The sequence below is a fragment of the Collinsella sp. TM06-3 genome, from assembly GCF_003436395.1.
GTDB lineage: Bacteria > Actinomycetota > Coriobacteriia > Coriobacteriales > Coriobacteriaceae > Collinsella.
The window spans coordinates 1-46300 of record NZ_QSPG01000016.1 but is presented as its reverse complement, the minus strand read 5'-3'; the positions used below and the strand labels follow the sequence as shown (position 1 = coordinate 46300).

The 46300-nt window shown below is 61.0% G+C and carries 36 protein-coding genes; 16 read left to right on the top strand and 20 right to left on the bottom strand.

Annotated elements, in window-relative coordinates:
* Window positions 1-109: 109 nt before the first annotated feature.
* Window positions 110-538, bottom strand: a complete 429-nt coding sequence (locus DXD56_RS07310; RefSeq protein WP_117564560.1) for a hydrogenase maturation nickel metallochaperone HypA — start codon at window positions 536-538, stop codon at window positions 110-112.
* Window positions 539-733: 195 nt separating this feature from the next.
* Window positions 734-3511, bottom strand: a complete 2778-nt coding sequence (locus DXD56_RS07305) for an FAD-dependent oxidoreductase (protein ID WP_199411565.1) — start codon at window positions 3509-3511, stop codon at window positions 734-736.
* 189 nt (window positions 3512-3700) lie between these two features.
* Between DXD56_RS07305 and DXD56_RS07300 the strand changes: the two genes are divergently transcribed.
* The 3 genes from DXD56_RS07300 (at window position 3701) to DXD56_RS07290 (ending at window position 7167) form a co-directional block, all read left to right on the top strand.
* Window positions 3701-4363, top strand: a complete 663-nt coding sequence (locus DXD56_RS07300) for a TetR/AcrR family transcriptional regulator (RefSeq protein ID WP_117583630.1) — start codon at window positions 3701-3703, stop codon at window positions 4361-4363.
* A gap of 63 nt (window positions 4364-4426) precedes the next feature.
* Window positions 4427-5434, top strand: a complete 1008-nt coding sequence (locus DXD56_RS07295; protein WP_117640738.1) for a DUF5692 family protein — start codon at window positions 4427-4429, stop codon at window positions 5432-5434.
* 236 nt (window positions 5435-5670) lie between these two features.
* Window positions 5671-7167 carry a hypothetical protein gene (locus DXD56_RS07290; RefSeq protein ID WP_147345478.1) on the top strand — a complete coding sequence of 499 codons (1497 nt, stop codon included), beginning with the start codon at window positions 5671-5673 and terminating at the stop codon, window positions 7165-7167.
* 73 nt (window positions 7168-7240) lie between these two features.
* Here DXD56_RS07290 and DXD56_RS07285 read toward each other — a convergent pair whose 3' ends face one another.
* The 4 genes from DXD56_RS07285 to DXD56_RS07270 all read right to left on the bottom strand — a co-directional run bounded on the left by DXD56_RS07285 (window position 7241) and on the right by DXD56_RS07270 (window position 12692).
* On the bottom strand, window positions 7241-8593 hold the full coding sequence (locus tag DXD56_RS07285) for an ATP-binding protein (RefSeq protein ID WP_117640736.1): 1353 nt from the start codon (window positions 8591-8593) through the stop codon (window positions 7241-7243).
* Window positions 8594-8801: 208 nt separating this feature from the next.
* Window positions 8802-8975 carry a hypothetical protein gene (locus DXD56_RS10100; protein ID WP_192934549.1) on the bottom strand — a complete coding sequence of 58 codons (174 nt, stop codon included), beginning with the start codon at window positions 8973-8975 and terminating at the stop codon, window positions 8802-8804.
* 131 nt (window positions 8976-9106) lie between these two features.
* On the bottom strand, window positions 9107-11734 hold the full coding sequence (clpB, locus tag DXD56_RS07275) for an ATP-dependent chaperone ClpB (RefSeq protein WP_117583633.1): 2628 nt from the start codon (window positions 11732-11734) through the stop codon (window positions 9107-9109).
* 286 nt (window positions 11735-12020) lie between these two features.
* On the bottom strand, window positions 12021-12692 hold the full coding sequence (locus DXD56_RS07270) for a hypothetical protein (protein ID WP_147325196.1): 672 nt from the start codon (window positions 12690-12692) through the stop codon (window positions 12021-12023).
* 234 nt (window positions 12693-12926) lie between these two features.
* Between DXD56_RS07270 and DXD56_RS07265 the strand changes: the two genes are divergently transcribed.
* The gene (locus DXD56_RS07265) at window positions 12927-13595 is read left to right on the top strand and encodes a hypothetical protein (RefSeq protein WP_117640733.1); all 669 of its coding nucleotides are present in this window, start codon (window positions 12927-12929) and stop codon (window positions 13593-13595) included.
* A 270-nt stretch (window positions 13596-13865) separates the two neighbouring features.
* Here DXD56_RS07265 and DXD56_RS07260 read toward each other — a convergent pair whose 3' ends face one another.
* The 5 genes from DXD56_RS07260 to dnaK all read right to left on the bottom strand — a co-directional run bounded on the left by DXD56_RS07260 (window position 13866) and on the right by dnaK (window position 20736).
* A complete protein-coding gene (locus tag DXD56_RS07260) occupies window positions 13866-16166 on the bottom strand; it encodes a hydratase (protein ID WP_117640732.1) in 2301 nt (766 codons plus the stop codon).
* A 270-nt stretch (window positions 16167-16436) separates the two neighbouring features.
* Window positions 16437-16853, bottom strand: coding sequence for a heat shock protein transcriptional repressor HspR (locus tag DXD56_RS07255; RefSeq protein ID WP_055250809.1), 417 nt, complete (start codon window positions 16851-16853; stop codon window positions 16437-16439).
* 72 nt (window positions 16854-16925) lie between these two features.
* Complete coding sequence (locus DXD56_RS07250; RefSeq protein ID WP_117640731.1) at window positions 16926-17891, bottom strand: DnaJ C-terminal domain-containing protein; 966 nt, start codon at window positions 17889-17891, stop codon at window positions 16926-16928.
* Window positions 17892-17998: 107 nt separating this feature from the next.
* Window positions 17999-18841: a nucleotide exchange factor GrpE gene (locus tag DXD56_RS07245; RefSeq protein WP_117583638.1), complete on the bottom strand. Its 843-nt coding sequence runs from the start codon at window positions 18839-18841 to the stop codon at window positions 17999-18001.
* 2 nt (window positions 18842-18843) lie between these two features.
* Window positions 18844-20736 carry a molecular chaperone DnaK gene (gene dnaK, locus DXD56_RS07240; protein WP_117564548.1) on the bottom strand — a complete coding sequence of 631 codons (1893 nt, stop codon included), beginning with the start codon at window positions 20734-20736 and terminating at the stop codon, window positions 18844-18846.
* A gap of 595 nt (window positions 20737-21331) precedes the next feature.
* Between dnaK and DXD56_RS07235 the strand changes: the two genes are divergently transcribed.
* A complete protein-coding gene (locus DXD56_RS07235) occupies window positions 21332-21517 on the top strand; it encodes a DUF362 domain-containing protein (RefSeq protein WP_006235216.1) in 186 nt (61 codons plus the stop codon).
* A gap of 204 nt (window positions 21518-21721) precedes the next feature.
* Here the strand turns inward: DXD56_RS07235 and DXD56_RS07230 are convergent, their stop codons facing one another.
* From DXD56_RS07230 to DXD56_RS07210, 5 genes are all read right to left on the bottom strand, one after another.
* Window positions 21722-22267 (bottom strand): transcription repressor NadR, encoded by a 546-nt coding sequence (locus tag DXD56_RS07230; protein ID WP_117640730.1) that lies wholly within the window; start codon window positions 22265-22267, stop codon window positions 21722-21724.
* On the bottom strand, window positions 22267-23127 hold the full coding sequence (gene nadC / locus DXD56_RS07225; protein ID WP_117564546.1) for a carboxylating nicotinate-nucleotide diphosphorylase: 861 nt from the start codon (window positions 23125-23127) through the stop codon (window positions 22267-22269). The genes DXD56_RS07230 and nadC overlap by 1 nt, the downstream gene beginning before the upstream one ends.
* A 3-nt stretch (window positions 23128-23130) precedes the next feature.
* Entirely contained in the window at window positions 23131-24507 is a 1377-nt protein-coding gene (locus tag DXD56_RS07220; protein WP_233524960.1) for an L-aspartate oxidase, read from the bottom strand.
* Window positions 24508-24563: 56 nt separating this feature from the next.
* Complete coding sequence (nadA, locus tag DXD56_RS07215; RefSeq protein ID WP_117640729.1) at window positions 24564-25589, bottom strand: quinolinate synthase NadA; 1026 nt, start codon at window positions 25587-25589, stop codon at window positions 24564-24566.
* A gap of 265 nt (window positions 25590-25854) precedes the next feature.
* A complete protein-coding gene (locus tag DXD56_RS07210; RefSeq protein WP_147325195.1) occupies window positions 25855-32067 on the bottom strand; it encodes an MBG domain-containing protein in 6213 nt (2070 codons plus the stop codon).
* Window positions 32068-32311: 244 nt separating this feature from the next.
* On the opposite strand from DXD56_RS07210, the gene DXD56_RS07205 reads away from it, so the two are divergent.
* Window positions 32312-33034 carry a LytTR family DNA-binding domain-containing protein gene (locus DXD56_RS07205; protein ID WP_117640727.1) on the top strand — a complete coding sequence of 241 codons (723 nt, stop codon included), beginning with the start codon at window positions 32312-32314 and terminating at the stop codon, window positions 33032-33034.
* On the top strand, window positions 33034-34311 hold the full coding sequence (locus DXD56_RS07200) for a GHKL domain-containing protein (protein WP_117640726.1): 1278 nt from the start codon (window positions 33034-33036) through the stop codon (window positions 34309-34311). The genes DXD56_RS07205 and DXD56_RS07200 overlap by 1 nt, the downstream gene beginning before the upstream one ends.
* A gap of 60 nt (window positions 34312-34371) precedes the next feature.
* Here DXD56_RS07200 and DXD56_RS07195 read toward each other — a convergent pair whose 3' ends face one another.
* On the bottom strand, window positions 34372-34947 hold the full coding sequence (locus DXD56_RS07195; protein ID WP_117637950.1) for a hypothetical protein: 576 nt from the start codon (window positions 34945-34947) through the stop codon (window positions 34372-34374).
* 136 nt (window positions 34948-35083) lie between these two features.
* Here DXD56_RS07195 and trxA point away from each other — a divergent pair, with 136 nt between their 5' ends.
* The 8 genes from trxA (at window position 35084) to DXD56_RS07155 (ending at window position 42502) form a co-directional block, all read left to right on the top strand.
* Window positions 35084-35404: a thioredoxin gene (gene trxA / locus DXD56_RS07190; RefSeq protein ID WP_117640725.1), complete on the top strand. Its 321-nt coding sequence runs from the start codon at window positions 35084-35086 to the stop codon at window positions 35402-35404.
* A gap of 219 nt (window positions 35405-35623) precedes the next feature.
* Window positions 35624-35872, top strand: coding sequence for a hypothetical protein (locus DXD56_RS07185; protein ID WP_006235225.1), 249 nt, complete (start codon window positions 35624-35626; stop codon window positions 35870-35872).
* 1 nt (window position 35873) lies between these two features.
* Window positions 35874-36380 (top strand): nickel-responsive transcriptional regulator NikR, encoded by a 507-nt coding sequence (gene nikR / locus DXD56_RS07180; RefSeq protein WP_117640724.1) that lies wholly within the window; start codon window positions 35874-35876, stop codon window positions 36378-36380.
* A 139-nt stretch (window positions 36381-36519) separates the two neighbouring features.
* Window positions 36520-38973 carry a carbamoyltransferase HypF gene (gene hypF, locus DXD56_RS07175; protein WP_117640740.1) on the top strand — a complete coding sequence of 818 codons (2454 nt, stop codon included), beginning with the start codon at window positions 36520-36522 and terminating at the stop codon, window positions 38971-38973.
* Window positions 38974-39104: 131 nt separating this feature from the next.
* Window positions 39105-39365 (top strand): HypC/HybG/HupF family hydrogenase formation chaperone, encoded by a 261-nt coding sequence (locus DXD56_RS07170; protein ID WP_117640723.1) that lies wholly within the window; start codon window positions 39105-39107, stop codon window positions 39363-39365.
* Window positions 39365-40480, top strand: coding sequence for a hydrogenase formation protein HypD (gene hypD, locus DXD56_RS07165; RefSeq protein ID WP_233524959.1), 1116 nt, complete (start codon window positions 39365-39367; stop codon window positions 40478-40480). The genes DXD56_RS07170 and hypD overlap by 1 nt, the downstream gene beginning before the upstream one ends.
* A gap of 213 nt (window positions 40481-40693) precedes the next feature.
* Window positions 40694-41728, top strand: a complete 1035-nt coding sequence (hypE, locus tag DXD56_RS07160) for a hydrogenase expression/formation protein HypE (RefSeq protein ID WP_117640722.1) — start codon at window positions 40694-40696, stop codon at window positions 41726-41728.
* A 105-nt stretch (window positions 41729-41833) separates the two neighbouring features.
* Window positions 41834-42502, top strand: coding sequence for an HAD family hydrolase (locus DXD56_RS07155; protein WP_117640721.1), 669 nt, complete (start codon window positions 41834-41836; stop codon window positions 42500-42502).
* Between the two features lie 276 nt (window positions 42503-42778).
* Here DXD56_RS07155 and DXD56_RS07150 read toward each other — a convergent pair whose 3' ends face one another.
* Both DXD56_RS07150 and DXD56_RS07145 read right to left on the bottom strand, forming a co-directional pair.
* Window positions 42779-43336, bottom strand: a complete 558-nt coding sequence (locus DXD56_RS07150) for a hypothetical protein (RefSeq protein ID WP_117629668.1) — start codon at window positions 43334-43336, stop codon at window positions 42779-42781.
* Window positions 43337-43571: 235 nt separating this feature from the next.
* Window positions 43572-44108 (bottom strand): PTS glucose transporter subunit IIA, encoded by a 537-nt coding sequence (locus DXD56_RS07145; protein ID WP_117629667.1) that lies wholly within the window; start codon window positions 44106-44108, stop codon window positions 43572-43574.
* Between the two features lie 337 nt (window positions 44109-44445).
* Between DXD56_RS07145 and DXD56_RS07140 the strand changes: the two genes are divergently transcribed.
* On the top strand, window positions 44446-45300 hold the full coding sequence (locus DXD56_RS07140; RefSeq protein ID WP_117640720.1) for a MurR/RpiR family transcriptional regulator: 855 nt from the start codon (window positions 44446-44448) through the stop codon (window positions 45298-45300).
* A gap of 143 nt (window positions 45301-45443) precedes the next feature.
* Here the strand turns inward: DXD56_RS07140 and DXD56_RS07135 are convergent, their stop codons facing one another.
* Complete coding sequence (locus DXD56_RS07135) at window positions 45444-46064, bottom strand: helix-turn-helix domain-containing protein (RefSeq protein WP_055250846.1); 621 nt, start codon at window positions 46062-46064, stop codon at window positions 45444-45446.
* Between the last annotated feature and the right edge of the window lie 236 nt (window positions 46065-46300).

The window sequence follows — 46300 nt, the reverse complement described above, 5'->3', positions numbered from 1 at the left end:
GAGACGGTCCCGGGCTGACAATTTCGACTGTAATGGACGTTTCTAAATGACTAGTCATTGGGGACGTTCTTTTACGACTAGTCGTTTAAGAACGTCCCCAATGTCTAAGTTAGGCGATATGGAGGGGGTTGGCGGCGTCGACGGCATCGGGGGCGTCGGAGAGGTCGCCAGGAGCAGTGTCTGCCGGGTCCTCGTCGGGGGTCTCGATCTGCTTGATCATGACCTCCTGGCCCTGCAACAGGTATGTCTCGCCGCTGCCGCAATGGGGGCAGGTCTTGCCGTGCTCGACCGTCGCGTAGTCGCAGCCGCACGCCTCGCAATGCGTCACGGCCTCGACGGGCTCCACGATAAGCTCCGCGCCCTGCGTGATAGGCTTTTTATCCGCCGCCCAGCGCCAAGCGTCGAGCAACAAGTCGGGAACGACGCCCGAGACCTCGCCCAGCAGCAACGTCACGCTCGAAACGCGGCGCACGCCATTGGCGCGCGCCACATTCTCAACATCGCGAATGATGTGGTAAACGATTCCCAATTCATGCAAGATAAAACCTTTCGACAGAGGTCGATGCGATGTCAATTCAACGTCAGCGAGCGGCGCCCAGGTACCCCAGGTTGCCCCGAAACAAGGCGTCCGCTGGGCTTTTGCCCGCGGCGCCGCAGTTGAGGGGCAAGATGGGGTACCTGGGTGCCGCGCAGCGTCGGCAGTTCCGCCGTTCGTTAGAACGGCGGAACCTCATTACTTCTTCCCGAATTTGATCTTAATGGCGCGCTTGAGCGCGTACTTGCCCAGGCTTGGGAGCTTTTGCTCGTATTTGACCATCGTTGAGCACTCGGGGCGGTCGCGATCCAGATGGATGGCGTCGAACGCGCACTTGGTGGTGCACAGACCGCAGCCAATACACTTGTTGGGGTCGACGATCGAGGCGCCGCAGCCCAGGCAGCGAGCGGTCTCGGCGCGCACCTGTTCCTCGGTAAAGGTCTCGACGTACTCGCTAAACGGCGCGGCCTTCTCGCGTTCGCGGTCCACATGCGCAACCTCGCGGCTCGCGTTGTCGTAGCTTTCGATCACGGCATCGTCGCGGTCAAGCGCGGTGTAGCGGCGCTGGTTGCGGCCGATGGTGAGCGTGGAGCCCGGCTGCACAAAGCGATGGATGGACACCGCGGCCTCGTGACCGGCGGCAATGGCATCGATGGCAAAGCTGGGGCCAGTGTAGACGTCGCCGCCCACAAAGATGTCGGGCTCGGCGGTCTGGTACGTCTGCGGATCGGCAAGGGCACCCTGGCCGCGGCCGAGCTCCACCTTGGAGCCAGCCAGCAGGTCGCCCCACACAATGGACTGGCCAATGGACATGACGACACGGTCGGCATCGACACGGCGCAAGTCGTTCTCGTCATACTCGGGCGCAAAACGGCCCTCGTCGTCAAAGACACGCGTGCAGCGCTTGAAGGTGATACCGCACACACGACCGGCCTCGTCCAGGTGAATCTCCTTGGGGCCCCAGCCGCAGCTAATGTGCGCGCCGTCCTCAATGGCCTCGCGACGCTCCTCCTCGCTGGCAGGCATCTGGGCCTCGCTCTCCAGGCAGAACATCTCAACGTGCTCGGAACCCAGACGGCAGGCGTTGCGCGCGACGTCGATGGCCACGTTGCCGCCGCCCACCACGATGGTGCGCCCGGGCAGCGCGTCGATCTTGCCGCTGTTAACCTCGCGAAGGAAGTCGACGGCCACGGTCACATCCTCGGCATCCTCGCCCGGAATGCCGGCAAGGCGGCCGCCCTGGCAGCCAATGGCCACGTAGAAGGCCTTAAAGCCCTGCGCGCGCAGCTCGTCGAGCGTCACGTCGCGACCGACTTCCACGCCATAGCGGAACTCGGCACCCATCAGGCGAATGACCTCGACCTCGGCCTCGATAACATCCTTCTGCAGCTTAAAGCTGGGAATGCCGTAGGTGAGCATGCCGCCCGGGCGCTCGTTTTTCTCGAACACGACGGGCTTGTAGCCCTTCTCGGCCAGATAGAAGGCGCAGGACAGACCGGCCGGACCGGCGCCGATGATGGCGATCTTCTGGTCGAAGCCGCCGGCACGCGTCGGGGTCACCACAGGTGGGACATAGCGAGTCGCGGCATCCAGATCGCGCTGGGCGATAAACTTCTTGACCTCGTCGATAGCCACGGCGGCGTCCACACGGCCGCGGGTGCAGGCATCCTCGCAGCGGCGGTTGCACACACGGCCGCAGATAGCGGGCAGCGGGTTCTCGCGCTTGATGAGCGCCAGAGCCTCGTCGCAGCGGCCCTGCGCCGCAAGCTTTAAGTAGCCCTGAACGGCAACGTGAGCGGGGCAAGCCGTCTTGCAGGGCGCGGTGCCAGACTCGTGCGTCTCGATGCGGTTGTCGTTGCGGTAGTTGGGCGACCACTTGGTGTGATCCCACTTGGTGGCATCGGGCAGCTCCTGGCGCGGATACTCGAGCACGCGGCCGCCGGCCTTTTTGCTGCAGAGCTTCTGGCCCAGTTTGGCGGCGCCGGCCGGACACACCTCAACGCAGCGACCGCAGGCCACGCACTTGTCTTTCTCGACCTTGGCGACATAGGCTGAGCGCGACAGGTTGGGCGTGTTGAACAGCTGCGAAGTGCGCAGGGCGTAGCACACGTTGACGTTGCAGTTGCAGATGGCGAAGATTTTGTTCTCACCGTCGATGTTGGTGATCTGGTGCACAAAGCCGTTGTCCTCGGCCTGGCGCAGGATGTCGTAGACCTCCTCGCGCGTCACATAATGGCCGCGGTCGGTCTCGACCACGTAGTCGGCCATATCGCCCACGGCGATGCACCAATCGGCCGGGTCGTCGGCGCAGCCCTCTCCCATCACGCGACGGCTCGCGCGGCAGCTGCAGGTGCTAGCGGCATATTTGCCATCGTATTTGTCGAGCCAATGCTCGATATGCTCGATCGGCACCGAGGTGCTCGCGGCATCGATGGCCTTCTCGACCGGAATGACATGCATGCCGATGCCGGCACCGCCGGGCGGCACCATCGGCGTGGCCTTGGACAGCGGTCCCTTGGACGCCTGCTCAAAGAACTTGGCATAGACCGGGTGTTCCTCGAGCTGGCTCACGCGCATGTTGAGGAACTCGGCAGAACCCGGCACCAGCATGGGCAGCACCCACTGCTTGGCGCGCTCGGGGTTTTCCCAGTTGTACTCGAGCAGACCCGTGTAGCTCATGTCGTCGAGCATCTTCTCGATATCGGCTTCGGGCATGCCGGTGAGCTTGACCATCTCGGGCAGCGTATAGGGACGGCGCATCTTCATCTTGCAGAGCACTTCGGCCTGCTCGTCGGTTGCGGCCTCGGCAAACGACCAGTACTCGTAGCCCAGCAGCTCGTCGCGGTGCAGCAGGCGGTTGGTGCAGTGCTCACACAGTTTGACGATGGCCTCGCGCGGATGCTCCGGTATCGGCGGCACGAACTCCGCGCCGATATCGGGCTCGGTATAGCTAATCCCCGGTCCGTTGAGAATCATAGTCGTCCCTTCTCTTGCCACAGCCCGGCGAGACCGCAGCGCCCCTCTTTTTTTGCAGGCCGGGCATGCCCCCATGCCTTTCACCCGCCATTGTTGACATTGTGTCAAAAATAGTATTGACGAACCGTCAACAATATTCAAGACTGTTAGGCTAACGGTCAGGCAAAAGAGGATGAAAGGCGGCAAAACATGGGCAACAACGCAGCAGATATCTCTGTGGTCGATGCCGTCCCCGCATCCGATAGCGCGGCAAAACGCCTGACGGGCGACGAGCGCCGTCGCGAGATCCTCGCCGCTGTGCGCGCCGTGAGCGCCGAGCTTGGTGTGTCCCATCTTTCGGTATCGGCCGTGACCAAGCGGGCTGGCTGCACGCGTTCGCTGTTCTACCACTACTTTGCCGATATGGATGCCGCCGTCACCGCCGTTATGGACGAGGCAATCGACGGCTTTATCGCCGAGCTCGAGCAGTGGAACGCCAGCCGCACGGTTGGCGACATCGAAGGCGCACTCGACACCGTTGCTCCGCTCTTTAAGCGCCTGGTCGTGAGCGGCCACGAGTTGCCGAGCACGCTCACCTCGAGCAGCGGCGCGCTCTACGGCGGCTTTTTGCACAACGTGGTCCAGCGCGTGGCGCAGTATATCTGCGATACCACCGTGGTGGATTTTGTCGCCCATCACGAGCTACGCATCGACCATGTCTACGAGACGTTCTACACCCTCATCATGGGGCTGCTGATGTATATCCGCACGCACCCCGATGTGCCCGACGAGACAGTCAAGGAAATCATCGCCTCGACGCTCCATATCGAGGGCTATACCGCCAAGTATCAGGAGCGCAAGCCCCAGAACTGACGACATTTGGCCAAACTGCCCGCGATCAGAAGAGGGGCCGCGGGCTTGTGAAAGGAGAGCAGCATGCTGTTCGATGTTTGGGGTAGCAATACCCTTATCCACTGGGCCGGCTGGGCCATGGTCTTTATTGGCCTGATCGTGCTCAACGAGGTCGGCCGCCGCACCAAGCTGGGCGCGGCCATCATCTTTGGCGTGGCTCCGCTGGCCATGACCATCTACTGCGTCGCTATCGCCATCGGCGTCTCACAGGGTGCCGAGTGGGCGCTCACCAACCCCACCCATGTGTACCAGAACAGCTGGTTCCACTACGCCAAGGTATACGCGGCGCTGGCCGGTTGCTGGGGCTTCATTGCCATTAAGTACCAGTGGGGCAAGATCGGCAAGGCGCATTGGTTCCGCGCGTGGCCGTTTGTGATCGTCGCCATCAACATCATGATCGCCGTCGTGTCCGACTTTGAGAGCGCCTATCACTTCTTTGTCCTGGGCAAGTCCACCTGGGTCACCTCCGAGGGCGCCACGCAGCTCGCCGGCTGGAACAACGTGTTCAACGGCATCGCCGGTATCATCAACATCTTCTGCATGACCGGTTGGTGGAGTGTCTACGCCTCTGAGGACAAGACCGACATGCTGTGGCCCGACATGACCTGGGTCTACATCATCGCCTACGACATCTGGAACTTCTGCTACACCTACAACTGCCTGCCCACCCACTCCTGGTTCTGCGGCTTTGCACTGCTGCTGGCGCCCACCGTCGCCGCCTTTATCTGGAACAAGGGCGGCTGGATCCAGAACCGCGCCTTTACGCTGGCTATTTGGTGCATGTTTGCCCAGGTGTTCCCGTACTTCCAGGAGGAGTCCATCTTTGTGACCCACTCCACGCTCGACCCCAGCGCCGCTACTGCGGTCTCGATCGCCGCACTGGTCGCCAACATCGCCGCGATCATCTACATCGCCTACCGCGCCAAGAAGCTCGGCCGCAATCCCTACAAGCAGGATGTCTTTGAGGGCACCAGCGATTGGGAGAAGGCTACCGCTCGCCGCGCCAAGGTGGATTACGCACACGCCGAGTAACGCGCTGGTCGCTGTTGGCACTTGAGCATAGGCCCGCCCGCCAGGATTTTCAATCCAATGTCTCGCAGAGCCCCCGGAAAGCGTTTCACTCGCTTTCCGGGGGCTTTTGTCGTTGCGTCTTATTCATCTATTCAAAAACATGCGCATATATAAAATCGGATTTCAAATCATACGGCGGCTCTATGGGCTCCCGTTTTTGGGTACAGTGTTGTCCCGATATTGAGCTTGGGGGATATATGAAAGATGAGACGATGGGTCAAGAGGATGCGGCCCAAGATGCAGAAGCTTGCGCTGAGGCCTTGGAGAGCTTAGACCGAATTTCACTCGATGAGATTGCGTTTGACGATTCGGGCGTTGATGTGCAGGATGAGCCGGAAGCCGAGGCGCAGTCCGATGATCAGGATGCAGACGATGTTGAGCCTGCCGAAGATGAGGCAGATCACGAAGACACCGAAAGCGAGGCCGACGACCAGCCCGGATCCGACACGGGCGAGGAAACCGTCTTGCTCGACAGCTTGCCGGCCGAGGATTCGCTGACCCGCGAGCTTCCTGGCCTGGGTTCCGCACCAGCCGTGGACGAGACCATCGCCATGGGCGATATTCCCCTGCCGTCCGTTCCCTCGGCACACGAAGCCGAGGTTCGCCATCGCAAGATGTCGCCCAAGCGCCGCAATCTGATGGTCGCCGGTGTCGTGGCCGTCGCGCTCGTCGCCGGCGGTGCAGGCTATGCTGCCTGGAACGGATATCAGCAAGAGCAGGCTGCCGCTGTCGCCGCCAATGCCCACACGATGATGTCAGTGCAGATTGGCGTGCATGCCGCGGGCCTCGACTGTTCCACCGGCTCCAAGATTCCCGTACAGGTGAGCGGTCAAGACGCTGATGGCTCCTCCGTGAGCGAAACGCTCTATGTTGACGAGCACGGCCGCGGCATCAAACTGCTGCCCGGCGATTACACGCTCTCCATCGCTGCCTCCCCCATCGCGGCCGACGGCACCATCTATACCGTCCCGACCACCAAGACGCAGGTCACCGTTAAGAGCGATGGACAGGATTTAAGTGCCCAGGCCACCTTTAAGCTCAAGGTGCCTTCGGCCGACACGGTGACTGACGATCAAATCGATGCCGCCGCCAAGTATGCCGAGGAGGGCGGTGCGAGCTCCGCCGCGGCTGCCAAAGTGCTCCAGCAGGCAGCAACCGCGCGGCGCGACGCCGCCGTCAATGCCGTGAGCGCGCAAAAGGCACAGGCATCCCGTGATGCTGACGCTCGCCACAAGGCAACCGACCTCTACCAGCTCGATATTCCCGTCGAGTGGTACGGCAAGGTCGCAACTTGGCAAAACGGCAGCACGCTATGCATCTATCTGGGCGACGACGCCAATACGCCGCTCGTGACGCTCGTCGCCGTGCGCGATGGCGAGACCTTTACGCCCGATGAGGGCGATACGGTTTTGGGCACGGTCAGCCTGGGCAACGGTTATACCGTCTATGCCAGCGGCCCCGTCTATCCGTACGTGGTGCCCCAGACTATCAACGGGCGCACCCAGAATCCCGTGTCAACCTACCCCATGGACACGGCCATTGAGCTTGTCGAGCTTACGACCGGCAACCGCTACACCTACAGCCAGATCAAGAGCGTGCTGGTCGGCAAAGACGGCAAGGCCGACGCTGCCACCAAGCTCGAATGCGACTACATCGCCCAGATTCTGCTGCCGAGCATCAAGGCCCAGGACTAGCCGGGCGCATCATGGTACTCCCCAACCGTGATGAAGGGGCCAGGAGGTCCTGGCCCCACAGATCCGTAGATGATCAGGCAAGGAGCCACTTCCATGCGGGCACAGCGTGTACCACACCGTGTTCACATGGAATATCGGCCTGTTCATCCATAGTAACGATTACCGACTCGCCAAGATCAAACTGGGCCATCGAGGCATCGAGGGCTGCAATTTCGCGTTCGCGCGTTTTCTCGCTTGCCATATCCACACTCACCTGAGTCAGGCTATAAGCCTGCATGAGAAGTGCATCCCCAGCCACAAAGTCAACCTCATGGCTTTTATTCTTCTCCTTGACCAGTAGGCGGCAGACCGAACCGACCCGCACCGCAGGAGTCCTTCTTCTGAGCGCATTGAACACCGCAGTCTCGAGCCTCTGGCCCTGGTCCAATGCCGATGCGGGAGAGAATGCTCCAAACATCGCAGGGTCGACAGCGTAGACCTTAGACGCAGACCGCATGTTATTTGCCAGTGAACGCGTGAACTCCGGCACAGAAAATAACAGGTAGGCGTCCTCATAATACTCAAGTAAATCGCTGAGCGAATTACGACTGACGGGTATCTGTCTGCTCTTGAACTCGTTGTACACTTTGTTCACTGACAGCTCTCGTCCCGAAGATGCCATACACCGCGTCAAGAACAGCGATGCCAGGCGAGGGTTCTTGACGTCGTAACGTTCAACGACGTCCATGGCGACCGTTCGCGAAGCATATTCCTGTAGCAGCTGAATCGCGTCTGCAGGCGTCTGCTCAAGTGTCGCGATGAATCCCCCTTGTTCAAGATACCCGATCAGATGATGTCGAAGCAGCGCTGCATCGCTCGGGGAAAAGGTCGCATCTGGCTCGGGAACGCTCCCCGTCTTATATCGAACGTATTCCGAAAAACTCAACGGAAAAAGCTCTCGCACAAGAGAACGACCCCTGAACTCGCTCTTAAGTTCCGAGGACAGCATCTTAGAAGAAGATCCCGTCACATAGACGGTCGCTTTCTCCGTATCGACTACACGCCGCAGAAACGCACCCCATTCGGGAATTTCTTGGATCTCGTCAAAGAAAATGTAAGCGCCCTCGGTTCGAGCAGCAGGATACAGCGCATAGAACGTGTCGAGCACGTCCGCCAGCAGCGATGGCTCATACGGGCGCAAGCGCTCATCCTCAAAATTGAAGTAAAGCATCCGGTCAAGCTCGACGCCCCGGCTCTGAAGCCGCCGCATCTCCTGATACAGGCGATACGTCTTTCCACAACGACGGGCGCCCACAATCACATATACGATGTTGTCGCGCTTTGGCTCCTGCGGGTTGCCCAGATCAAGGTCGCGCTCAAAGACCTGCGGAATCCCCTGTTGCTCAAAGTCCTTTATTTTTTGAGCCACCAAGTCGTTGAATGCCATAATTCTCCAATCTTGCTCTCCTGCTAATCAAGATTATAACGATTCTTGATTGGCAGGAGAGCAAGATTGTGCGTATCTTGATTAATGGATAAGCAAGTTTTCTATTAGTGGCCCCTCCCGGAGGATATCGAGCGGCCGAGGGGGGCAGGCATGAACGCCTCTAGCCGAAAACAAAGTAGCTAAAAAAGCCCCGTCCCAAATGAGCTACTTAACGCCAGGGGTCAGCTTCGAAGAGGGGCTCGCGCTCGGGGCGGCGATCGCTGTAGGGATCGTAGCCGTCATCGTCCTCGTTCTCGGCACGGATGTAGGGGTCGCGCGGCTTGGGCGCCGGCTTGGACGTGGGCCTGGGCGCCGGCGCGCTTGTCTTGATCTCGTCTTTCATCTGCATAGCTCCTTACATCGCATCCGTTCGGCATCATCGATTGTCGCACGAAAAAGGGCGGCGGACCCAATGGATCCGCCGCCCTTGGCGTTTAGAGACGGCTGGTAGATTTTAAGGCATATCCCAAAAATCTACTCGGCGTCGGGGACCTCGTAGGTGGCCGCCGGCGTGTTATCGCACACGACGGTAAAGCCGCCGTCCTTGTCGACATCGACTGTCACCTGATCGCCCTCGCGCACCGTGCCGTCGATGATAGCGGCGGCGATGGCATCCACGACCTCGCGCTGAACCAGACGCTTGAGCGGACGGGCGCCAAAGACCGGGTCCAGGCCGCCCACGGCGAGCATCTGCTTGGCCGCCGGGGTGATGGCAAGCGTCATGCGCTCCTTGGCCAGACGCGCGCGGACGTCGGCGAGCTGGATGTCGACGATCTTCTCGATCTGCGCCATGCCGAGCGGATGGAACACCACGATATCGTCGATACGGTTGAGGAACTCGGGGCGGAAGGTTTGAGCCATGGCCCCGTCAACCTGATGGCGCATCTCCTCCTCGTCCTTGCCGGACAGATCGGCGATAGCCTTGGAGCCCACGTTGGACGTCATGATGATAATCGTGTTCTTGAAGGACACTTGGCGACCCTGACCGTCGGTCAAACGGCCGTCGTCGAGCACCTGCAGCAGCACGTTAAAGACATCCGGATGAGCCTTCTCCATCTCGTCGAGCAAGATCACGGAATAGGGACGACGGCGCACGGCCTCGGTGAGCTGGCCGCCCTCGTCATAGCCCACGTATCCCGGGGGCGCACCGATCAGACGCTGGACGCTGAACTTCTCCATATACTCGGACATGTCGATACGCACGAGCGCGCGCTCGTCATCGAACAGGCACTCGGCCAGCGCCTTGGCGAGCTCGGTCTTGCCTACGCCGGTGGGGCCCAGGAAGAAGAAGCTGCCGATGGGCTTGTCTGGGTCGGAGAGACCCGCACGGCTGCGACGCACGGCCGCGGCTACAGCGGAGACGGCCTCGTCCTGACCGATAACGCGCTTATGCAGCTCGCCCTCCAAGCCCTTCAACTTGTCGAGCTCGCCCTGCATCATCTTGGACACGGGCACACCGGTCCAGGCGCTCACGACCTCAGCGATCTCATCGGAGGTCACCTGTTCGTTGAGGCCCTCGCCGTCCTGCTGCTTTTGCGCCTCGAGCGCAGCCTCGGAATCCTGAATCTGCTGCTGCAGACCCGGGATCACAGAATAGCGAAGCTCGGACGCACGGCCCAGATCGCCGTTGCGCGTCGCGCGCTCCTCTTCGCTCTTGGCCGCGTCAAGCTGGCCCTTAAGCTCCTGCACGTGGTCGATGGCGTTCTTTTGGTTGAGCCAGCCGGCCTTTTGCACGTTGAGCTTTTCCTGGACTTCGGCAATCTCTTGGCGCAGAGCCTCCAAACGCTCCTTAGAGGCGTCGTCGGTCTCTTTCATGAGCGCCTGTTCCTCGATCTGCAGCTGGGTGAGCTGACGCGTGGTGGCGTCGATCTCGACCGGCATGCTGTCGAGTTCCATGCGCAGGCGGCTCGCGGCCTCATCGACCAGGTCGATAGCCTTGTCGGGCAGGAAGCGGTCGGCGATGTAGCGGTCGGAGAGGTCGGCGGCAGCCACGAGCGCGCTATCGGTGATGTGTACGCCGTGGAAGATCTCGTACTTCTCCTTCAGGCCACGCAGGATTGAAATGGTGTCCTCGACGGTAGGCTCGCTGACCATCACGGTCTGGAAACGACGGGCGAGCGCCGCGTCCTTCTCGATGTACTTGCGGTACTCGTCGAGCGTGGTCGCGCCGATCGCGTGCAGGTCGCCACGAGCGAGCGCCGGTTTGAGGATGTTGCCGGCGTCCATGGAGCCCTCGGTGGCACCCGCGCCCACGATGGTATGGAGCTCATCGATGAACAGGATGACCTTGCCTTCGGATTTTTGCACTTCCTTGAGCACGGCCTTCAAGCGGTCCTCGAACTCGCCGCGGTACTTGGCGCCGGCGACCAGCGCGCTCATGTCGAGCTCGATGAGGTCGCGGTCGCGCAGGGTGCTCGGTACGTCGCCGGCCACGATTCGCTGAGCAATGCCCTCGACGATGGCCGTCTTGCCGACGCCCGGCTCGCCGATAAGCACGGGGTTGTTCTTGGTGCGGCGGGACAGAACCTGAATAGTACGACGGATCTCGTCGGTACGGCCGATGACCGGGTCGAGCTTGCCGGCGCGAGCCAGATCGCAGATGTTGCGACCGTACTGCTCCAACGCCTCAAACTGCGTCTTGTCCTCGGCAGACGTCACGCGGTCATCGCCGCGCAGTTCCTCGTAGACTTGCTCGATGCGCTCCTTGGTCACGCCGGCGTCACGCAGCACGCGACCCGCCTCACCCTTGTCCTCGGCAAGTGCCATCAGCAGATGCTCGGTCACCACAAAGCTGTCGCCCATCTTGGTGGCCTTTTTCTCGGCCTTCTCGATCACGCGAACGAGCTCGTTGGACAGGCCCATCTGCTGACCCTCGCCCGACACCTTGGGCGCATGGTCGATGGCATCTTGTGTGGAGCGTGCGAGCTGAGCCGGGTCGGCACCGATGCGCTCGATGATCACGGAGATATTGCGCTCGCCGGCACCAAGCAGGGCGGACAGCAGGTGAATCGGCTCCACCGCGCCGGCCTGCGCGTCGGCAGCCGTGCTCATGGCGGTCTGCAGCGCCTCGCGCGACGTCATTGCTAGCTTATCGATTCTCATGGAATCACCTCTCTTGGGGCGGCCGCCCTACGGGGCGGCTTCACGTTGTTCGAGAAGTATTGTTGCCAGCTTTACGCGATCTTATACACAAATCTAAGTCTCTATATATAAGATTTTCTGAGTGAATTACGGATAGGGTACTGAGATGTCAGCCCGCCGCTGCCCAGGCGCGCTACCGTCTCGATCTGTAACATCTAGCAGCCATTTTTGATCCTAGATGCTACAGATCGAGACAGACCGAAAACCACCACAAAGAGGACAGGCACCTTTGTGGTGGTCGCGGTCTCTACTCCTTCGCCGAACCCGTACTTCCCGATTCGACGGTCCAGGGCATCTCATCCTCGAACAGCCATGTACGGGCAGACCCACTATCGCGTGCAGTCTGCGGGTCAGGCAAGCAGGTCTGTTTATAGGCATCTTGGATACACTGACCCATAAAATCGTTGAGCTCGGTCTGGTCGCCCTCCATGACATAGGCGACATCGCCGTCCATGATGTAGATGCCCGGCCCCTCATTGCCCTCGTAGCCCGGATCGTACGAGACATCACATAACTTTGCGCCGTTTGCAGTGTCCAGCTCGATGGAAGAGTGGCATCCGCCAACCATGTCGTTCGCTTTCGCCCGATAGGACGCATATCCATACCAGCGCTTAAAGGTTTTGCCCTTGAGCAGCTCGGACGCCCTGTCGATCAGACTAGAATCCGTGGTATAGCGCATAGCCCCAAGCTGAATATGTGGATAATTACTAATGCCCAGCGCAGCCGGTTGCTCATCAAAATCAACGGTAATGGTCTCGGGCTTGTCGTCGCCGGTCAGAAGTTCGACAGATTGAGTCACAGGCTTGACCACCGGCTCCGTCACCGCAGCAGGTAGAAACGCCATGCCGACAGTGCCCACGCCAACCACGGCAATCGCAAGCGCCAAAACAATCAATCCAATACGGGCAGGACTTCTCACAGCAAAGCACCTCGCAACGCAAACCTTCGCTACCTGCACTAATGATATCGCCAGCCAGCACTATTACCAAAAGAAGCCGCGCGCTCCTCACCACCACAAAGGGGACAGGCACCTTTGTGGTGGTTTTAGACGCTAACGGTCGACCATCTCGCGCCATGAGATTAAACTTGAATTGTTCTCTGAACATATCTATTTCTGCCTATCCTCAACAGATCTTTGTCTCGAGGAGCGCATATGAAGCCGCCTCATTCCACCGGTCGCAACGTCATCGCCATTCTCGCCATACCCATCGTGATGCTCTTCCTTATCGTCATCACGCCCTTTTCCCTTGGTATCACCTCGCCCTTCGATTTATGCGGAATGGTCGACGCCGGCTCACGTGCCACCTCGCTCTCCTTTATCTGTCGCGGCGTGTTTTACGAAGATGGAATTCCCACCGGAATTTGGCAGTCAAAGTTGCCACTGCTCGGTCAGATCGACGGATGCTCCCCCTATTTCTGCCTTGGACCTCAGGCGCTAAACTATCTAATCGACGACCAGCCACTCGACTCCATCACCCTCGCCTACGACTACGCACCAAACACCGATGAGCGCCACATGAACCAAGTCCTCGACAAGATGCTTGGACAGTGCGGGCTCACCGAGGAGGCCGGTCGAACCATCTATAGCAACCAGAAATTAAAGCGAACAGAACTCCGCCGTGTCGGAAAAATCAAAGGGCGAAACGGGGCCGCCTACTGGGATGCCTGGGCAACACGCGACAAGGGCGAATTCGGACACAGCACCTATATGGTCACTGTCTACACCAAAGACGGAATTAAGGACAATGTTGACGATTTCGCGTCCTCCAAACTCGGCATCCCCAAAACAACCAAACCCGCCAACCCGGATGAAATCCTGTAGAGGCGCTTATTGGAATGTCGCTCAACGTGCACACCGACATTGAGCTCACCCCCACCACCACAAAGGTGCCTGACCCCAATGTGGTGGGTTTCGACAAAAAGAAGCCGCCCCAATAAAAGAGGCGGCATCAAGCAAGTCTATTTATTAGCGTCCCTCAAGACCCAACGAGAACGCAGAAACGTAGCCCGGGGCCACCCTTTGCCGAACGCGACCCTCGCGAAGCGCGTGAGCGGGCGGGAAAGGGTGGCCCCGGGCGGACAATTAAGTGCGTTACTCGGCAGCGGCCTTGAACTTGTTGTAGTTGATCAGGCAGCCGGCCTTGACGATGGCGCGCTCCTCGGCCGTCATATCGGCAATGTAGAGCTCAATCTGCTCGACCGCACCATCGGCGCGCACCACGTAGGCGGCGATGTCCTTCAGGTCGCCATCGAGCGCGGCACGGATACCCGGCACAAAGACGTAATCGCCCACCTCAAAGTTGGGCTCGGCCTCCATCTGGAAGGGCACCATGCCCCAGTTCATCACGTTGGAGCGATAGCGCTTGGTGGCGTACTCGTGGACGATGTTGGCCAGGCCGCCAATTACGCGCTGGCAGCTCGCGGCCTGCTCGCGGGCGCTGCCGTCGCCAGGCTTCTTGGCGTAAATCATGGAACCGAACTCGGTCGCCTTGGCATCGGCCGCGACACCCGCGCCGGCCAGCGCCTCAAACACACCGGCAAGCTCGGCATCGAACGCCGCCAGGTCGCCCGCGGACTCGCCGGCAACGCGACGCTTCTCCACAGCGTCGACCTCCTTGGAGCGACCCACGTAGGCCGGGTCGCGGCGGCTCAGCGTAAACTCAGCCAGGCCCAGCGGGTTGGAGCGGAAGGAGCTCGTCTCGCCCGAGGGAATGAGCTCGTCGGTCGTGGTGACCGGGTCCATGATCTTGGAGCAAACCTTGAGCAGGATGTCGTCGCCGAGCGGCTCCATCGCGGGCCACGGCTTGATGTTGGGGCCTTCGACCAGCTCGTCGGCAGGCTCCGCCTTGCCAAAGCCCCAGTACACGCGCTTCTTGTACGGCGCGTCGTCAAAGGTGTACTCGCAGGCCTCGTCCCAAGTGTCCTCGGGCAGGTCGGTCGCCGGCGTCAGGACGCCGCCGTTGGCAGCCGTTGCCGCAATGGAGCGGGCGTCCATCAGGGCCACGGCGCTCAGCTGGCCATTACCCGGCTTGGAACCCTCGCGGTTGGGGAAGTTGCGCGTGGTGTGACGGATCGAAAGGCCGTTGTTGGCGGGCGTGTCGCCGGCGCCGAAGCACGGGCCGCAGAATGCCGTGCGCACGATTGCGCCGGCCTCCATGAGGTCGTAGATGTAGCCGCGGCGTGTAAGTTCGAGCGCCACGGGCTGGCTCGTGGGATAGACCGACAGCGAGAACTCGCCGCAGCCGGTATTGGCGCCCTTGAGCACGCGGGCAGCCTGGACCACGGAGTCATAGTTGCCGCCCGAGCAGCCGGCGATAACGCCCTGCTGCACGTGCAGCTTGCCGTCGACGATCTTGTCGAGCAGGCTAAAGTGCGTCTTGCCCTCGCCGATCTTGGCGGCCTCGAGCTCCACCTCGTGCAGGATGTCCTCGAGGTTCTCGTTGAGCTCGTCGATCTCAAAGCCGTTGGAAGGATGGAACGGCAGTGCGATCATGGGCTTGATGCTCGACAGGTCGACCTCGACGCAACCGTCGTAGTAGGCGACATCGGCGGGCTTGAGCTCGCGATAGTCGTCGCCGCGGCCGTGCATGGTCAAAAACGCGTGCGTGTCCTCGTCGGTGGCCCAGATGCTCGACAGGCAGGTGGTCTCGGTGGTCATGACGTCAACGCCGTTGCGGTAGTCGGTCGTCATGCTCGCGATGCCCGGGCCCACAAACTCCATGACATTGTTCTTGACGTAGCCCTTGGCAAAGACGGCGCGAATGATGGCGAGCGCCACGTCGTGCGGGCCGACGCCGGGGCGCGGGGCGCCCGTGAGGTAGATGGCCACGACGCCGGGATAGGCGACATCGTAGGTGTCGCGCAGCAGCTGCTTTGCCAACTCGCCGCCACCCTCGCCCACGGCTATGGTACCCAGGGCACCATAGCGGGTGTGCGAGTCGGAACCCAGGATCATCTTGCCGCAACCGGCGAAGTTCTCGCGCATAAAGGAGTGGATGACGGCGATGTGCGGCGGAACGAAGATGCCGCCGTACTTCTTGGCTGCGGAAAGGCCAAAGACGTGGTCGTCCTCATTGATGGTGCCGCCCACGGCGCACAGCGAGTTATGGCAGTTGGTGAGCACGTAAGGCAGCGGGAACTGCTCCATGCCCGAAGCGCGCGCCGTCTGGATGATGCCGATAAAGGTGATGTCGTGGCTCGCCATGGCATCGAAGCGAATCTTGAGTGCCTCGGGGTCGCCCGACGTATTGTGTGCCTGGAGGATCGAATACGCGATGGTGCCGCGCTTGGCATCCTCGGGTGTCTGCGTAATACCGCGCTCGGCAGCCTCGGCCGCAGGCACAACCTCGCTGCCGCCGCGCAGGTAGATGCCGTCCTCGTACAGCTTGACCATACTGTCTCCCACTCTGCCCAAAAGATTTGGGCGCATAGCATACATTCGTTCAATATCGTGCCATAGAACGGTTGCGAGTGGGTTACGAATCTCTGCGTTCACTTTATCTCAGTAAAGCAGAGGACGAGTTAGGTCCTGGGGAGGCAGACTTAGACGCTCAAATGACGAGAGTGGATAATCTCCCACTTTGAGCCTGCAAACAGGCAAAAAACGGGAGATTATCCACTCTCATTCTGCAGGTACTCATTTAAGTCTGTCCCCAATGAGTGCCTACAGGTCGCCGCCCGTGCCCAGCAGTTTGCGCATGACTTGCTCGGGGTTGACCGAGCCGTCGCGCGGGGCCAGGGCGGTGATCTTCTTCTGCATCTTATACTCGTGCAGCTCGTCCTCGAGCTGGCGCACGCGGGCGCGGAGCTTCTCGTTCTCGCGCTCGCGCTCCTCGGCACGCTCCTTCATATCGAGGATGCGCACCACGCCGGCAAGGTTGATGCCCTCGTCAGTCAGCTGGTTGATGAGCTCCAGGCGCTCGATATCGGCACGCGAATACAGACGCGTGTTGCCGCCCGAGCGCTGGGGGTTCACCAAGCCCTTGGACTCGTAGACGCGCAGAGTCTGCGGGTGCATGCCGGTCAGCTCGGCCGCCACGCTGATCATGTACAGCGGTTTGTTCCTATTGTCCTCGGCCATGCTACCTGACCCCTTTCCGTCTCGTTATCGTCCATCATAAGCCCGCGGGCGTGGGCGTGCGCCGCGACCGCCCTAGTACGTCGCCTTGTAACGATTGACCTTCTCGCGATAGTCGCGCGTGTCGGCCTCGCGCAGCTTGGTCATGGCATCGCGTTCATCGTCGGACAGGTTCGTGAGAACCTGCACCTTGATCTCGACGAGCAGCGCGCCCGTGCGGCCACGGTGCTTAACATCGGGCGCGCCCATCTCCTTAAAGCGGAACTTCTTGCCCGTCTGGGTGCCCGCCGGCACCTTCAGACGAACCGTCGCGCCGCCGGGTGTGGGCACATCCACCGTGCAGCCGAGCGCCGCCTCGTAAACCGAGATCGGTACCTCCATGGTCACATCGGCACCCTTGCGCTTAAACAGCGGGTGCTCCTCCACATGCGTGGTCACGACCAGGTCGCCGCGCTCGCCACCCGCAACGCCATACTCGCCGCGACGCTTGTAGCGTAGTTTGCCGCCGTCGACCGCACCTGCGGGAACCGAGACCGTAATGGTTTGCTGCTCGCCCGTCGAGGGAATGCGATAGGTGACCTTGTGCGTCACGCCGCGAAACGCGTCCTCGGCCGTCACGTCGACAGTCAGCGACAGGTCGCCGCCCTTGCGAGCACGGCTGCGACCCGCACCGGCACCGGCATTACCCGCAGCCCCGGCAAAGCCCGAGCCCCAATCGCTGCCCCAAGCGCCGTTGCCGCTAAAGATGCTGTCGAAGATATCGCCCCAGCCGCTGGCGCCCGCGCCGGCACCGTAGCCGCCGCCATACGCGCCGCCCGCGCCCGGCATGCCGCCGAACATGAGCATCTGGTCGTACTCTTTGCGCTTCTTCTCGTCCGAAAGCGTCTCGTAAGCCTCGCTAATCTCCTTGAACTTGGCCTCGTCGCCGCCGGCATCGGGGTGGTATTTTTGCGCGAGCTTGCGAAACGCGCTCTTGATCTCTTTGTCGGAGGCGCTCTTGGATACGCCCAGGATGTCATAGAAGGTTTTGCCTGCAGCCATCGTAGCTCCTCTCCTGTTTCATCCACCGCTCAACGGGCGGCGGCTCATACTGTCATATGGCACTAGGCCAGAAAGGGCCCCGGGTGTTGCCCCGGGGCCCTTCTCAATTACTCCTCGGTGCTCTCAGCCGTATCGGCCGCAGCATCCTCGGGCGCCGCTTCGGGCTCCGGTGCGGGGCGCTTCTCGCCACCGTAGGTCACCGTCACCATCGCGGAGCGCAGGATGCGGTCCGCCATGCGGTAGCCCTTCTGGTACACGTCGTTGACGGTCTCGTCGTACTGCGATGCGTCCTCGACACGCCCCACGGCCTGGTGCTCGAGCGGATCGAACGCCTCGCCCTTGGGGTCGATGGGCTCAACGCCCTCGTGCGCAAACACATCGAGCAGCTTGGCATGCACCGCATCAACGCCATCGACGAACTGCTTAAAGTCGTCGGAAAGCTCCTGGCTACGGGCATGGTCGATTGCACGCTCGATATCGTCAACCACCGGCAACAGCGCGGTGACAAGCTTCTCGGTCGCGCGCTCGCGCTCGGCGATACGCTCGCTGGCGGTGCGGCGACGGAAGTTCTCCCAGTCGGCCTGCAGACGGGCGGTACGCTCGGTGGCGTCCTTTGCCTTGTCCTCGGCGGCCTTCTGAGCCTCTGCCGCAGCATCGAGCTCGCTGCGTACGTCGGCAAGCTCCTTTTGGGCCTGCTCGAACTTGAGCTTAAAGTCGTTGTCGGCGGCTTCCTCACCGGCGCGGATAGCGGCTTCCACCATCTCGTCCTCGGTCATCGTCGCCTCCTTGTTGGAATCCTCTACCTGGTTCTCGGCAGCCTCGGCGGCCTCGGCCTCGTTGGCCTCGGTATCGTCGACGGCCTCTACGGGAATCTTCACGTCCTTCTCCTCAGAGTCAACGGGGGCGGCGCCAGCGGCGGCCGCCTCCGTGCGAGCTTTACGGGCGGACATGATTACTTGTCCTCGTCGTCCACAACCTCGTAGTCGGCGTCGACAACGTCATCGTCGGCAGGCTGGGCACCGGCGGCGCCGTCGGTCTGCTGCTGAGCGTCGGCGTAGACAACCTGAGCCAGCTCGTAGGCTACGGACTGCAGGGATTCGCCAGCGGCCTTGATGGCCTCGACGTCAGAGCCCTCGAGCGCCTTCTTGGCGTCGGCGATAGCGGCCTCGGCCTTGGACTTCACATCGGCGGAAACCTTGTCGCCCAGCTCGTTGAGGGTCTGCTCGGTGGAGTAGCACAGGCTGTCGGTCTGGTTGCGGACCTCGACCTCTTCCTTCTGCTTCTTGTCCTCCTCGGCATGAGCCTCGGCGTCCTTGACCATGCGATCGACTTCGTCGTCGGACAGAGCGGTGGAGCCGGAAATGGTAATCTGCTGCTCCTTGCCGGTGCCCTTGTCCTTAGCGGAGACCTTGACGATGCCGTTGGCGTCGATGTCGAAGGTGACCTCGATCTGCGGCACGCCGCGGCGGGCAGCCGGGATACCGGTCAGCTGGAACTTACCGAGCGACTTGTTATCGCGGGCAAGCTCGCGCTCGCCCTGGAGCACGTTGATCTCGACGCTGGTCTGGTTGTCGGCAGCGGTGGAGTAGACCTCGGTCTTGGAGGTCGGGATCGTGGTGTTGCGGTCGATCATCTTGGTCATGATGCCGCCCATGGTCTCGACGCCCAGCGACAGCGGGGTAACGTCGAGCAGCAGGATGCCCTCGACGTCGCCGGTGAGCACGCCGCCCTGGACGGCAGCACCGTCGGCAACGACCTCGTCGGGGTTCACGGACATGTTGGGCTGCTTGCCGGTCATGGTCTTGACCAGATCCTGGACGGCGGGCATACGGGTGGAGCCGCCGACGAGGATGACCTCGGTCAGATCGGAGAGCTTGAGCTTAGCGTCGCGCAGGGCGTTGGTGACAGGCTGCTTGCAGCGCTCGAGCAGGTCGCGGGTGATCTTCTCGAACTCGGCGCGGGTCAGCGTGTAGTTGAGGTGCAGCGGGCCGGACTGGTTCATGGTGATGAACGGCAGGTTGATGGTGGACTGCTGGGCTGCGGAGAGCTCCTTCTTGGCGTTCTCGGCGGCCTCCTTCAGACGCTGCAGGGCCATGGGGTCCTGACGCAGGTCGACACCGTTCTCCTGCTGGAACTTATCGGCCATCCAGTCGATGACGCGCTGATCCCAGTCGTCGCCGCCCAGGTGGTTGTCGCCCGAGGTGGACAGAACCTCAAACACGCCGTCAGCGAGGTCGAGGATGGAGACGTCGAAGGTGCCGCCGCCCAGGTCGAAGACCAGGATGCGCTGGTCGGTGCCCTGCTTGTCCAGGCCATAGGCAAGAGCAGCAGCGGTCGGCTCGTTGACGATACGCTTGACGTTGAGGCCAGCGATCTTACCGGCGTCCTTGGTGGCCTGACGCTGGGCGTCATTGAAGTAGGCCGGGACGGTGATGACGGCGTCGGTGACGGTCTCGCCCAGATACTTCTCGGCGTCGGCCTTCATCTTTGCGAGCGTCATGGCGCTCACCTGCTCGGCGGTGTAATCCTTGCCCTCGATGTCGACGACGGCGCGGCCACCCTGGCCCTCCTTGACCTCATACGGCACGGTCTTGATCTCGGAGGTGCACTCGGAGTACTTGCGACCCATGAAGCGCTTGATGGAGAACACGGTGTTCTTGGGGTTGGTGACAGCCTGGTTCTTAGCGGCCTTACCCACGACGCGGTCGCCGTCGGCGCGGAAACCAACAACGGACGGGGTGGTGCGGTCGCCCTCGGCGTTCACGATAATGGTCGGAGAACCGCCCTCGAGAACGGCCATTGCGGAGTTAGTAGTACCAAGGTCGATACCAAGAATCTTACTCATTAGAAATTCCCTCTCTCTTTTGCGTTCGCGCCGCCTCGACGGTCTGTCGTGTGGCGCTTCGGCTTGTCTTTCAGGATGTAGTGTATCCCCTTATGGGCCGGAATATACAAAATCTAAGTCAATTCATATAAGATTTCTTATCTCTGAGAGTTTAGGTTCTCAAATGCGCAGGTAGATGCACTGTTTGAGTTCTCGGCAGATCTATTGAGATCTATGTAGAGATGGCTGAGGTTTGGGTCCGAAGGTGCCTGGGGCTGCCTTGCGGAAAGGGTATCCCGGTCTGAGCGCGAATTCTGGGACACAGTTTCCGCCGGGCGGTCCAACCGGAAGCTGCGACCCGTTTTTCGGCCAAATAACGGGATGCCCTTTCCGCAGGCGCGCTTAATAGCTCAATATTTCAAGTCACCTTTAGCTAACATTTACGCAGCTCAGCGGCCCCACCTGCGTGTTTTTTAGTAAACCTTGGCATACTCGGCGAACGGTATGAAGATGCCGGCCAGAGGGTATTGCAAACGGTCGCTCCCGTGGTATGTTTTTGCCCGAATCAAACCGGCGCGCATCGCCTGTAGCGTCGGTCAACAGAGAGGAAACTACCATGGCTCATCCCGTAATTGATGCCGACGAGTGCATCGCTTGTGGCGTTTGCGTCGACTCCTGCCCCGCTGGCGTTCTGGAGCTCCAGGACGTCGCTACCGTCGCTGACGAGGATTCCTGCGTCGCCTGTGGCGCTTGCCAGGACGCTTGCCCCGCCGGCGCGATCACCGAGATCGTCGAGGAGTAACAGCTCCCCCACTTGCACACTCAAGAGTACACCGTGCACAAAAAAGGAGGCTTCCGCATCGCCGCGGAGGCCTCCTTTTGTTTGTACAGGCAGCTAATTGGGGACGGGGCTACCTTGGCAGTTGCGGTGGAATAGTTCCTGGCTCATTGCTTAGGTGCCGATTGTAGGAACTATTTCACCGCAACTTATAAAGACAGTATCGGGTTAGGACAAATCATCCTCGTAGGGCATTAAATCGGCAAGGTAGCCCTTCTCCTTGAGTATGGCCTCGATCTCGTCGAGGGTCTGCTCGTCCTCCGCCGCGATGCGATGGAAGTGGTAGCCGCTCGTCACCGTTAGTAGTGGAAAGCTCTTGCCGCTCTCGATATCGTGCAGGTAGCGCTCAACATCGCGACGATTGCGGATGTCCAGGTCGGCCGTGATCTTACCGTACACGCGGTGATTGACGATCACGTTGAGCACGGCGCCACCGGCGTCGACGATACTCGTGAGCTCATCGCCTGCCTGCTCCACGCTGTGGCGAACCTTGACCAAGCGCGTGGGCACGGCGGGGCTGCTGGGGGCCTCCTGCAGCACATAACCACGGTTGGTCGCCACGATATCGTGCCCATCGGCACGTAACAGGGCAATATCCTGAACCACGACCTGACGGCTCACGCTAACCTCGCGGGCAAGCGCGCTGCCCGATACGGGCTCCGTGGCTCCCTCGAGCACGGCCATGATGGCACGGCGACGCTCGCGGGCATTCATTATTTACCGTCCAGCAGACGCAGGTGCTTGAGCGAGAGGTCGAGGATCGGCGCGGAGTGCGTCAGGGCGCCCGAGCTAATGTAGTCGACGCCCAGATCAGCCAGGGCGCGGATATTGCTGGCATCCACGTTGCCCGAGCACTCGGTCTTGGCGCGGCCGGCGATAAGCTCAATCGCGGCAGCCATGTCGTCGTGAGTCATGTTGTCGAACATGATGATATCGGCGCCGGCTTCCACGGCCTCGCGCACCATGTCCAGGTTCTCGCACTCGATCTCGACCGTCGTGGTAAACGATGCATGGGCGCGCGCCATCTCGATCGCACGCGTCACGCCGCCGGCGGCGTCGATGTGGTTGTCCTTGAGCATGACGGCCGTCGACAGGTTGTAGCGGTGGTTGCTGCCGCCGCCGATCTCGACCGCCGCCTTCTCAAACACGCGCATGCCCGGCGTGGTCTTGCGTGTGTCGACAAGCACGGTCTTGGTGCCCTCGAGCGCCGCGGCCATGCTGTGCGTGTAGGTAGCGATACCGCTCATGCGCTGCAGGTAGTTGAGTGCCACGCGTTCGCCCGAAAGCAGCACGCGCACATCGCCGCGCACCTGGCCCACGTGGTCGCCGGCGTGCACCTCGTCGCCATCCGAGACATCGAACAACACGGAGCTCTGCGGATCCAGCAGCTCAAAGGTGCGGGCGAATATGTCCAGGCCGGCGATAATGCCGTCGGCCTTGGCGATGAGCTCAACGGTAGCGGGGCGCGCCGTGGGGCACACGCTCGCCGTACTCACGTCCTCAAACGTAATGTCCTCGCGCAGAGCCTGCAAAATCAGGTCATCGACGACGAGCTTCATGGTAATGGGATTCATGGTCTACTCCTCCACGGCCTGCGTGCCGGCGGCACGGGCCAAATCATCGATTGCCAGGGAGTCGGCGCTCAGGGCGCGATGACGCCCGTCAAGCGCGGGCTCGCCCGCCCGCTCCACGGCGAGCGACTCGCCGGTGCGCATGCACCAGGCGGCACGGCGGCCCCAAACCAGGGACTCGAGCAGGCTGTTGGAAGCCAGGCGATTCTTGCCGTGCACGCCGTTGCAGGCCGTCTCGCCCGCGGCGTAGAGCTCGGGCATCGAGGTGCGGCCGTCCTTGTCGACCCACACGCCGCCCATAAAGTAGTGCTGCGTGGGCGTAACGGGGATGGGCTCGTCCAAGATGTCGCGGCCGTCCTCAAGGCAGCGCGCGCGAATGTTGGCAAAGTGCCCAGTCACCACGTCGCGCTCGACGGGGGCAAAGCTCAGCCACTCGTGCTCGGTACCGTCCTGCTTCATCTGCTCGCGGATGGCGGCGGCGACCACATCGCGCGGCTGAAGCTCGTCGGTAAAGCGCTCGCCGGCGGCGTTGAGCAAAATCGCGCCCTCGCCGCGGCAGCTCTCGCTGATCAGGAAGGTGCGGCCCGGCTGCGGCGAGAACAGGCCCGTGGGGTGAATCTGCACGTAGTCCAGATGCTCCATCTTAATGCCATGCTCCTGAGCAATGTAGCAGGCATCGCCCGTGAGCTGCGGGTAGTTGGTCGAATGGTCGTATACGCCGCCGATACCGCCCGTCGCCCACAGCGTGTGGCGGGCATGGATCTTAAACGGCTCGCCGGCATGCACGCCCTCGGCGGCATTTGCCAGCTCGTCGGCGGGACGAACCGAGTTGTCCTCGTCGACGGGAACGGCGGCGACGCCGCTGCACACCGTAGCGCCATCATGCTCGGCCGTCAGGATGTCGGTCATGGCCACGTGCTCCAGAATCTGCACGTTGTCCAGCTTGCGAACGGCCTGGAGCAGCCTGGTCGTGATCTCCTTGCCCGTAATATCGGCATGGAAGGCAATGCGTGGGCGGCTGTGTGCGCCCTCGCGGGTAAAGTCGAGGCTGCCGTCGGCCTTGCGCTCAAAATCCACACCCATCGCCAGCAGGTCGTTGATGACCGAGCGGCTCGAGCGGATCATGATGTCGACGCTCTCGCGGCGGTTCTCGTAGTGGCCGGCATGCACGGTGTCCTCAAAGAAGGCATCGTAGTCAGAGCCCTCGGGCAGCACGCAGATGCCACCCTGCGCGAGCATCGAATCGCACTCGTCGACAGCGCCCTTGGAGAGCATGATCACGCGCGCGCTCGTCGGCAGATTGAGGGCCGCATACAGGCCCGCCACGCCGCAACCGGCAATGACGACGTCGCACTCCATGTCGGGGTATTGTTTGGTTTCCACAGGAATCCTCTCCCTTGTAATGTGGCATAAGGGACTCTCCCTCATGTCACATCGTTCTAGCGCGCCGCGTACTCGAGCATGCGGTCGAGTGTGAGCTTGGCCTGGTCGGCAGCCTCGTCCGACACGCCGATCTGCACCTCGCCCTCGCCCGTCTCCAGGCAGCACACGAGTTTTTCGAGCGTGATGAGATCCATGTTGACGCAGGTGGGCTGCACCGCAGGGAAGTAGAACTTTTTGCCGGTGCCCTGGCAGCGGCGCTCGAGCTCGTAGAGCACGCCGCGGACCGTCACGATGATGAACTCACTCGCGTCCGACTCCTCGGCGTACTTGATGATGCCGGCGGTGGAGCCGATGTAGTCGGCCTCGGCAAGGACGTCGGCCTTGCACTCGGGGTGCGCCAGCACGAGCGCGTCGGGATGCGCCTCCTGTGCATCGACAATCTGCTCGACGGTAATAATGTGATGACGCGGGCAGTAGCCATTGTTGAGGATGACGTGCTTTTGCGGCACATGCTCGGCTACGAAGCGGCCCAGGTTTTGATCGGGGATGAACAGGACGTGCTGCTGCGGCAGCTCGGACACGATCTTGACGGCGTTGGAGCTGGTGACGCACACGTCGCTCCAGCTCTTGATCTCGACCGTCGAGTTGACGTAACAGACCACGGCAAGGTCGTCGCCGTACTCGGCGCGCGCCGCATCGACCGTCTCGCGCTTGACCATGTGCGCCATGGGGCAGTCCGCACCCGGCTCGGGCAGCAACACGGTCTTAGTGGGATTGAGCAGCTTGGCGCTCTCACCCATAAACTCCACGCCGCACAGCACGATGGTCTGCTGCGGCAGGCTTTTGGCGAGCTTTGCCAGGTAAAAGCTGTCGCCGACGTAATCGGCAACGGCCTGGACCTCGGGCGCCACATAGTAGTGCGCCAAGATCACCGCGTCACGTTGGGTTTTTAGTTGCTGAATGGCCTCGACGAGCTCTGCGGGCACCAGTGCCGCGCGCTCCGTTGCCGTCGTTGCCGATGCCAGGCCGGCCGCAATGTCGCGTGCAAGCTTCGATGCATCCATGTTCGCGCTCTGTGCCATCAAGGCCCCTCTCTTTTGGCGAATCTTGGGGCTTTAGTATGACACCTAGGTTTACAGCTGACAAGACAGCTGTAAACCTAGGTGTAAAGTTGAAATAAAGATTCAATCATGCAGCAGGTCCATTTTCGAACTGGCAAGCTGAGGATAGTCGAAAATGGACCTGCCGCACGATTCGAGCCGCCCGTTTTGCCTTGGCCCGAGAGGCGGTGGGCATAGAAGCGGGTCCGGATCGCTCGATCCGGACCCGCTGGGAACTGGCATGCGGTTAAGCGCGGCGCTTCATGGCCCACGCCAGCAGCAGAGCTGCCACACCGGCTGCGAGTACGGCACCAGCCATGATATACGTGCTGTCGCCGGACTCAGGCAACGTCTCCTTGCCAGCCTTCTTCTTAGGCTTGGAAGTCGTAGTCGTGGTCGTAGTAGTCGTAGTGGTCTGGCCAGGAGCGGGCTTGGCAGCCTCGGCAACGGTGAAGGTCGTCTCTGCCGTGCCCGTGCTCGAAACCACGCTCAGCTTATGCTCACCTACGCCGAGCGTATTCAGGAAGCTCGCCTTGAGCGTCACGATCGTAGAGCCCTTGGTGAGCTCGTAGTTCTCGGCCGCGACCTCCTTATCGTCAACCAGCACCTTCTGGAAGAACTCGAGCGGCGCGCTCGAGCGGAAAGTCAGGTCCCTGGCGGCCTCGACCACCATCGTCTGGCCCTTTCCGTCGGTGATCTCGGGCTTCAGAATCGCGATCTCCTCGGTCTTGCCCTTCTCGCGGCAGACGGTGCACTCCTGATGCCTCTTACCCTTGGCCTCGACAGTCGCCGGCTCGTCAACGACCCACTCAAAGGTGTGCTCTGCCTTGTCGATGATGTCGCCGCAGCGGCAGACATGCCAATGGCTCTTAGCGTCGTGCGCCCAGCCCGTACCGTCGGGCTCGTGCTTGAGCACGCCCTCGACCGTCACGCTCACATCGCGCTCGACGTCCTTGAGCTCATAGGTGCCGTCGTCAGCGAGCTTAACGGCCTTACCGTCAACCTTTACGGCGTAGTCCTTGCCCGCAAAGTACGCACTGTCGATGCTCATGGTAAGCGTTGCGGAACCGTGCCAGTCGAGCTCGGTTGCCGTCGCGGTGAGCGTGTAGCCCTGCTGGTTAGTCGGCAGCGCCACAACCAGCTTGCGGCCGGCAGCCACGGTGATCTCGGTAGCAGAGGAGACATCGTAGTTGGCCTTAGCCTGGTAGCGTACCTCGTACACGCCGGCAGCGAGATCCTTGAGCTCGGTTACGCCCTCGCCCACAGCCTGATACCCGTCGGCATCCTTAGCGCGCCACTCCATCGTCGCATCGACGCCCACGATCTTGCCGTCGCGCTTGCCGCTCACGGTCTCGGCCTCGGCCTGGACCTTCGGCGCGTCCTGAGCGGCGTTCTTGATGGAGAACTCGCATGTCAGGCCCTCGGTCGGCAGCGCATAGTTGCCAGCGGCCTTACCCGTCAGCGCACCAAGGGTCGCCGTGTAAGAAGTGCCGGCCTCGGTTTGGGAGCCCTCGACGGTCGCGCCAAGGTCATCCTCGCCGATGACGTTGCCGAGCGTCGCCTCGGGGCAGTGCTCCTTACCGTCGTAGACAAACTCGCTGGTACCCCACGTCACGGTAAGCAGGCGCTGATTGATGGTGAACACGCCATCGACGAACGTGATGTTGTAGTTGGGGTTAGCGTCCTTGGCCTGCGTCAGGTGCAGCGCATAGCCGCCATCACGCACGTTGTCGTTATCTTCGCGCTCGATCTCGAGGCCCTGGAGGCTCTCGCCCTCGACAAGCTCGCCGGATGTGATCGTCCACGTAAACACGGGGTCGGCCTCGCCGTAAGTCTTGGAGGAGTCGTCGGCTGCGACCGTGATCGCGCGCGGCTTGACCTCGAGCGTAACCTCACCCTCGGCGGTCGCACCGTCAATCGTCACCCGGTAGGCAACGGTCAGCGTGCCAGCGTCGCGGATCTTGGGAGCCTCGGGAGACCAGTTCTTGCCGTCGGTGCTGTACTGGGCCGTCGCGCCCTCGGGCAGGCTCGTCGCATCGACCGTGTGATACGCACCGTCGTACTCGTCGGAGTAGCCAACGATGGCGGCAGCCGGGATCTTGACTGCAGGCAACGTATGCCCACAAACCGTACACCACTGATGCTTGGAGCCTTCCTCGGTTGCCGTGGGCACCCTGTCGACAACCCACTCAAAGGCGTGCGAAGTCTCATCGATCTTCTCGCCGCAGGTGCACTGATGCCAGTGCGTATTGTCGCCGGAGAGCCACTTGTCGCTCGCAGCCTCGTGCTTACGCACGCCCTCGACGGTGATGGTGGTCTTCTCCTCGACATTGCTCAGGACGAACTTTCCATCCTCGCCCTTCTCGAGAACAACGCCGTTCGCCTTGACGGCAAAGTCGTCGCCCGCGTAGTAGCCATCGGAGATCTTTACCGAGAACTCCACGCTTTCGTGCCACTGCAGCCTGTTCGGGCCATGCCACACTATCGAGTAGGCGTCATTCTTATCAGAAAGGGTGACCCATAAGTACTTACCGTTGTCGACATGCACTTCCACAGGCGTGGACGGCATGTAATTATCAGTCTCGGCATACCAGACCTGGTAGTAGCCGGCAGCAAGGTTCTCAATCTTACCGTCCTCGGAAACCATGGTCTCGCCATCGACGTCCCCGGCTTCGGTGCGGAACAGGCGGTAGGCGACGCCGCCGTGCGCGCCCTCGATTTTGCCGTCGCACTTGCCGCGGATGGTCTCCTTGACAGCGCTCAGCCCCTTAGGTTTCTCCTGCTCGGCCTTATAAATCGTGTAGGTATACTCAAGGTTTTCGGCAGGAAAGGCATAATTCTTGATGACCTCGGGGTCACCGGCGAGGCCCGTCACCTTTGCCGGATAGCTACCGGCATCGATGCCCGTCGCGTTCTCGACCTCATAGGAAACCTTACCCTCGTCACCCTCGGCAACATTGCTGACCGTGACCTTGGGGCCCTGAGGCTTGCCGTTATAGGTATACGTTCCGACCGTCCAGCCAACACCAATCTGGCGCTTGGTGATCTCGAACGTGCCGGTCTGGAGCGTCGGAGCATAGTTCGCCCTCTGGATCTTGTCCCACTTGTCGCCGACCTCGCTCTCCTCGATCGTCAGCGTATAGGTGCCCACGTTCTCGCCGGCCTCACGGCGAATCTTGAACCAAGAGAGCGGGTGGCCCTTGATGATCGAGCCCTCGACGGCCTCGAGCTCAAAGTCCGGATCGTCATAACCGTACACCTTCGAAGCATCCTTGGGCTTCACCGTTACCGGACGGGGATCGACCTTAAGCTCGACCTCGCCCTCGCAGGTGTCGCCAGACGTGAGCGTCGCCTTAAACTCGACGGTCTTGGAGCCAGCATCGCAGATGAGCGGAGACTCGTCGCTCCACTTCTTCTCGCCTTTCTCGCGATACTGGATAGATGCGACGGTCTCGGCGTTAACCGTCACGCCGTGCTTTTCGCCATCGTAGATACCCGAGTAGCCGGTAATACCGAAGGCGGGGATCTCGACAGACTCGCGCTCGTAGCCGCACGTCTTGCAGTGCTCATGCTTGGAACCGGGCTTATCAGCCGTAGCGGCCTGGTCGACGACCCACTCAAAGTCATGCTTTGCGCGGTCAACGTCCTCCTTGCCACAGGTGCAGGTGTTCCAGTGTTCGGCGTCGTCGTGCCTCCAACCACTACCGTCGGCCTTCTTGGGACCGTCCTTGACCTCAACCGTCAGGACCTCGGAGGCGTTATGGTTACGGTCGGCCTTAAGGCGAACGCTGTATTTGCCAGCGACGAGGCTCTTAACCGACGTCTCGCCTTCGGCAATCCACTGATAGTCGCTGGCGGCCTCGGCTTTCCATTCGTAGGTGTTATCAATCCCGTCGATGCTGCCATCCGCCAAGGCATGCCCGGTCGCGGCCGTCGTCTTGACGTCCTTGGGAGCGGCCTGATCGGCGGGGGTGATCTTGATCTTAAGCTCGCCCTCCACCGGCACGTAGTCGGGTGCAGTAATGCGGTACTTAATTGTCTCGGCACACACGTTGTCATAGACATCGCGCGTGACATTGGTATAGGAGGGGATTCGGTCTTCGTACAGCAAGCCACCATCGACACTATATTCGATCTGCATGCCCTCGGGGGCGTTGTCGACCGTCACCGACGGCGAGTGAGCCTTGCCATCATAGGTGCCGTCAAAGCCCTTGGCCTGAACATTCTCGAACTGCGTGCCGTAGATGCTCCAGTAGAAAAACTTGCCGTATGCAAAGTTTCCCAGACCCCAAGCCTGGCTCCTATACGCACCGGGATCTTTCTCCGAAACCGATTCGTACCAAGCGAGGCGTTCGAAATCGACGCCCTCTTTAAGCTCGATCCATTCGTCGCCAAGCTTATACGTTACCTTAATGCGAGGCGTTATCTCCTCACCCGTCCACTTATAAGACGGAACGTCGTTGAGCACGTCACCGTTGCTGAACCTGACGTTATCCTTCAGCTTGTCGTAGCCAATGATTTCGACCTTGCAAAGATCCTTGCGGTTGGAGTCCTTCTCCGCAAGCGAGGCAGGGTTGATCTTGAACACGCGCTCGAGCGTAACATCGCTCTGCCCCTCGACGGCGACCGTCGCCACCACGCGATAGGTGCCCGCATCGCACGGCTGCGACCCTTCCATCTCGAAGCCCTGGGGATTATTGTCATCCACGCCCCTATAGAACCGCGCGCTCACAATCTTTACCTTGCCCTGGGCTACAGCGTTGTCCTTTTGAGACGGCTTAGTCGTAGCAAGCACGGCGTCGCGCTGTTTACCGTTGTAGGTAAAGCTCAGGTCGCCGCTCTTGGACGACATCAGCGAGATCGTCTCGCCGTCCCTGGAGTAGGCACAGTGCGAGGCCTCATACTGTCCGTTGCACGTAGCCGCGATGCTGTACCCATCCTTGTTGGCGGAATAGGTCCACTCGTGCTCGTGCTTGCGATGGATAACCTTGACCTTGCCATCGGTAACGTCGTATGCAAGGTCGGCATTAGCAAACTTGAGCCTGCTCGCAAGATCCTCCTGAGAAAGATCGCTCGTGCCAAGGTTCACATACTCATAGTAGTAGTACTGCTTGTTGGACTTGGGATCGAACTTGGTATCGTCGACAGACAGGACGGCTTCGCCCGTAAAAGACTTATCGACGTGAACCTTGCCGTAGCTACCGACATCGGATGCGTCGATGCCCTTCGCCTTGACCGTGGTGACCTTCGTGTTGCCAGCGAGCGTCACAGAACCGAGAGCGTAAACCGTGCAGCGCTTCTCGTCCTGACCGCTTATGTCGCGACCGTTGAAATAATCAGAGGGGAACACGTACGAATCATTGATAACCGTATCGTTTATGGTGCACGACGCATCCTTTGCCACCGCAATGGCGCTCGTCATGTGCATCTGATATTGAATATCCCACACCTTGAACATATAAGAGCAGGGTCCATTCCATGACGTATCGCTCGTCGAACGAATGCTGCAGTTATTCAGGGTAACTTTGGCATTTTTGACGCCAATATTGCCCGCATGCACATGGCCGCTCTCGAACTTCATCTCGTCGCATGCAATCATTCCCTGACTGTTGTTTTCGAACGTGCAGCCGCTCAACGTGACCTTGGGGGGCTTCGCTCGCCCGACCACGCTCAAGGCGCCGACGCAGTCATCACTATTATTCTTAAACGTGCAGTTGACAAACGTTGCATCCACCGCGACCTGGCTGCCTCTGATAGTCACAGGTGCCGGCGAGGCTTCGTAGATTTCATTATCCTGGTCAACCTTGAATGCGTTGTTCTTGCAGCATTTCCAACCGCTGACATTCACGTTCGTGAAGCTGGCCGTCTCCCCCGCACCCATGGTTCCATAGAGCGTGATTGCCCGAACGGTATCATCGTTATCGGTCCTTGAAACAAGCTTGAGGTTTTTCACGACAAGGTTGAGGCTCTTGCCTGTATTCGGCTTATCGACACCTCCACGCGCTTCGTAATCGTTGCTATCGCTCAAAAACGTTTTTCCATCACAGCGGACCTCGGTCGAGGCGCCCGAATCACCGATGAACTCGACGTAACCGCCCTTAAGCACAAAGAGGGGATGCTGCGAATACGTGAGGTCACGCTTGACGGTCAGCGGGCCGCCCAGAGACGAGCTGTTGGTGAAATACAGGCGAGTCGGATTCTCCTTGGTACCGCCCTCGACCTCATAGTGGTCGATATCGACCGTACCGGCAAACCAGTAGTCTTTGCCGCCGGAAAGTTGGATTACGTCGCTTTCGCCATACGAAAGCTCACTTTTCAAGTGTTTCGGTTTGATCGCGGTGTACGGATACGCCTCCGCCACCGTAGGCGTAGCAAGCGTTGTCGCCGCGCCTCCGAGCGCTAACGCTGCAGCCAGCGCACAAGCAGCAAGTCTGCGCATCCCCATCTTCTTCTCCCTCATCGTGCAGCTCCCCTTATCCCTATGCTTTCGCAATGTTCGCTATCGCTTGGCGCCGGCGGTCGGCATGATTCCCCGTCCGACCGCCGGCATCTGTGGACATGTTTATCCACAGATTATTTTGCTGCTGCACTTTCTAACGCCCCGCCGCTCGGCGCGAGTTGCGCACCGTGGGGCGCAAACGGGATGTTCCTCCGCGAGCGACAAGCGTGCGGTATGGCACAATCGAGATACAAAGGGGGCCCGAATGCTCAAGATTATCGCCTGCGACGACGACGTCGCTTTTCTAGATAGACTGCACCGGATGATCGACCGCTGGTCGACCGAGACGGGCACGGCAGTCGACGTTGCGCTCGTCACGCGCGGCGAGGACCTGCTGGCCCGCCATGCCGTATCGCGCGCCGACATCATTCTGCTCGACATGATCATGCCGCTCGTCAACGGCATGGACACCGCGAGGGAGCTGCGCCAATCCGATACCGCTGTGCGCCTGGTGTTCCTCACCTCGTCGCCCGAGTTCGCGCTGGAGTCCTATGAGGTCCGCGCCTTCGACTACCTGCTCAAGCCCATAGCGTACGAACGCCTGGCGCAACTGCTCGGCGAGCTTTCGAGCATGCGGCCCGCCGCGACCGATGAGCTCGTGACCAAAACGTCCTTTGGCTACCATGCCCTGCGCCTGTCCGACATCGAATACGCCGAGGCCCGCAACAAGCATGTGGTATTCCACCTGCGCGACGGGCGCGATATCGAAGCGCTCGAGCCGTTCCGCAGCATCGAGGACCAGCTAGCCAAAAGCGCGAGCTTATTTAAGTGTCACCGCAGCTACCAGGTCAACCTACGCAATATCGACCACTTCAACCGAACGGATATCGTCATGCGCTCGGGCGCTTGCATCCCGCTGGCGCGCAGCTGTAAGCAAGGATTTCAGGATGCTTACTTTGCGGCACGGTTCGAGGGCGGGAGGCGCTGATGCTCCCCACGGTCGAGATGATACTTTGGGCAATCCACCACGCAACGACCCTGCTTTTTGGCGTTTTTGCCTCGGCGGCGCTCTGCGGTATCGAGATCAACCGGCGTCATGCACTTGAGCTCGTGATGGTCAGCGCCGTAACCGGATGCGCATTCGGCCTCGCCAATGCCGTCGGCGGCGAGCTTTTTGCCCGTCAGGCATATCCACTCGTCGTGCATCTGCCGCTCGTCATCTATCTGTGCACGCGCTATCGCCTGAGCCCGCTGCTCGTTATGTTGGGCGTCACCAGTGCTTATCTGAGCTGCCAGTTCAGCAACTGGATGGGCATCGCCGCACTCGCCGCCACCAACTCGCAAATCGCGTACTACGTGGCACGCATTATCACCACGGCAGTCGTCTTTGCGATCCTGCTGCATTGGGCCAGCGACATCGGTCCGCGCCTGGCGGTCAAAAGCCCTACCGAGCTCGAGATTCTGCTCATCCTGCCGCTCATCTATTACATCTTTGACTACGCCACCAATGTCTACACCACGCTCTTTCACTCGGGCTCCGTGGTGACGGTTGAGTTTTTGGCGTTTGCGCTTTGCGCGTTCTACCTTATGTTTCTTGCTGTGTATCTGCGTGAATACGAGGCGAAGGAAATCGCCGAGCGCGAGCGCTGGATGCTCGCGACCCGCGACAGCGCGGCCATCAAGGAGCTCGAGGCTTGGCGCCAATCTGGACGTGAGCTTTCGGTCCTCCGCCATGACATGCGGCACTTCCTGCGCGGCCTTGCGGCTTTGATCGAAGAGGGCCACATCGATGAGGCGCTCGAGCGCATCGACGAGCTCTGCGAGACGAACGACCGCACCGCCGTGCGCCGCTACTGCGCCAACGACACGGTCAATATCGTGCTTTCGTCGTTTAGTTCCGATATCAACCGAAACGGCATCGCCGCCGATTTGCGCGCCGCCGTGCCCGAGAGCGTCCATGTAGCCGACGTCGATCTGTTTAGCGTGCTCTCAAACGCCCTGGACAACGCCATCGTCGCCGCAAGCGCCGCTCCCCAGGGCAAGCGATTTGTAGATCTGGACCTGCGTTGCGAGGACGGGCAACTGCTCCTTTTGGTCTCCAACACGTTTGGACGCCCGCCGCGCATGGTCGACGGCATGCCCGTAGCCGAGCACACCGGACACGGCTTTGGAACCAAAAGCATTAAGCTTGCCGTCGAGCGCATGAACGGCAACTGCCAGTTCCGCATCAACGGCGACCGGTTTGAGCTTCGCGCAGTGATGTAAGGGCGCGACAAGCCGGCGCCGCGCTCGACCCGTCAGGGCCGCCTTGCCGGCGCCAGTCCGCTACAGCGGCGCGGCTGCCGGGGTCAGCTGCTTGATGTATGCCCACATGCGCTGCTTGGCGGCTTTGTCAGTAAGCGCCGCCTCAAAACCGTCGAGCGCGAGCACGCGACGACCCTGCACATGGGCGACCAAGCCGGGCTTGAGCATAGCGGTATCGAAGTCGTCGATTGCCACGAGCATGTCGGCATAGGTCTCGCGCATGGTATCGGCCGCGCGATCGTCCAACAGCAGGACCGCCTCGGGGTCCAAGGCCTCGAGCGCCTCGCGGAACAGCTCGCACGGCAGACCCTCGCCTGTCGCAACCGCTCCGTCACCCGCGCCGGCAACACTTGCCAGCACGCAGAAATCCTCGGGCGCGTAGCCGATGGCACCGAGCGCCTTGCGCAGCGCGGCACCGTCCGGACCGGCAGCCAGCTCGCCGCCCGCACGCTCTGCATCGTCTAAATCACCTTTTACCAGCACAATCGGCGAGCACGCGTTGCCCGCGATACGCACGCCGCGACCCGCAAGCGATGCGAGCTCCTGCTCGGTCGCCTGGGCGATGGCTTCTTTTTTCTGGCTTTGTGACGTGGACATGCGCTCTCCAATCGTTTGCATGCCCACCATTATATAAAAGAGCCGACCGCGAGTGCTTGCTTTGCGGACCGTTGGGTATAAGCACGGTCGTACTGAATTTTACGCGGCTGAGCCGCGTCGCACTATGGAGGTCACCATGGCTGACATTAAGCAGATTACCCCCGAGAACTTCGATTCCGTCGTTAACGGCAGCCTTCCCGTGCTGGTTGATTTTTGGGCACCGTGGTGCGGTCCCTGCCGCTCGCTCTCGCCCATTGTTGACGAAGTGGCCGACGAGCTAGCCGGCAAACTTGCCGTCGCCAAATGCAACGTCGACGACAATCAGGACCTAGCCATGAAGTTTGGCGTTATGAGCATCCCCACGCTGGTTGTCTTTAAGAACGGCGAGGAAATCGACCGCTCCGTCGGCGCGCTGCCCAAGGCCAGGCTGCAGGCGCTGCTGGAGAAGCACCTGTAATACACCGGTCACGCGCTGCCGTCCATGAGCGGTTTTGCGCCGCTCACCGGAGAGCCGGGTGTTGCGCCCGCGACCACGGATAGTATGGTAGTCACAAACAGCCCCCAGTGAACGGGTGCGGGTCAGACGGACTCGCACCCGTTTTCTTATGCGGCGATGCGCAAAGCGGGCGTAGTAGAATCTGAACCACTGAATAGACCCGTGCAAAAGGAGATTCACATGCATGACGTTGGAATGAACATGAGCCAGCTTGCCATGAGCGTCAAGCAGGTCGACGACACGATCGAGCTCGCCCACGAGTGGAGCCATCAGCTGCTGCATGCAACCGAGAACTTTGATATGGAGCGCATTGGCGCCAAGCTCGAGGCTGCCATGGCGGCGCTCCACGAGGCGCACGACGCACTCGAGGGGTACGAGGAGGCCATCGAGGCCGACCATAACTCCGTTGGCTCCGTAAAGCTGGTGTAGCGTGGCCGAGCACGAGCACGCCTGCGATCACGAGCATTCGCACGGGCCGACCGGCGACGCGGACTGCCGCCTCAGCGGCTCCACCTCCGAGCTGGTCCGTTTTTCGGTCACCGCGCCCGACGACCTGCTGCGCCGCTTTGACGAGCAGATCGCGCGCCGCGGCGACGTGGCCAATCGCTCCGAGGCAGTGCGCGACCTGATTCGCGCCTCCATTGCCAAGGAGCAGATGCGAACACCCGACGAGCAGGTCATCGGGTCGCTCACCATGATTTACGATCATCACACCGGCGACCTGACGCGCCGCCTGGACGAGGTGCAGCACGACTACACTGACGAGATCGTATCGACCATGCACGTGCATCTGGATCACCACAACTGCTTGGAGATTCTGGCGCTTAAGGGTCGCGGCGAGCGCGTCTACGAGCTGGCTGACCGCCTGCTGGGCCTGCGCGGAGTTAAACACGGCGAGCTCACCTGCGCCGCCACCGAGCAGAGCCTGGGGCTCTAACAGGCCTTTCCGCGGCGCACCTGCCAATAAGGGACAGGCTTGTTTTGGCAGGTGACAACTAGGGCGTTGCGTTTTCCCAGATAAAACCTACCAAAATAAACCTGTCCCTTTTTGGCAGGTTTCGATGAAGGAGGGTCGCATGCGACATGTGCATATCCACGTAACGGGCATTGTGCAGGGCGTCGGCATGCGACCGTTTGTGTATCGCGAGGCCATGGCGCATGGCATTTGCGGCTGGGTGCTCAACGCGGGCGATGGCGTGCATATCGAGGCGCACGCTCCTGGCGAAGCACTCGACGAATTTGTCGACGCGCTTTCCGAGCATGCGCCTGCGGCGTCTCGCGTGGAGCATGTCGAGGTTGTAGGCCTAGCACCCGGCGACTGGGACGCCGCTAACGAGCGGGGCTTTCGCATTGTGGCGTCGCAGGATCAAACCGTCCACACGACGCTCATCTCGCCCGACATCGCTACGTGCGATGACTGCCTGCGCGAGCTGTTCGACCCAGCCGACCGACGCTTTCATTATCCCTTTATCAACTGCACCAACTGCGGGCCGCGCTTTACCATCATTCGCTCGCTGCCCTATGACCGAGCGGCCACCTCGATGGATCGCTTTCCCATGTGTCCCACCTGCGCCGCAGAATATGCCGACCCACTCGATCGGCGGTTTCACGCTCAGCCCGATGCCTGTTTTGATTGCGGACCGCATATTACGTGGCGTGAGGCCGATCACGGCGTTGCGCCAGCTGGTGCCGACGCGACACCAGCCGTCGGCTCCACGCGCGAGGCCAGCGATGCCATCATCGAACGCTGTGTCGAGCTGCTAGCAGACGGCGGCATCGTCGCCATCAAGGGTCTGGGTGGGTTCCACCTGACCTGCGATGCCACCAACGAACAGGCGGTGTGCGAGCTGCGCCGTCGCAAGCGTCGCAGCAACAAGCCGCTTGCCGTTATGGTGCGCGGCCTTGCCGACGCTGAGCGCCTGTGTCACATCGATAGCATTGAGCGCAATCTGCTGGCCGGCAGCGTTCGCCCCATCGTGCTGTTGCGTCGCCGCGCAACCGACAGCGACACCCACGGCTCCCCCAACGCCCTCGAACTCGCTCCATCCGTCGCGCACGACTTGCCCGAGCTCGGCGTCATGCTCCCCTACACCCCGCTTCAACATTTATTGCTCGCCGCAGCCGTGGCGCACGGCATGCAAGCACTCGTCATGACCAGCGGAAACCTGAGCGAAGAGCCCATCGAGACCGACGACGCCCTTGCATGGGAGCATCTCGTTGCCGCTGGCATCGCCGACGCGCTGCTCGGTAACGACCGCGCGATTCTCTCACGCTACGACGACTCCGTGGTACGCGTGGTCGACGGCAACGTCATGCCCGTGCGTCGCGCACGCGGATACGCGCCGCAGCCGCTGTCGTTGCCGGCGCTCGACGGCATCACGCCCTGCGTGCTCGCCTGCGGTCCGCAGCAAAAAGCCACGGTCGCACTCACACGCGAGGACGCCGACGGCCATGTGGTCTGTTTTGTGTCGCAGCATATCGGCGATGTCGAAAACGGCGCGACCTTCGATGCCTGGAGCGCCGCGCGCTCGCGCCTGGAAGATCTCTTTGACCTGGCACCTGTCGCCCTGGCATGCGATATGCATCCCAGCTATCTGTCGAGCCAATGGGCGCGCGAGCAGGCACGGGAGCACAATCTGCCGCTTATCGAAGTCCAGCACCATCATGCGCACATCGCGAGCGTGATGGCAGAGGCGATTGCCGCAGGCCGGCTTGCGCCCGATGCACGCGTCCTCGGCATCGCCTTCGATGGCACGGGCGCCGGCACCGATGGCACCATATGGGGCGGTGAGTTTCTTATCGCCCGTCTCGCCGATTTTGAGCGCGTCGCGCATCTGCGCACCTGGGCGCTTCCCGGTGGCGCCGCATCCGTACACGATGCCCGCCGCAACGCCTTTGCCCTACTCAGCGAGCTCGACCTGCTCGAGCACCCGGGAGCCGTGGGGCTCTTGAACAGCCTTGACGAGCAAACGCGCAGCATAACGGCAACGATGATCGAGCGCGGCATCAACAGCCCGCGCACCAGCAGCATGGGTCGCCTGTTTGATGCCGCAGCCGCGATTTTGGGCATTTGTGGCCAGGCAACCTACGAGGGCGAACCCGCCATCGAGCTCGAAGCCGCCGCCTGGCGTGCACTGGACGGCGAAATCGCCCATTTTCCCGACGACAACGCAGGCTATTTCACATCTGACCCATCGTGGTTGGACCAGAAAGCACTCTTTGAGGCACTTTTGGAGGGAATTGAGGCCGAAGCGCCCGCCGACAGGCTCGCACTCGACTTCCATGTCTCCGTTGCGCGCTCCACGGCACGCATCGCCAGCGAAATCTGCACCCGCGAGAACATCGGCACCGTCGCGCTCTCGGGCGGCGTGTTCATGAACCGACTTTTGCTTTGGCTCCTCACCCACGAACTCAAAGACGCCGGTCTTGCCGTCTTGGTCCCCCACGCCGTGCCCGTCAACGACGGCTGCATCGCCTACGGTCAGGCCGCCAGCGCTCGCGCTCGCCTCGCGCAGGCAGCATCGCGATAGGCTGTTTTGCCAGCCTGCGCGCCGCCGTCTCACAGGCGTAACGCGTTTGCTCGTGACTCCCGCGAGCGCTACCATCAACTGATGGGTAATTAGGCGCCTATCCAGCGCAAAACGTATAAAAGGGGAACATTATGTGCCTTGCCGTTCCCGGTAAAGTGGTCAAACGCGACGACGACCTTAAGGCGACCGTCGACATGATGGGCATCGAGCGCCCCGTTTCGCTGCGCCTCGTGCCGACGGCACAGGTAGGCGACTATATTCTCGTGCACGCCGGCTTTGGCATTCAGATTGTCGACGAGCAGGAGGCCCAAGAGACACTCGAGCTCGTCAATACCATGATCGAGCTGGCCGAGGAGGACCAGCTCGCCACCAACCCGGCCGAGGCATACTAGTGGTGGCGGCGCAGCCGGTTCGCTCCGGTATCGACTTTTCGGCATTTCGCGACCCTAAGCTGGCCCGCGAGCTCATCGATCGTATTCATGAGCTTGTCGGCAACCGCAGCATCAACCTTATGGAAGTCTGCGGTACGCATACCGTGAGCATTGGCCGCTATGGCTTTCGCTCCATTATGCCGACGGGGCTCAAGCTGCTGAGCGGCCCGGGGTGCCCCGTTTGCGTCACCGCCAACCGCGACATCGATCACGCAATCGCGCTTTCCAACATGGACGGCGCCATCATCACCACCTTTGGCGACATGATGCGCGTGCCCGGATCGTCCACCTCGCTTGCCGCGCAAAAGGCGGTGGGGCGCGGCATCCGCATCGTCTACTCTCCGCTCGACGCACTCGACATTGCCGAGCAAAATCCCGAACGCCCGGTCATCTTTATGGGCGTCGGCTTTGAGACCACAACGCCCACCATTGCCGCCGCTATCCTGGAGGCCGACGCGCGCGGGCTCCAGAACTTCTCGGTCTACTGTGCTCACAAGACTACGCCGCCGGCTCTGCGTGCGATCTCCAACGACCCCGAGACGACCATCGACGGCTTTATCCTGCCTGGTCACGTCGCTACCATCACAGGCCTGGCACCCTTCGGGTTTTTGGTCGATGAGTTCGAGACCCCCGGCGTAGTCACGGGATTTGAGCCGGTCGATATCTTGCAGGGCATCTGCATGCTAGTCCAGATGGTTGTCGAGCACAGGCCCGCAATCGACAACGCCTACCGGCGTGGCGTCAATGCAGACGGCAATCCCGTAGCGCGCCAGCTGGTCGAGCAGGTATTTGAGCCGTGCGACACCACGTGGCGCGGACTGGGACCGATTGCCAACTCGGGTCTTTCCATCCGACCCGAGTTCGCGCGTTTTGATGCCGGCGCCCGCTTTGACGTGCCCATTGAACCGACGGTCGAGCCGCATGGGTGCCGCTGCGGCGACGTGCTGCGCGGGGCCATTACGCCGAGTAGCTGCCCGCTCTTTGGCCGCGCCTGCACGCCCGAGCATCCCGTCGGACCGTGCATGGTGAGCTCCGAGGGCAGCTGCGCGGCGTACTACCGCTACCGCGACTATTAGGTTCCGCCGTTCTAACGAACGGCGGACCGGTCGACGCTGCGCGCCATTCAGGCGAGCGATTTGCCTTTCAATCGTCGGCTGCGGGCAAAAGCCCAGCAGCCTCCTCTTTCAAGGCAACTCACTCCGTCTGAATGGCGCTCGCTGGCTTTTACCTAACATCGATTCTGCCATGTCCGATTTTTATCAATTCCGTCCTCGATTGGAGTTTTGGATATGTCCCATAGCATCACCGATAGCACCGTCCTGTTGGGCCACGGCTCTGGCGGTCAGATGATGAAACGCATCATCGATGAGGTCTTTTTGGATGCCTTTGGGTCGCCCGAGCTGCTCGAGGGCAACGATGCCGGCGTCGCCGCGCTGCCCGCGAGCGGGCGCATCGCCATGTCGACCGACAGCTTTGTGGTAACGCCGCAGTTCTTCCCCGGTGGCAACATCGGCCGCCTCGCCGTATGCGGAACCGTCAACGACGTCGCGACCTCGGGCGCCAACGTGCGCTACCTGTCGTGCGGTTTTATCCTCGAAGAGGGCTATCCCATGGATAAGCTCCGCCAGATTGTGCAGACGATGGCCGAGACGGCGCGCGAGGCGGGCGTGGCGATCATCACCGGCGACACCAAAGTGGTCGAGCGCGGCGGGGCCGACGGTGTCTACATCAATACCGCCGGCGTGGGAGAAGTGCCCGCGGGCGTGGCGCTCAGCGGGGCCAACTGCCAGCCCGGCGATGTCATCCTGGTGTCGGGTACACTCGGCGACCACGGTATCGCCATCATGAGCCAACGCGAGGGTCTGGCCTTTTCGAGCACCATCGAAAGCGACGCCGCGCCGCTCAACCACCTGATTGCCGACGTGCTGTCCGCAGCGCCCGGCACGCGTTGCTTTCGCGACCCCACGCGCGGTGGCCTGGCGTCCACGCTCAACGAGTTTGCCCAGGCCAGCGGTGTTGCCATGGAGGTCGACGAGGATGCCGTGCCCGTGCGTCCCGACGTGCAGGCCGCCTGCGAGATGCTCGGCTACGATGTGCTGCAGGTGGCAAACGAGGGCAAGATGGTCGCCGTGGTACCGGCCGAGCAAGCCGATGCCGCGCTAACCGCCATGCGCGCCGCCCGCTACGGCGAGAATGCCGCCATCATCGGTCGCGTGCTGCCACTTGCCGAGGGCGCCCATCCCGCCGTGCGTGTGCGCACCGGCTGGGGCTCGACCCGCATCCTCGACATGCTCGTAGGAGAGCAGCTGCCGAGGATTTGCTAACGACAAAGGCTCAGGGCTATTAAAGATATTCAGATTCCAAACATGCCCGGCACGCATGCCCAGTATCATGGGGTGCGTTTTACAACTCAAGCGGCAGGAGCACCCATGGCAGCAGCTTTTTCCCATGTGATCTTTGACCTGGACGGCACCATTCTCAACACGCTCGAGGACCTGGCGGCCGCCGGCAACCATACCTGCGAGATGCACGGCTGGCCCACGTTTGCCGTAGACGAGTACCGCTACAAGGTGGGAAACGGCATGCTCAAGCTGGTCGAGCGCTTTATGCCCGCCGAGTATGCGGGCGACGGCCGTATGTTTGAGCAGACGCTTGCCGAGTTTAGGGCTTATTACGGCGAGCACAAGGAAGACCACACCGCCCCCTACGCCGGCACGATCGAGATGCTCGACCGCCTGCGCGCCGCGGGCGTGCAGCTTGCCGTACTCACTAACAAGGACCACGTCTCGGCGGTTCCGCTTATCGAGAAATACTTTGGTTCCGAGCGCTTTGCGCTGGCGCAGGGCCGCGTCGATGCGTTTCCTCCCAAGCCCGAGGCGCCTGTTACGCTGCATGTGATGAAAGAGCTGGGTGCCGATCCGGCAACCACGCTCTATGTGGGCGATTCCAATGTCGATATCCTGACCGGCCACAACGCCGGCCTTAAGAGTGCGGGCGTCAGCTGGGGCTTCCGAGGCCGCGCAGAGCTCGAAGCAGCCGGTGCCGACTACGTGGTTGACACGCAGGAAGAGCTCGCGGCGCTGATCCTGGGCGAGTAACGCCAGCGCTGCCCAACCCAGCCGCCGCAATGCCGTTGCGCGGAAAGTAGTCGTTGGGGACGTTCTTAAACGACTGGTCAAACAATGGCAACGTCGCAGGTAGAGGACGGACAGCGAAAACGCCCCTAAGCGAGCAAGGTGACGTGAAATGAAAGGGCGCTGACCTTCTGGTCGCGCCCTTGAAATTGAACGTCAGATTGCCGCTTAGGGGCGTTTGCAGCGTCGAGCAGTTGCGGCGTTTGGTAAAACGCCGCAACGAACTACCGCGTAACTCCCCTAGTTCATCATTGCATTCATCATCTCGGTGGTTGCGGAATCGTCAGCATACCACTCGCCATCGTCATTGGCGGTGTACTTGAAGGTAACCTTGGTGTCCTTGGTCTTAGCGGCCTTGGTCACGTCGACCATGACCTGGCCGGCCATCTTGTACAGGTCGTCCTCGGAAGGCATCGTATCGAGCGCCGCGATCTTCTCCTGATACTGGGTGGCGAAATCTTCAACGATCTTGTTCATGGACTTGCAGGTAATGGTGACATCGGCAGTCGCGGTGCCCTTGTCCTCGTCGACCGTCACATCGCCGATCTTGTAGTCAAAACCCTCGAGATAGCTCTTGGCGTACTCCTTGGGATCGATGCCCAGCTGCTCGAACTCGTCGCCCGAGGCCTCTTCCAGGCCGGCGAGGAAGTCGTCGCCGCCGTTCTTGACCTCGTCAAACTGCGTCGTAAGATCCTCGGTGATGAGCTCCTCAACCGAAGGACCTCCGCAGCCGGAAAGCACAACCACGCACGCGACCAGAACAGCCATCAGGGGCGCAAGCAGCAGCTTCTTCTTCATGACATTCCTCCCAACAAGCGGCACCGCGCTTCCCGACGCGGTGCGCGTCGTAACAATAAGGCCATACTAGCCGATAACGAACACCCCCGGCAAAGCAAAGGCGCAGTCGGCTCGATTTAACGTCCGAACGGTTTACCGGTCCGCCCAACGCGCAATAAAACGTTCCGCCGCATTGCAATAAAAAAGGGCGGCCGGATAACCCGACCACCCCAAAACACCCTTATGTTGCCGCAGACTACTTGCGGACGACCTTGACGATGGCATCGCCAGCGGAGACAGCGGAGTCAGCCTCGACGGCGAGCTCGACGTCGGCGAACTCGGCGGTGTTGGACACAGCCACGACGACGCAGTCCTTGTAGCCGGCAGCGGCGATCTTGGCGCGGTCGATCTTGAGCATGGGCTGGCCAGCCTTAACGACATCGTCGGCCTTGACGAAGCCCTCGAAGCCGTCGCCGTTCATGTTGACGGTATCGACGCCAACGTGCACCAGAACCTCGATGCCGCTATCGGACTGCAGGCCCACGGCGTGACCCATGGTGACGGTCACCTTGCCGTCGCAGGGAGCGTAGACCAGATCGTCCTCGGGCCACACGGCGCAGCCCTTGCCCAGAACCTCGCCACCAAAGACGGGATCGGGCACGTCGGCCATCTTGATGACCTTGCCCTTGACGGGCGAGCACAGCACGTCGGCGCCGGCAGAAGCAGAGATGGAGGCCGGAGCAGCGGCAGCCGCGGGCTCAGCCTTCTTCTTGAACATGTCAAACAGACCCATACGTTTTCTCCTCTTGATTCAGCGCAACGTTATGCGCATGCCTATGGTGATTATAGTGCCAAATGGCCAAAATACTAAGGCGAGGGCTCGAATCGCAAGCCCTTTCAAGCCCTTCCCAAAACCTTTTCCCCAGTGGTTCTCATATTGTCGATTAACCCTCGATAAGCCGAGTATCGTCTGCGCACGGAACGGGCAGAAGCGGGCGCGCCAAACCCGACACTTCTTTTCGCGCCCACGGACCGCCGCCGCCCCGTCCCTGACACTTCCTGATACCGACCGAAACGTGCCAAAATAAACCCGTTCCTTTTTGCCAGGTTTGGCAAGTGTGGGAGTTCGCATGGATATCAAACGCAAGATTACCGAGGCGCAGGGCCTCACCCCCACCGAGCAACAACCCGGCATTGCGGCCCTTGCCATCGGCGAGGACATCCGCGGGCTTTCTATTAAGGAATTTGCCGCGCGCACCAACGTTTCCGTTGCGAGCGTGCACCGTTTTTGCAAAAAGCTCGGCCTCGAGGGCTTCAAGGATCTCAAGGTCGAGCTTATTCGCTTGACAACTGAGGCGGGAAACCGTCGCGACGTGGACATCGACTTTCCCTTCGATGCTACGTCCACCCCCGCGCAGGTCATGGAGCGTATGGAAGGACTCTACCAGACTACGCTGGCCGAGACGCAGGAGCTGCTCGACCCCGCACAGCTCGACTACGCCGCCAAGCTCATCGCGAACGCCCGACAGGTCGATATTTTCACGGGCTCGCACAACCTCTATCCAGCAGGAATGTTCCGCGATCGCCTACTCTCCGACGGTAAAAGTGCGACGTGCCACGACAATGCCGAAGCCCAGGTGCGTACGGCGCTCGCCTCGGGCCCCGACCATGTGGCAATCGTTATCTCCTACAGCGGCCTTGCCCCCAACCTCAGGGAGATCTTGCCAATCCTCAGCAGTCGACATGTCCCGGTCATCGTCATCGGCACACCGTACTGCGCCCGCATTCACCCCGGCTTTGCCGCCTATCTCACGGTAAGCGACCACGAGAGCATGACGCACCGCATCACGCAGTTCGCCAGCCATATCGCCGTGCAATACGTACTCGATTCGCTCTATAGCAGCTACTTTGCCAAAGATTACGCCCGCTGCTCCGAGTTCTTAGAGCGCTCGTTTCCCTACACTCGCCTCCCCGGGCTCAAGTAGCGACGAGCGTGGATTTTTGGACACTCAGATAACGAGCGTGGATAATCTCCCACTTTGAGCCCGCACACAGGCCAAAACCGGGAGATTATCCACGCTCATTTTGGGTCCCCCGGGAACGCGTGAGGAGGGCGGATAGACAGCCGTTATTTGCGAGGCGTCAGCGACGTAAAGAGTCCGTGTTGGTTGCAGTAAAGATATATCCTGCCGCGCCCGGTAATATGGAAGCGCGGCTGCACCGATTGCTCTGGATAGAGCTTCTTAAAGCAGATGCCGTCCATAGTCGCATATGCCACAAAGCTAATGTAGTGATCCTTGGTCATGGGATGATCGAGCGTGACGTACCAATCGTCCTCGATGCGCTCGATGGAAAAGGCGTGGTCCGCGTCCGGCTCTTCGGCCTCCTGGGGAAACATCGTGGAGCCACAGCAGCTAAAGCTGCCTTCTCCGAGCGCGTGCACAACGTTTCCGCAGATAGGGCAAACGTAAAAGACGCCTTTGAGCATATTGCCTGCACGGTTGGCGTTGGCCCGAATGTCACCAGCCAAAAGCTCAGCCACGCTTATGCCGAGCCTCTGGGCCAAAGGCTCAACGAGGGAAATGTCGGGAAGGCCGCGGCCGGATTCCCACTTGCTGACGGCTTTATCGGTCACGCCAAGGCTTTCCGCCAGGGCGCGCTGGGTGAGGCCGCGCTCTTCGCGCAGCTGCTTGATGGCATGCGCTGCCAAAAAAGTATGGGAGGCATTGGTTTGCCGTGTCTGGTTCATGGGCTGTCCAATCAAATTGAAGAAATGGAGTGAACCGGTTCGACAGTCAGTATCCATTTGAAGGCCAGGCTCGACAACCTACGCTGCGTAGACATGCGCCAATCGAACGAGCGCGGTTTTTTGGACGCTCATCTCGAGCAGTCATTTAAGAACGTCCCCAATGACCACCGCATCCGGAGCAAGACAACGCCGCATGTAGAGGACGGACAGACACTATGACCCAATCCAGGGGCACG

What these genes read in the sequence shown, in the direction of transcription:
- DXD56_RS07305 (WP_199411565.1), bottom strand. Translation starts at nt 3,511, where the DNA reads ATGATTCTCAACGGACCGGGGATTAGCTATACCGAGCCCGATATCGGC.
- DXD56_RS07300 (WP_117583630.1), top strand. Translation starts at nt 3,701, where the DNA reads ATGGGCAACAACGCAGCAGATATCTCTGTGGTCGATGCCGTCCCCGCA.
- DXD56_RS07295 (WP_117640738.1), top strand. Translation starts at nt 4,427, where the DNA reads ATGCTGTTCGATGTTTGGGGTAGCAATACCCTTATCCACTGGGCCGGC.
- DXD56_RS07290 (WP_147345478.1), top strand. Translation starts at nt 5,671, where the DNA reads ATGAAAGATGAGACGATGGGTCAAGAGGATGCGGCCCAAGATGCAGAA.
- DXD56_RS07285 (WP_117640736.1), bottom strand. Translation starts at nt 8,593, where the DNA reads ATGGCATTCAACGACTTGGTGGCTCAAAAAATAAAGGACTTTGAGCAA.
- DXD56_RS10100 (WP_192934549.1), bottom strand. Translation starts at nt 8,975, where the DNA reads ATGAAAGACGAGATCAAGACAAGCGCGCCGGCGCCCAGGCCCACGTCC.
- clpB (WP_117583633.1), bottom strand. Translation starts at nt 11,734, where the DNA reads ATGAGAATCGATAAGCTAGCAATGACGTCGCGCGAGGCGCTGCAGACC.
- DXD56_RS07265 (WP_117640733.1), top strand. Translation starts at nt 12,927, where the DNA reads ATGAAGCCGCCTCATTCCACCGGTCGCAACGTCATCGCCATTCTCGCC.
- DXD56_RS07260 (WP_117640732.1), bottom strand. Translation starts at nt 16,166, where the DNA reads ATGGTCAAGCTGTACGAGGACGGCATCTACCTGCGCGGCGGCAGCGAG.
- DXD56_RS07255 (WP_055250809.1), bottom strand. Translation starts at nt 16,853, where the DNA reads ATGGCCGAGGACAATAGGAACAAACCGCTGTACATGATCAGCGTGGCG.
- DXD56_RS07250 (WP_117640731.1), bottom strand. Translation starts at nt 17,891, where the DNA reads ATGGCTGCAGGCAAAACCTTCTATGACATCCTGGGCGTATCCAAGAGC.
- DXD56_RS07245 (WP_117583638.1), bottom strand. Translation starts at nt 18,841, where the DNA reads ATGTCCGCCCGTAAAGCTCGCACGGAGGCGGCCGCCGCTGGCGCCGCC.
- dnaK (WP_117564548.1), bottom strand. Translation starts at nt 20,736, where the DNA reads ATGAGTAAGATTCTTGGTATCGACCTTGGTACTACTAACTCCGCAATG.
- DXD56_RS07235 (WP_006235216.1), top strand. Translation starts at nt 21,332, where the DNA reads ATGGCTCATCCCGTAATTGATGCCGACGAGTGCATCGCTTGTGGCGTT.
- DXD56_RS07230 (WP_117640730.1), bottom strand. Translation starts at nt 22,267, where the DNA reads ATGAATGCCCGCGAGCGTCGCCGTGCCATCATGGCCGTGCTCGAGGGA.
- nadC (WP_117564546.1), bottom strand. Translation starts at nt 23,127, where the DNA reads ATGAATCCCATTACCATGAAGCTCGTCGTCGATGACCTGATTTTGCAG.
- nadA (WP_117640729.1), bottom strand. Translation starts at nt 25,589, where the DNA reads ATGGCACAGAGCGCGAACATGGATGCATCGAAGCTTGCACGCGACATT.
- DXD56_RS07210 (WP_147325195.1), bottom strand. Translation starts at nt 32,067, where the DNA reads ATGAGGGAGAAGAAGATGGGGATGCGCAGACTTGCTGCTTGTGCGCTG.
- DXD56_RS07205 (WP_117640727.1), top strand. Translation starts at nt 32,312, where the DNA reads ATGCTCAAGATTATCGCCTGCGACGACGACGTCGCTTTTCTAGATAGA.
- DXD56_RS07200 (WP_117640726.1), top strand. Translation starts at nt 33,034, where the DNA reads ATGCTCCCCACGGTCGAGATGATACTTTGGGCAATCCACCACGCAACG.
- DXD56_RS07195 (WP_117637950.1), bottom strand. Translation starts at nt 34,947, where the DNA reads ATGTCCACGTCACAAAGCCAGAAAAAAGAAGCCATCGCCCAGGCGACC.
- trxA (WP_117640725.1), top strand. Translation starts at nt 35,084, where the DNA reads ATGGCTGACATTAAGCAGATTACCCCCGAGAACTTCGATTCCGTCGTT.
- DXD56_RS07185 (WP_006235225.1), top strand. Translation starts at nt 35,624, where the DNA reads ATGCATGACGTTGGAATGAACATGAGCCAGCTTGCCATGAGCGTCAAG.
- hypF (WP_117640740.1), top strand. Translation starts at nt 36,520, where the DNA reads ATGCGACATGTGCATATCCACGTAACGGGCATTGTGCAGGGCGTCGGC.
- DXD56_RS07170 (WP_117640723.1), top strand. Translation starts at nt 39,105, where the DNA reads ATGTGCCTTGCCGTTCCCGGTAAAGTGGTCAAACGCGACGACGACCTT.
- hypE (WP_117640722.1), top strand. Translation starts at nt 40,694, where the DNA reads ATGTCCCATAGCATCACCGATAGCACCGTCCTGTTGGGCCACGGCTCT.
- DXD56_RS07155 (WP_117640721.1), top strand. Translation starts at nt 41,834, where the DNA reads ATGGCAGCAGCTTTTTCCCATGTGATCTTTGACCTGGACGGCACCATT.
- DXD56_RS07150 (WP_117629668.1), bottom strand. Translation starts at nt 43,336, where the DNA reads ATGAAGAAGAAGCTGCTGCTTGCGCCCCTGATGGCTGTTCTGGTCGCG.
- DXD56_RS07145 (WP_117629667.1), bottom strand. Translation starts at nt 44,108, where the DNA reads ATGGGTCTGTTTGACATGTTCAAGAAGAAGGCTGAGCCCGCGGCTGCC.
- DXD56_RS07140 (WP_117640720.1), top strand. Translation starts at nt 44,446, where the DNA reads ATGGATATCAAACGCAAGATTACCGAGGCGCAGGGCCTCACCCCCACC.
- DXD56_RS07135 (WP_055250846.1), bottom strand. Translation starts at nt 46,064, where the DNA reads ATGAACCAGACACGGCAAACCAATGCCTCCCATACTTTTTTGGCAGCG.